We start from the raw sequence: 55,218 nt of genomic DNA on the forward strand, positions 1-55,218 counted from the left end.
GCCCAATGTCCTGCGCGCCTATGCCTTCGACATAGCCAAGCTGGATGCCTTCACCGCCATGTACAACGACCTGATGCTGGGCGATTCGGCGCTCAGCCAGCTTGAGCGCGAGATGATCGCGGTGGCGGTTTCCGCCGAGAACCGGTGCTATTACTGCCTTGTGGCCCATGGCGCGGCGGTGCGGCAGCTTTCGGGCGATCCTGTGTTCGGGGAACAGATCGTGCTGAACTGGCGGGTTGCGACCCTGACGCCACAGCAGCGCGCCATGTTGGAGTTTGCCGCAAAGCTGACAGATTCTTGCCACAATGTTGGAGAAGATGATCGGCAGGCCCTGCGCGATGCGGGGTTCAGCGACCGTGACATCTGGGATATCGCCGCGGTTGCGGGGTTCTTCAACATGACAAACCGGGTTGCCGCGGCAACGGACATGAAACCAAACGCCGAGTATCACGCTTCATACAGATGACACCACGCATCCTGCCCCTCCTGGCTCTCGGTCTCTGGCCGGCGATGGCCCCGGCGCTGACGCTGGATTTCCCGGCGCCGGTGACGCTGACGGCCGACCAGCTTTCCAGGGCCGACAGCCTGCGCCTGCCTGCGGGGCCCTTCGATGGCACGTCGGTCAAGATGCGCGCGACCGAAGGGCAGGTGACGCGCCAGGCCTGGCGGCTGGCGTCGGGGCGGATGACCACCGGCCAGATCCTCGACCCGCTGCGCCGCCAATTGGAAAGCGAAGGGTTCAACATCCTCTATGAATGCCGTGACACCGTTTGCGGCGGCTTCGATTTCCGCTTTGCCGCCGATGTGATGGGCGAACCGGCGATGCATGTCGATCTGGGCAATTACCGTTATCTTCTGGCCGAGGATGGCGACGGCGTGACCGTCGCCCTGATGGTCAGCCGGTCGCCCAACAGCGGTTTCGTGCAGCTGACCCGCGTGGGCGACGACGACCGGATGCCCGACGTGGTGGTCACCTCTACCAAGTCGGCCAGCTTCTCGTCGGCCCTGGCGCCGGGTACGCTTCTGGGGGGGCTGGTGGAAACCGGGCGCGCGCCGCTGGACGATCTTCTGTTCCAGACCGGATCGTCGAACCTTGAACAGGGTGAATTCCCCTCGCTGCGGGCGCTGGCCCGTTACCTTGAAACGCATCCCGAACAGCGGGTCACGCTGGTGGGGCATACCGATACCGAAGGCGGGCTGGACGGCAACATCGCCCTGTCGCGCCGCCGGGCCGAGGCGGTGCGCGATGTGCTGGTCGAAAGCTTCGGGGTCGATCGCGCACAGATCAGCGCCGAGGGTGTCGGATACCTTGCCCCCCGCGCCAGCAACGAAACCGCCGACGGCCGGTTGGCCAATCGCCGGGTCGAGGTTGTTCTGAACAACTGAAACGGGCGGCAACGGGCCCCGCGCCCGGCGCAGGCCGGGGGTGGGGGCATGGAGTGGCGCGCCTGCGCGCCGCCTTCAGGTCACGTCACCAGGTATCTGGCCCCTTGTCGGCGAAGGCGTGCACCAGGAAATCGATGAAGGCCCGCACCTTGGGCTGGGTGAACCGCCCCGGCGGATAGACCGCGTAGATGCCCTGAGTTTCCAGCGGCAGGTCCGGGATCGCCTCTTGCACCAGTCCCTTTTCCAGGGCGTCGGCATAAAGGAAGCTGGGCAGATAGGCGATGCCAAGCCCCGAGATTGCCGCGTTCAGCAGCGATTGCCCGTCGTTCACCGAAAGCCATCCTGCGGTGCGCACCTGGCGTTTCTCGCCCGAGGGGGCGGTCAGTTTCCAGACCGCGCCGTTGCTTTGGCTGGAGTAATGCAGCAACTTGTGTTCGTTCAGATCGTCGATCTTCTGGGGGCGGCCGTATTGCTGGAAATAGCTGGGCGCGCCGATCATCCGCTTGGTCGTTTCGGTCAGCTTGCGGGCGCGCAGGGTGCTGTCCTCCAGCTCTCCGATGCGCACCGCCATGTCGAACCCTTCCGAAATCAGTTCGACGAAGCGGTTGTTCAGAACCATGTTCACCGTGATGTCGGGGAATTCGCTGAGGAATTCGCCCAGGATCGGTGAAAGATGGTTCACCCCGAAATCGGTGGCCACCGAGATGCGCAGCAGCCCCGAAGGCGCCGATTGCATCGAGGTCACCAGCGAATCGGCCTCGCCCGCGTCGTTCAGGACCCGCCTGGCGCGGTCGTAATAGGCCAGGCCAATCTCGGTCGGGCTGACGCGGCGCGTCGTTCGGTTCAACAGCCGCGCGCCCAGCCGTGCCTCAAGCGACGAGACATGCTTGCTGACCGCCGACTTCGAAATGCCCATCTTCTTGGCCGCGTCGGTGAAACCGCCCTGGTCCACCACGGTGGCAAAGGCCTCCATTTCGGTCAGTCTATCCATGTCGATACCTCAATTTCCGCCTCACCAATGGGGGGAAGATGGCAGCGAATTCAGGCAGGATTGGGGTCGCGTGGCGACAATATCGGGGATTTGCGCAAAGTGTCGGCACAGCGGAAACGCAAAAGTGGCGCCGCATCGGGCGCCACTTTCAGTTCGCGATCAGTCGGTCGCGCCTAGAGATGGGCGGTTTCCGGCACCGAGGTCAGAACCGTGCCGTCCTTCAGGAACTGGCTGAGGTTGTCGCAGACCAGGTCACCCATGGCCTGGCGGGTCTCGACCGTGGCGCTGGCCACATGGGGCAGAAGGGTGACGTTCTGAAGCGCGAACAGCGCCTCGGGCACGTTGGGTTCATCCTCGAACACGTCCAGCCCGGCCCAGCCAAGCCGCCCGTCCTGAAGCGCGGCGATCATCGCCGCCTCGTCCACCACGGTGCCGCGCGCCACGTTGATCAGGGTGCCGTTCGGCCCCAGCGCCTCGATCACCTCGCGGTTGACCAGCTTGTCGGTGGCGGCGCCGCCGGGGGTGATGACGATCAGGTAGTCGCAATCGCGCGCCATCCGGGTCAGGTCGTCATAGTATTCATAGGCGACATCCTTCCTGGTGCGCGAATGATAGACGACCCTGGCATCGAAGACGGCAAGCTTTTCGGCGATCCGCTGGCCGATCCGGCCAAGGCCGACAATGCCCATCACCTTGCCCTCGGGGCTGCGCGTGAGGGGGGTGTTGCCCTCTTTCGCCCAGCGACCGGCACGCACATAGGCATCGTTGAACACCAGGTCGCGCGAGGCGGCCAGCAGCAGCAGCAGCGCCGTGTTCGCCACGTCGTCGTTCAGGACGTTGGGGGTATGGGTCACCTTGATCCCGCGCGCCGCGCAGGCGTCGGTGTCGATGCCGTCATAGCCCACGCCATAGGCCGCCGCGATCTTCAGGTTCGGGCAGCCTTCCAGGATTTCGGTCGGAACCCCGGCGTGGCCATTGGTGGCCACGCCGGTGATTGTCGGCCCCTGCGCCGAAAGGAACGCGGGCAGATCGTCGATCTCGCTCAGGCGGTGCAGCGTGAACTCGGCTTCGAACCGGTCGATCATCCGCTCGGTCGCCCCACCGATCAGCAGGAGCCCGGGCTTCATTTGTCGGCCTTCACGTCCTGGCGCTGTTCGCCAAGCTTGTCGATGCCAAGGGTGATCACGTCACCTTCCTTCAGGTAGACGGGGTTCGGCTTCATGCCCATGCCCACGCCCGGAGGCGTCCCGGTCGAGATCACGTCGCCCGGATGCAGCGTCATCAGCTGCGACAGATGCGAGATGATCTGCGCGACGGTGAAGATCATGGTGTTGGTGTTGCCGGTCTGGCGGCGTTCGCCGTTCACGTCCAGCCACATGCCCAGGTTCTGCACGTCGCCCACTTCGTCGCGGGTGACAAGCCAGGGGCCGGTGGGGCCGAAGGTGTCGCAGGATTTGCCCTTGGTCCAGTTGCCCGAAAGCTGGGTCTGGAAGTGGCGTTCCGACACGTCGTCGATCACGCAATAGCCGGCGACATGGTTCAGCGCGTCTTCCTCGCTGACGTATTTGGCCTTGGTGCCGATGACGACGCCCAGTTCGACCTCCCAGTCGGTCTGGGTCGAACCGCGGGGGATGTAGACATCGTCGTTCGGGCCCACGACGGCGCTGTTGGCCTTCATGAACAGCACGGGATGCTCGGGCACGGGCAGGCCGGATTCGGCGGCGTGGTCGGAATAGTTCAGGCCGATGCACATGAACTTGCCGATGTTGCCGACGCAGGGGCCAAGGCGCGGGTTGCCTTCGACAACCTTCAGGCTGTTCACGTCAAGGCCGCGGATCTTTTCAAGGCCGGCATCGTTCAGCACGTCGCCGGCGATGTCGCTGACGTGGCCGGTCAGGTCACGCAGCTTGCCGTCATCGTCGATCAGGCCGGGGGCTTCGGCGCCGGGGGCGCCATAACGGACGAGTTTCATTTCGTTCTCCTCAGTGGTTGTCGCGGGGCAGCCCCTTGTGGGCTATGTCGCGGTACTTGTCGGCGCCACGCAGGGTCATGCCTTCGGAAAGCGGCTGAACCCGCTCGCGGAAGATTTCCTGCCAGGGCGATTGGCTTTCGGGGGCGAAGGGGCGGTCGGGCAGGGCGGCGCGGCGCTTTTCCAGCTCGCTGTCATCCACCAGCATGTCGGCGGTGCATTTCTTCAGATCGATGCGCAGCCGGTCGCCGGTCTGCACCAGGGCCAGCCCGCCGCCCGCCGCCGCCTCGGGCGAGGCGTTGAGGATGCTGGGCGATCCCGAGGTGCCCGATTGCCGCCCGTCGCCGATGCAGGGCAGGGCGTGGATGTCCTTTTTCAGCAGGTAGGCGGGGGGGCGCATGTTCACCACCTCGGCCGCGCCGGGGTATCCGATGGGCCCGGCCCCGCGCATGATGAGGATGCAGTTCTCGTCGATGTTCAGGGATTCGTCGTCGATCCGGTGGTGGAAATCCTCGGGGCCGTCAAAGACGATGGCGCGCCCTTCAAAGGCATCCGGGTCGTCGGGGTTGCTCAGGTAACGCTTGCGGAACTCGTCCGAGATCACGCTGGTCTTCATGATCGCGCTGTCAAAGAGGTTGCCCTTGAGGTTGACGAAACCGGCCTCGCCCAGCATCGGGTTTTCGACCGACATGATGACATCGGGGTTCGCGGTCAGCACGTCTTCGCAGTTCTCGCGCATGGTCTTGCCGTTGACGGTTTTCGCGTCGGGGTGCGGCAGAAGCCCGGCTTTCAGCAGTTCGCCCACCACGGCGGGCACGCCGCCCGCGCGGTGGTAATCCTCGCCCAGGTACTTGCCGGCCGGTTGCAGGTTCACCAGCAGCGGCACCTTGTGGCCCAGCTTCTGCCAATCGTCGTTGTCCAGCGCCACGCCCAGGTGGCGTGCCACGCCGTTCAGGTGGATCGGCGCGTTGGTCGAACCGCCGATGGCGCTGTTGATGACCACGGCGTTCTCAAAGGCCTCGCGGGTCATGACGTCCGAGGGCTTCAGATCCTCGTGCACCATCTCGACGATGCGCTTGCCGGTCTCATAGCTGATCTGCCCGCGTTCGCGGTAGGGGGCGGGAATCGCCGCGCTGCCGGGAAGCTGCATGCCCAGGGCCTCGGCCAGCGAGTTCATGGTGGTCGCCGTGCCCATGGTGTTGCAATAGCCGACAGAGGGGGCCGAAGAGGCGACCAGTTCCATGAAGCCGTCGTCGTCGATCTTGCCCTCGGCCAGCAGTTCGCGCGCCTTCCAGACGATGGTGCCCGACCCCGTCCGCTCGCCGTTGAACCAGCCGTTCAGCATCGGGCCGACCGACAGGGCGATGGCGGGGATGTTGACGGTGGCGGCGGCCATCAGAAGGGCCGGCGTTGTCTTGTCGCAGCCGATGTTCAGCACCACGCCGTCGATCGGATAGCCGTAAAGCGTTTCGACCAGCGACAGGTAGGCTAGGTTCCGGTCAAGCGAGGCGGTGGGCCGCTTGCCGGTTTCCTGGATCGGATGCACCGGAATCTCGATCACGGTGCCGCCCGCCGCGATCACGCCATCGCGCACCCGCTTGGACAGTTCGATGTGGTGGCGGTTGCAGGGCGACAGGTCGCTGCCGGTCTGCGCGATGCCGATGATCGGCTTGCCGCCCTGCAATTCCTCGCGGGTCAGGCCGTAGTTCAGGTAACGCTCCAGGTACAGCGCGGTCATCTCCGGGTTTTCCGGGTTGTTGAACCACTTCTGCGACCGCAATTCAGTTTTCTTGCTCATCGGAAAAAATCCTGCGTTTGTTCCTGGCGCCGACGGGGCGCCGCCATCTTTGGTCTTCAAATATCCCCCCCCGGAGGGCCGGGGTCAGCCGGACCAGCCGCCGTCGATGACGTGGGGCTGACCGGTGGTGAACCCGCTTTCGTCGCTGGCAAGGTAGACCACCAGGGCGGCGATTTCCTCGGCGGTGGCGATGCGGCCCATGGGCTGGCGCGCGACGAAGGCCTTCATCGCCGCCTCGTAGTCGCCCGTCGCCTTCAGCCGCTCGTGCAGCGATGGCGATTCGACGGTGCCGGGGCAGATGCAGTTGCAGCGGATGCCCTTGGTCACATATTCGGCCGCGACCGATTTCGTCAGCCCGATCACCGCGGCCTTCGAGGTGCCATAGACAAACCGGTTCGCCACCCCGATCACCGAGGAACAGACCGACGACATGTTCACGATGCTGCCCGTGCCACGGTCCAGCATCGCCGGAAGCGCGTTGCGGATCGTGCGCCACTGGGCGCGCACGTTCAGATCGAAGGCGAAATCCCAATCGGCGTCGGTGCATTCCAGGATGCTGCCGTTGTGGACGACCCCGGCACAGTTGAACAGGATCTCGGGGTCGGCCCTTGCGATGCCTTCCTTGACCGATTTGTCGCTCAGCACGTCCAGACGGAAAGTCTGGATGTTGTCGCGTCCCTCGGCGGCCAGTTCGGCCAGTGCGTCTTCGTTCACATCGGTGGCAAAGACCTGGGCACCCTCGTCGGCCATGGCCAGCGCCGAGGCGCGCCCGATCCCCTGACCGGCGGCAGTGATGAGGGCGCGTTTGCCGGAAAGACGTTGTGTCATCGAAGACTCCTCGGGTTATGACGGGGCGCGGCGCAAATCTGCTGCGAAGGGCGCTCGCGGGGTATGTTATCGTTAAATACGGGCCTATTCCTAGCCCCGCGGACATACTACTGTCCAAAGAAATCCCGGGGATCAAGCGCAATCTTGACGTTGAGACAGGATCGGCGGCACAAGCCTGCAGGCGCCCGCCCCGGCATCTGGAAAAGGAACGATGGATATGAACAGCCCCGTGATCGCCTTCCTGGGAACCGGATTGATGGGGGCGCCAATGGCGCGCAACCTGGCCCGCGCCGGGTATCCGCTGCGGGTCTGGAACCGCAGCCCGCAGAAGGCCAGCGCCCTGGCCGATGAAGGCGCAACGGTCTGCCAGACTGCGGCCGAGGCGACGGCAGGGGCCGATGTCGTCATCACCATGCTCAGCGACGGGCCGGCGGTTGCTGGCCTGGTGAAGGACGCGGCGGTGACCGGCGGGCTGGCCCGGGGCGCGATCTGGCTCGACATGTCCTCGATCAAGCCGGGCGAGGCGCGCGATCATGCCGCCCACCTTGGCGGGTTGGGGGTGGCGCATCTGGATGCGCCGGTGTCGGGCGGCACCCGCGGCGCCGAGGCGGCGACGCTGGCCATCATGGCAGGGGGCGCGGCCGATGCCTTTGCCCGCGCCGTGCCGGTGTTTCAGGCCATGGGCCGCCCGGTGCATGTGGGGCCAGACGGAGCGGGGCAGCTCAGCAAGCTGGCCAACCAGGCCATCGTCGCCGTCACCATCTCGGCCGTGGCCGAGGCGATGCTGCTGGTGCGCCAGGGCGGCGCCGACCCGGCGGCGGTGCGCGCCGCGCTGAAGGGCGGCTTTGCCGACAGCGTGATCCTGCAACAGCATGGCGAACGGATGACGACGGGCAATTTCGTGCCCGGCGGGCCCAGCAAGTTCCAGTTGAAGGATCTCGACAACCTGCTGGGCGAGGCGGGGTCGCTGGGCCTGGAATTGCCCGTATCCCTGCAGGTGCGCGACCGTTTCGAAACCCTGTGCCAGGACCTGGAGGGCGGTGACCTGGATCATTCCGGCCTGTTCCTTGAGCTTTTGCGGCGCAACGGGCTTTCGGAATGAACCGGCCCGGGCTTGCGGACCGGCCCGTCACGGCGCCCGCACCCTGTTTGAACCTGCCGCGTCGAATGTCCGACGCGGCGAAACCGCCTTGCAACGGGCGACGGTCTGCGAAACGATACAGGCAGATGCCCGCTTGCATCTGGTCCGACGCGCCACATTGGTGCGCGCGCGGACCAGTGACGCGCCCTTTTGCACCTGAGGAAGCCAAATGACCGATTTCATTCGCCTAGATGCCGACGACAATGTCGTGACGGCGACCCGCAGCCTGCCCGCAGATCACCCGATCGAATCCGTCACCACGACGGGGCTGATTCCCTCGGGCCACAAGATCGCCACCCGCGCGATCGCCAAGGGCGAACAGATCCGCAAATATGCCCAGTTCATCGGCCTTGCCTCGGAAGACATCGCGCCGGGCAGCCATGTGCACACCCACAACACCGAATTCCGCAATACCGACGTGGAATACGAATTCGGCACCGACCTGCGCCCGGTGGCCCCGGCCAAGGGCGATACCTTCATGGGTTACCGCCGCGAGAACGGCAAGGTAGGCACGCGCAACTACATTGCCATCGTCACCTCGGTGAACTGTTCGGCCACGGCGGCGCGGCGCATCGCCGATGCCTTCGGCCCCGAGGAACTGGCGCAGTATCCCAACGTCGATGGGGTGGTGGCCTTCGTGCATGGCACCGGCTGCGGCATGGCGGGCGACGGCGACGGCTTCGAAGCGCTTCAGCGTGTCATGTGGGGCTATGCGCGCCACCCCAACCACGCCGGCGTGCTGATGGTGGGGCTTGGCTGCGAGATCAACCAGATCGACTGGCTGCTCGAGGCCTGGGGCCTGAAGCAGGGGCCGCTGTTCCAGGCGATGAACATCCAGGGCGTGGCCGGGCTGCGCAAGACGATCGAGGTGGGCATCGAGAAGGTGCGCGCCATGCTGCCCATCGCCAATGAATTCGTGCGCACCGAATGCCCGGTATCGGAACTGAAGGTCGCGCTGCAATGCGGCGGGTCGGATGCCTGGAGCGGGATCACCGCCAACCCGGCGCTGGGCCATGCCTGCGATCTTCTGGCGGCCCAGGGCGGCACCGGCGTTCTGGCCGAGACCCCGGAAATCTATGGTGCCGAACACCTGCTGACCCGTCGCGCCAACGACCGCGCCACCGGCGAAAAGCTGGTGGGCCTGATCCGCTGGTGGGAAGATTACACCAAGCGCAACAAGGGCAGCATGGACAACAACCCATCCCCCGGCAACAAGAAGGGCGGCCTGACCACCATCCTTGAAAAGTCGCTGGGTGCCTCGGCCAAGGGCGGCACTTCGCCGCTCATGGGGGTCTACAAGTACGGCGAAGAGGTGACGGCCAAGGGGTTCACCTTTATGGATTCGCCCGGCTATGACCCGGCCTCGGTCACCGGTCAGATCGCGGGGGGCTGCAACGTGGTGGTCTTCACCACCGGCCGCGGCAGCGCCTTCGGGTCCAAGCCCGCGCCGACGATCAAGGTGGCAACCAACACCGAGATGTACAACCGCATGATCGAGGACATGGACGTCAACGCCGGAGAGATGCTTTCGGGCGGGGTCACGCTTGAGCAGAAAGGGCGCGAGATCTACGAGAAGATCCTGCGCGTGGCCTCGGGCGAGGCGTCGAAATCCGAAATGCAGGGCCTTGGCGACTATGAGTTCGTGCCCTGGCAGATCGGCGCCGTCATGTGAGTGTTCTGGAGATCATCCAGCGTAATACCCTGTCATCGCTTTTGCTGATGCGGGGTTACAACGTGTTTCTGCCAGTGACGGATCAGGGCATCGACTTCATCATCCACCGCGAATGCGATGGTGATCTGAAGCTGATTCAGCAAAAGTCGCGCTGGACCATCGACCGCAAATACCTGGGGCGCAACATCTGGGTCGCCTTCCTTAGCCGCGAGGAATGGTATCTGGCGCCCCATGACGAAATGATCGCGCTGGAAAGCGCCAAAGGCACGACACTTGAAACTGCATCCTGGCGCGAGGGGAACCAGTACAGCCGCGCCAACCTCAGCCATGCCGACGAATTGATCTATGCGCCTTATCGACTGCGTGCCGATCTGGGTGATTGCGACGGGACCGGCCCAAGATGAAACGCATCGGTGTCGTCGGCCTTGGCCTGATCGGAGCGCGCCATGCGCAGGCGGTGCTGGCCCATGACGGCGCGGCGCTGGCCTGCGTGGTCGATCCCGATGCGGCCCTGCGCGCCCGGTTCGACGTGCCGGGGTTTGCTGCGCTTGCGGATGTCGATCTGCCGCTGGATGGCGTGATCCTGGCCACCCCCACTGCCCTGCATGCCGATCAGGCCTGCCTGGCGCTGGGGCGGGGCTGGCCGGTGATCGTGGAAAAACCGCTGGCGGGCGATCTGGCGGGGGCCGACCGGATCGTCGCGGCGCAGGCAAGCACCGGCCTGCCGGTGCTGACGGGCCATCACCGCCGCCACCGGGCCGATGTGCAGGCCCTGCGCGCCCTGGTGCAGGGCGGGGCCATCGGGCGGCCGGTGACGGCAAGCTGTCTTTGGGCGATGAAAAAGCCCGACACCTATTTCCAGACCGCCTGGCGGCAGGGGCGCGAAGGGTCGCCCGTGATGCTGAACCTTGTCCACGACATCGACGTTCTGCGCTTTGTCCTGGGCGATGTGACGGGCGTGCAGGCCATGGCGGGCGCCAGCCTGCGGGGCGCGACGGCCCGTTCGGAAAGCGGAGCGGTGATGCTGCGCTTCGACAGCGGCGCCGTCGCCTCGATCGCCTTTGCCGATACCACGCCCAGCCCCTGGGGGTTCGAGGCAGGGACAGGGGAAAACCCCAACATCGCCACCACCGGGCAGGACATGCTGTTCATCGCGGGCACCGGGGGGGCGGTTTCCTTTCCGTCGCTCACGCTCTGGCGGGGGGCTGCCGACTGGGGCGAACCGCCCATGGCGCAACGCCACGATGCCGGGCCTTCCGATACCCTGGGCGCCCAGCTGACCCATTTCCTGGCAGTGATCGACGGCGCGCCCCCCCTGATCGACGCCGCCGATGCCCGCGCCACGCTGGCCACGACGCTGGCCGTTGAAACCGCACTTGCCGTGCAATCGGAGGCACCATGACAACGCTTCGCGCCGGGCTGATCGGCGAACATATCTCGCGCACCCGCCTGCCTGCCGCCCTGCGCATCATGTGCGATCACGCCGGGCTGGACCTTGATTTCACCCTCTTCGACACGGCCGAGATCGAGGATTTCGATTTCGACACCACGCTGGACATGGCCCGCCAGGACGGTTGGACCGGCATGACCGTGACCCATCCCTTCAAGACCATGGCGCGCGACTATGCCGCCGGTGGCATGGAGGAGGGCGTGGCGCACCTCGGGGCCTGCAACACTCTGGTGTTCGGTGCCGGGGTCGCGGGGCACAACACCGATTACACCGGTTTCCTTGCCGCTTTCGCCGCCCATGCCATTGCGCCGGGGACTGTGGTGATGATGGGGGCGGGGGGCGTGGCTCAGGCCCTGGCCCCCGCGCTGATGGAACTGGGCGCGACGCATCTGGCGATCTGCGATACCGACCCGGCGCGCGCAGCCGCCCTGGCCGCCGGTTGCGGGGCCGAACCTGTGGCCCTGGCCGATGCGCCCGGCTTTGTCGCGCGGGCCGATGGGCTGGTGAATGCCACGCCTCTTGGCATGGCCGAATACCCCGGCAGCGCCTTTCCCGCCGCCACGCTTGGGCCGCAGCGCTGGGCCTTCGATGCCGTCTATACCCCGACACGCACCGCCTTTCTGCAGGACAGCGCAGCGGCGGGGCTGCATTGCATCACCGGGTTCGAACTGTTCCGCGCCATGGCCCTGCGCAGCTTCGAGGCCTATACCGGCCTTGCCCTGCCCGCCGACGAGATCCTGCCGCTGCTTGACCGGCTGAAACCCGAATGAAGGTTGCCGTCATCGGGCGTGGCCTGTTCGGCAGTGCCGCCGCGCGCCACCTTGCCATGGCGGGGGTCGATGTCACCCTGATCGGACCCGACGAGCCGGTGGACAAGCGGGCGCATGGCGGTGTCTTCGGGTCGCACCATGACGAGGGGCGGATCACCCGGCGCTGTGCGCTTGATCCGTTCTGGGTGGGGCTTTCCGCCGCCTCCATCGCCCGCTATGGCCGGATCGAGGCCGACAGCGGCATCCGCTTTTATACCCAGGCCGGGGCCATGATGGCGGGCGATGCCGCATGGATGACCCGGCTGCGCGATGCCTGTGCCGCCCATGGTGTCGAGCCTGAATGGCTGTCCCCCCGGGAATTGCGCGAAGGCTTTTCCTTCTTTCACCTGCCCGACGGCTTTTCCGCCAGCTACGAGGCCACCATGGCGGGGCACATCAGCCCCCGCCGGCTGGTGGCCGCCCAGGGCGCGGCGGCGCTGCGCCACGGGGCAAAGATCATCGATGCGACGGTGCATGGGCTGGATGAGGGGCAGGGCGGTGTGACCGTCACCACCCATGCCGGCACCCTGCGCTTTGACCGGGTGCTGGTGGCCGCGGGCGCGATGACCGACAGCCTGCTGTCCCGCCCCCCGCGCAACGATGTCTATGCTCGCACCGTTGCCCTCTTCGAGGTGGACGCGGCCGAGGCGGCGCGCCTTTCCAAGATGCCCGCGCTGATCTGGCAGGCGCCCGAAGACCCCTATCTTCTGCCCCCGATCCGGTATCCCGACGGAACGATCCACGTGAAACTGGGCGGCGACCCCGAGGATGTGAAACTTCCCGATGCCGGGGCGATCGGCGACTGGTTCCGCGCGGGCGGCAACCCCGATGTGCGCGACCGGCTGGAGCAGATGATCCGCGCCCTGATGCCCGACCTTGCAATCCGCGCCGTCAGGATGGATGCCTGTGTCACCACCTGGTCGCCCGACCGCCGCCCCGAGATCGGGCATCTGACCCGGCGCGTGGCGCTCTGCACGGCGGGCAATGGCGCCGGCGCGAAATGCAGCGACGAGATCGGCCGCCTTGGCGCGGCCCTGGTATTGGAACAGACAGGAGTCTCCACATGACGAAGATCGGATTTATCGGGCTGGGGCTGATGGGCGCTGCCATGGTGCAGCGCCTGCAGGACAAGGGCCATGCCGTCACCGTGCTGGGCAACAAGACCCGCACCCGCATCGACAAGGCCATCGCCAACGGCGCGAGCGAGGCGAAAACCGCCCGCGACCTGGCGGCCGACAGCGACATCGTGATGCTGTGCATGGGCACCTCGGACCAGGTGGAAAGCCGGATGCAGGGCGAAGACGGCGTGATCGCGGGGCTGAAGCCCGGCGCCGTGGTGATCGACTTCGGCACCTCGCTGCCTGCCTCGACCCTGGCCATGGGCGACAAGGTGGCCGCCGCTGGCGGGGCCTATCTTGACGCGCCCCTGGGCCGCACCCCGGCCCATGCCCTTGAAGGCAAGCTGAACATCATGGGCGCGGGCGACAAGGCGGCCTATGACAAGGTGAAACCGGTGCTGGATGACCTGGGCGAGAACGTGTTCCACCTGGGCAAGCTGGGCTCGGGGCATACGATCAAGCTGATCAACAACTTCTTCGGCATGACCGTGGCCAACGCCATGGCCGAAGCCTTTGTCATGGCCGATACCATGGGCGTGCCGCGCCAGTCGCTTTACGACGTGATGTCGGCGGGGCCGCTCCACTCGGGGATGATGGATTTCGTCAAGGGCTATGCCGTTGACGGCGACCCCGAAAAGCTGGCCTTCATGATCGCCAACGCGAACAAGGATGTCGGGTACTACGCCAAGATGGCCGAGGATGCGGGCGTGGACAGCATCATGTCCACCAGCGCGCGCACCGCCCTGTCACGCGCCGTCGACGAAGGCTGGGGCGACCGGCTCGTCTCGGAGATGGTCGATTTCTACAGCGAGAAGTTCAAGGGCTGATCCATGAGCGTCGCCGCCCGCGCCAACGAAGACCGGGCCGGCCTTGGCATCGCCATGATGCTGCTGGCCTACCTGTCGATGGCCTTCATCGACACCTCGGTCAAATGGCTGACGCTGGCGGGGCTGGCGGCGCTGCAACTGTCGTTCATGCGCTATCTGGGCGCATTGGCGATTTCGCTGCTGGACATCGGGCGCGGCGGGTTCAGCCGCGACCGGTTTGCCACCGATCACCTGGGGCTGGTCAGCCTGCGCGCGCTGTTGCTTGCGGCGGCGACGGTGATCAATTTCGTCGCACTTCGATACCTGCCGATGACGGTGACCTCGGCCATCATGTTCTCGGCGCCGCTTCTGGTCTGTGCGCTGTCGATGCCGATGCTGGGCGAAAGGGTGGGGCGCTGGCGCTGGGGTGCGATCCTTCTGGGCTTCTGCGGTGTCCTGGTGGTGATCCGGCCCCTCGGGGCCGAGTTTCACCCCGCCATGCTCCTGCCGCTGCTCAATGCCCTGTGCCTTGCCTTCTATTCCATCCTGACGCGCCGGCTATCGGGCCGGGTGGCAACCCAGACGATGCAGTTCTATGCCGGGCTGATCGGCACGGCGCTTCTTCTGCCCGGCGCGATCCTCACCTGGGTGACACCGGCCACGCCGCTTGACTGGCTGCTGCTGGTCGCGCTTGGCCTCTGGGGCTGGTTCGGGCACGAGCTTCTGACCCGGGCCCACGGCCTTGCCCCCTCCAGCACGCTGATGCCCTATTCCTATTCCTTCATGATCTACCTGACGATCAGCGGCTACCTGGTGTTCGGCTCGGTGCCCGATGGGTTCACCCTGGTGGGCGCGGGCATCATCGTGATCTCGGGGCTTGTCATCTGGGCGCGCGAACGCCGCCGCGCACCCCCCATCGTGATCAAGCCGCGCCTCTGACCGCCGGTCGGTTCACAGCCGCGCCGCCAGCCGCGTGCCCTGGTCGATGGCGCGCTTGGCGTCCAGTTCCGCCGCCACATCCGCGCCGCCGATGACATGGGCGGCGATGCCCCGTTCCGCCAGTTCATCGGCCAGGCTGCGCTGGCTGACCTGCCCGGCGCAAAGCACCACCGTGTCGCAGGCGATGACCTGCGGGTTCTCGCGCGCTTCGCCATGGGTGATGTGCAGACCCTCGGCGTCGATCTTCTCGTAGTTGACGCCGCCCACCATCTTCACCCCCTTCATCTGTAGGGTGGCCCGGTGAATCCATCCCGTCGTCTTGCCCAGCCGCTTGCCCAGCTTTTCGGCCTTGCGCTGCAACAGCACGATTTCGCGCGCCGGGGCTTCGGGGTTGGGGCCATCGGGCGAAAGGCCGCCGCGTTGCGCCTCGGGGTCGGTGATGCCCCATTCCGCCATCCAGGCATCGCGGTCCAGGGTCGGGCTTTCCCCCGCCTCGGCCAGGAACTCGGCCACGTCAAAGCCGATTCCCCCGGCCCCCACGATGGCCACCCGCCGGCCCACGGCAGCCCCATGGCGCAGCACGTCGACATAGCTGACGACATTCGGCCCGTCCTGCCCCGGAATTTCCGGATCGCGCGGCAGCACGCCGGTGGCCACGATCACCTCGTCATAGCCGCTCAGCATCCCGGCGCTTACCTCGGTGCCCAGCCGGGTTTCGATGCCCCGCTCGGCCACCATGGTCTTGTACCAGTCCACCAGCCCGTGAAACTCCTCCTTGCCGGGGATGACGCGGGCCATGTTCAACTGCCCGCCGATGCGGTCGGCCTTGTCGAACAGCGTTACCTCGTGGCCCCGTTCCGCCGCGGCAAGGGCCGCCGAGAGGCCCGCGGGCCCCGCCCCGACAACCGCCACCCGGCGCGGGGTCGCCACGGGCTCCAGCACCAGTTCCGTTTCATGGCAGGCGCGCGGGTTCACCAGGCAGGACGACAGCTTGCCGCTGAAGGTATGGTCCAGGCAGGCCTGGTTGCAGGCGATGCAGGGGGCGATCTGCGCCGCCTGTCCGGCCTTGGCCTTGGCCACGAAATCGGGGTCGGCCAGGAAGGGGCGCGCCATGCTCACCATGTCGGCACAACCATCGGCCAGAACCTGCTCGGCCACATCGGGCGTGTTGATCCGGTTGCTGGTGATGACGGGAATCGAAACCTCGCCCATCAGCTTCTTCGTCACCCAGGAAAAGGCCCGGCGCGGCACCGAGGTGGCGATGGTGGGCACCCGCGCCTCGTGCCAGCCGATGCCGGTGTTCAGGATGCTGGCACCCGCCGCCTCGATGGCACGGGCCAGTTGCACCACCTCCGCCCAGGTCGAACCGCCCGGGATCAGGTCGATCATGCTCAGCCGGTAGATCAGGATGAAATCCTGCCCCACCGCTTCGCGCACGCGGCGCACCACCTCCACCGGCAGGCGCATCCGGTTCTCGTAGGCACCGCCCCAATCGTCGGTGCGCCTGTTCGTGTGGGTGACCAGAAACTGGTTCAGGAAATAGCCCTCGCTGCCCATGACCTCCACGCCGTCATACCCGGCCTCGCGGGCGCGGGCGGCAGCGGTGACCATGTCGGCGATCTGCTTTTCGATCCCAACCGCGTCCAGAGCCTTCGGCGCGAAGGGCGAAATGGGCGATTTCACCGCCGAGGGTGCAACGCATTCGGGCGAATAGGCATAGCGCCCGGCATGCAGGATCTGCATGGCGATCCGCCCGCCCGCATCATGCACCCGGTTGGTGACCCCCCGGTGGTTGGCGATATCCTCGGACGAAAACAGGCCCGCCGCACCCGGAAACACCCCGCCCTCGCGGTTGGGGGCCATCCCGCCCGTCACCATCAGCCCGACACCGCCCCGCGCCCGCGCGGCATAGAATTCGGCGACCCGGTTCCAATCCTTCGTCTCCTCAAGCCCGGTGTGCATCGACCCCATGAGCACACGGTTCTTCAAGGTCAGATGTCCAAGGTCCAGCGGCGCCAGAAGATGCGGATAATCGCCCATGCCAATTCCTCCTGAATGTCGCACCAGCATCCCCCGCCGGAACGGCCAAGTCACCCCAAACGCGGCGTCACCCCATCTTTGGTCCTCAAATATCCTCAGGGGGTGAATTGACCTGTGGTCAAGAGGGGGCAGAATGCCCCCTTTCCCGCGCGCCGCAGGCGCTACCGCCTCAGGCGGTTTCCAGGCAATGGCGCCGGAAGGCCCGCTTCAGCATGTCCAGCTCGGCGCGCAGCAGGTCTACCTCGGCGCGGATGTCGTGGTCCAGGGCATCGCCCATGGCGATGCTGAAGGTGCCAAGATCGCTCTCCTGCCGGGTGTCACGGATCAGAAAGGTCTGCACCCCGCCCGAAAGCGCCTCCATCGGGATCGCGAACCGCAGGTGCCACTGGTCCGGCCTGTCGGTGTCGGGGGTCAGTTCCACACCCTCCAGGTCGCGGCCCCGGTGGCTGACCGAAACCGCGGGCGCATCGTCGGCGGCGGTATCGCCGGTCAGCACGCCTTCCCAGGTGCCCCGGACAACCCGGATCGCAGAGAGTTTCAGGTCGGACATGGCGAAGCCTCCGGTATCACAGTTCGGCGCGCGGGCGGCGGGTGACGGCCAGGTCGCGCAGGATGATCTGGTTCATTTCCGGCCCCTCGAAGATCAGGTCGATCCACATCTTCTCCACCCGCTTCTCGTTCAGCCGCGAATAGGCCAGGTCGAACTCCACCGACATCTCGTTCGACCCGAGGGGCAGTTCGCGCACGATCTGTTCGGTATTCGGCCCGTGGCGCACGTTCAGCCGGGCAAACACCTCCAGCGGTTTCTCGATCTCGATGATCGTGTCCAGGCGCACGATATGTCGCTTCTGCAACCCCTCGACCGATTGCGCCGGCAGGTCGATCACCAGCGACATGAAAGAGCCGTCAAAGCGGAACACGTCGATGCGCAACCCGAAGGGGGCCAGGTCTTCCTCGCGCAGGTTGCGCAACTGGCGATAGGTCAGTTCGGAAATCCGGCAATCGTGAAAGATCGTCGCCTCGTCGCCGATCTGGGTGCGGCTTTCCACCGCCACGGCGCCCGGAACCGGCAATGAGCCGCGCCATGGCTGCGGGCGATAGGCCCAGTCGGTGCCAAGGGGTTTCTGGATGGCGTTGCTGCCGATGCGGGGCAGGGCCAGCCGCCCGTCGGCGGCGTGGATCACCCGGTCGATGCGGTGGCGCAGAACACCCGCGCCATCGCGCAGCCGTTTCAGGGTGGCCAGGTCCAGGGTGTCGGCACGCCGGGCCAGGCGGGACCAGCGGCGCAGTGCCCGCAGGTCCAGCAGATGCCCAAGCCGAAGTGCCAAGCGTTCTTTCATCCTGCCCTTTCCGTCGTCCGCCGGCGGTCACGCCGGGCGGCAGAAGGGGGCCGGGGGCAAGGGCCGTGGCCCGCCCCCGGCGCCCCGGCTTACAGGTCCATGTAGACGTGGCGTTCCTTTTCGGCGCCGGGGTGGGTGACCGCGCCCTTGTAGGTCGGGCCCACCAGTTGCGCGAACTTCCAGATGGCGCCGCTGGCATAGAGCGTTTCGCGCGGGCCTTTCCAGTCGGCGCGCCGCTGTTCCAGCTCTTCGTCGCTGACGTCGAAGGACAGCTCGCCGGTGATCGCGTTCAGGGTGATGATGTCGCCATCCTCCACCAGGGCGATCGGCCCGCCAAGCGCGGCCTCCGGCCCGACGTGACCGACGCAGAAGCCCCGGGTCGCGCCCGAGAACCGGCCATCGGTGATCAGCGCCACCTTCTTGCCCATGCCCTGGCCCGAAAGGGCGGCGGTGGTGGACAGCATCTCGCGCATGCCCGGGCCGCCTGCGGGGCCTTCGTTGCGGATCACCAGAACCTCGCCTTCCTTGTAGGTGCGGGCCTGCACGGCGGCAAAGGCCTCTTCCTCGCATTCGAAGACGCGGGCGGGGCCCTGGAACATCTGTTCCTGCCCGGTCATGCCCGCCACCTTCACGATGGCGCCCTCGGGGGCCAGGTTGCCCTTCAACCCGACGACACCGCCGGTCTTGGACAGCGGCGCATCGACAGGGTGGATCACCCGGCCATCGGCCTCGCGGTCGATCAGGTCCAGTTCCTCGCCCACGCTGCGCCCCGAGGCGGTGATGCAATCCTCGTGGATCAGGCCCGCCTTGCGCAGTTCCTTCATCACGACGGGCAGGCCGCCGGCATCATAAAGATCCTTGGCCACGTATTGGCCACCCGGCTTCAGGTCGACGAAATAGGGGGTGTCCTTGAAGATCTCGCACACGTCTTCAAGGAAGAAGTCGATCCCCGCCTCATGGGCCATGGCGGGCAGGTGCAGCCCGGCGTTGGTGCTGCCACCGGTGCAGGCGACGACGCGGGCGGCGTTTTCCAGCGACTTGCGGGTCACGATGTCGCGGGCGCGGATGTTCTTCTCGATCAGGTTCATGACCGCCTGGCCGCTGGCCTGGGCATACTGATCGCGCGATTCGTAGGGCGCGGGCGCACCCGAGGAATTGAACAGCGCCAGGCCGATCGCCTCGCTCACGCAGGCCATGGTGTTGGCGGTGAACTGGCCGCCGCAGGCCCCGGCGCTGGGGCAGGCGACGCGTTCAAGGATCGTCAGCGCCGCATCCGACAGGGTGCCGTTCTGATGGCGGCCCACCGCCTCGAACATGTCCTGCACGGTCAGGTCGCGACTGGCGAAATCCTCGGGCACGTCGGCACCGGCGGGCACCTTGCCCGGCAGGATCGACCCGCCGTAAAGGAAGACCGAGGGCGTGTTCAGCCGGATCATGGCCATCATCATGCCCGGCAGCGACTTGTCACATCCGGCAAGGCCGACGATGGCGTCATAGCAATGGCCGCGCATGGTCAGTTCCACGGTGTCGGCAATCGCCTCGCGCGAGGCGAGCGAACTGCGCATGCCTTCGTGGCCCATGGCGATGCCGTCGGTCACGGTGATGGTGGTGAATTCGCGCGGCGTGCCGCCACCGGCCTTCACGCCCAGTTTCACTGCCTGTGCCTGGCGGTTCAGCGCGATGTTGCAGGGGGCCGCTTCGTTCCAGCAGGTCGCGACGCCGACGAAGGGCTGGTCGATCTGTTCCTGGTCCAGCCCCATCGCGTGGTAGTAGGAACGGTGCGGCGCACGCGCCGGTCCCTCGGTCACGTGGCGGCTGGGCAATCTGGATTTGTCGGTTTTGCCTTTCAGCATGGCGGCCTCCTTGAGCATCGGTTGCCGTTTGGAATAGGCGAGGGGGCGAATTTGCACAAGGCTGATTGCTCTGACCTCCCGGCCGCAATAGCCTGTGGCGATGACAGCGACACCCGACCCCGCCCGCGCCACCACGCCCCCGAACCGCACCGCGGCCGTCCGCGCCTTCCTGCATGCGGGGCGTCGCGCGCCGCAGCTCTGGCGCCTGGTGCTGGGGTGCATCCTCATCGCGATCTGCGCCTTCGGCTGGACACTGGCACCCGTCGGCATCGCCTGGCTCTGGCGCGGCCCCGAGGCGGCGCTGGCCTTTGCGCAGGGCTTGCAGCGCCCCGAAACGCCCCGTGCCACGCTGATCCTGCTGGGCAGCTTCGCGGGCATGGCGGCAGGTGTGGCCCTGGCGGTCTGGCTGCTGCACCGCCGCCGCCCCCGCAGCCTGTTCGGGCCACGGTCGGTGCTGTGGCGCGATTTCGCCCTTTCGGCGGGCGTGGTGCTGGCGGTCTATGCCGTCGGTGTCGCCCTGTGGCTGACCCGCTTTACCCCCGATCTCAACCTCGACCCCGGGCGCTGGCTCTGGCTTGTTCCGCTGGCGCTGGCCGGTGTCGCGCTTCAGACCCTGGCCGAGGAACTGGTCTTTCGCGGCTACCTGACCCAGCAACTGGCCGCCCGGTTCCAAAGTCCCGTGATCTGGCTGATCCTGCCCGCGCTGGCCTTCGGCGCGGTGCATTACGATCCGGCCACGGCGGGGGCCAGCGTCTGGGTCGTCGTCGGCTCGGCCACCGTCTTTGGCCTGGTCGCCGCCGATCTGACCCGGCGCACCGGCAGCCTTGGGGCGGCCTGGGGTTTTCACTTTGCCAACAACCTTCTGGCCATCCTCGTTCTGGCCACCAAGGGCACGATCACCGGCCTGTCCCTTTTCGTGACACCCTATGCCGTGGATGACGCCCAGGTGATGCAGCGGCTGGTCCTGGGGGACATGGCGCTGCTGCTGGTGGCCTGGGCGATCCTGCGCCGGGTGCTGCGCTAGGTCCCGCCTGCCGGGGTGCGGTGCGCCGATTGCATTCCGCCCCGCCGGGGCTTATGTCAGCGGCACGTCTAAAAGGGTGCCGCCGATGAACTGGATCTCGAACTACGTCCGACCGAAGATCAACTCGCTGTTTTCGCGCCGCGAAGTCCCCGAGAACCTCTGGACCAAGTGCCCCGAGTGCGGCACCATGCTGTTCCACCGCGAGCTGAGCGACAACCTGAACGTCTGTTCCAGCTGCGATCATCACATGCCCATCAGCCCGCGCGCCCGCTTCCAGGCGCTGTTCGACGGCGGAACCTTCGTCGAGGTGCCGGTGCCCGCCCCCATCGCCGACCCGCTGCAGTTCCGCGACCAGAAGAAATACCCCGACCGCCTGAAGGCCGCACAGCGCGACACCGGCGAACCCGAGGCGATGCTGGTAGCCGAGGGCGAAATCGGCCGCACCCCCATCGTCGCCGCCTGTCAGGATGCCCGGTTCATGATCGGCTCCATGGGGATGTTCGTGGGCAACGCCTTCCTCGCGGGCTGCGAAAGGGCCGTGGAACAAAAGCGCCCCTTCGTGGTCTTCACCGCGGCGGGCGGCGCGCGGATGCAGGAAGGCATCCTGTCGCTGATGCAGATGCCGCGCACCACCATCGGCGTGCAGATGCTGCGCGAGGCGGGCCTGCCCTACATCGTGGTGATGACCGACCCGACGACAGGCGGCGTTTCGGCCTCCTATGCCATGCTGGGCGATATCAACATGGCCGAACCCAATGCCCTGATCTGTTTCGCCGGTCCCCGCGTCATCGAACAGACGATCCGCGAAAAGCTGCCCGAAGGCTTCCAGCGGGCCGAATATCTGCTGGATCACGGCATGCTTGACCGCGTCACGCCCCGTGGCCGCATGCGCGAGGAACTGATCACCATCACCCGGATGCTTCTGGGGATGCCGCCGGCCGTGGTGGGCGACCTGCCCGCGCCCGAAGGGGGGGGCGACCTGCCCCAGGAGGCCGGCCCCGACACCCCGGCCAGCGAACCGCAGGGCTGAGCATGGCCGTGGCCCCCCCGGACGGCTCCGACGCCATCCTCGCCCGGATGCTGGCGCTGCACCCCAAGATCATCGACCTGACGCTCGACCGGATGTGGCGGCTGCTCGAACGCCTCGGCCACCCTGAGCGCGACCTGCCGCCGGTGATCCACATCGCCGGCACCAACGGCAAGGGATCGACCCAGGCGATGATCCGCGCCGGGCTCGAGGCGTCGGGCAAACGGGTTCACGCCTATACCTCGCCGCACCTGGCGCGGTTCCATGAACGCATCCGCCTTGCGGGCCAGCTGATCGACGAGCCGCGCCTGGCCGCCCTTCTCGACGAATGCTACAGCGTCAACGGTGGCGAACCCATCACCTATTTCGAGATCACGACCTGCGCCGCCCTGCTGGCCTTTGCCCGCACCCCGGCCGATTACACCCTGCTCGAAGTGGGCCTCGGCGGGCGGCTTGACGCGACCAACGTGGTCGACAGGCCCCGCCTCACGGTCATCACCCCGGTGTCGATCGACCACCAGCAATACCTGGGCGATACCCTGGCCGAGATCGCGGGCGAAAAGGCCGGCATCCTGAAACGCGGTGTGCCCTGCGTCGTCGGCCCTCAGGAAGATGCCGCCCTCGAGGTGATCGAATCGCGCGCCGCCCGGCTGGGCGCGCCGCTCATCGCGCAGGGGCAGCACTGGCACGTTGCCGAGGAACGCGGGCGCCTGGTCTTCCAGGATGAAACCGGCCTGCTCGACCTGCCGCCGCCGGGCCTGCCCGGCCCCCACCAGTTTGACAATGCCGGCGCTGCCCTGGCCGCCCTGCGTCACCTCGGCTGCGATGCCGCCGCCTGCGAAGCGGCGGTCGCCAGGGCCGAATGGCCCGCCCGGATGCAACGCCTCACCAGCGGCCCGCTGGCCGACATGGCAGCCGAGGCACAGCTCTGGCTCGACGGGGGCCACAACCCGGCGGCGGGCCATGCCATCGCCGCCACCCTGTCGCGGATGCCGCCTGCCGAAACCCACCTGATCTGCGGCATGCTGAACACCAAGGACATCGCGGGCTACCTGCGCCCCCTGGCGGCCCATGCCGTGCATCTCCACGCGGTCGACATCCCCGGAGAGGCGAACACGCTGCCCGCCGAAGCCACCCGCAAGGCCGCCGAAACCGCGGGCATTCCAGCCAGCACCGCCACCTCGGTCGAACAGGCCCTGGCCGCCATCACCGCCCGGTCGCCCCATGCCCGGGTGCTGATCTGCGGCTCTCTCTACCTCGCCGGACGCATCCTGCAATCCAACGGCTGAACCGGTGGGCCATGCCCTCTTTCTTGCCCGAAATACTCTCGCCGAAGGCCTCCACCAGTGCGGCAGGCGATGCCGCTTTCCCGCGGCTCGGTGCCGTTGCCACTGGCGGTCACCGAAAAAATGAAATGGCGCGTCAGCGCCGCCTCATGGATAGGTCAGGCCCGGCTCAGCCGCCCCAGCCCTCGCTCTGCATCTCGCGCAGCCGTGATGCCGTGCGCTCGAACTCGAACGATCCCGCCCCTTCCGAATAAAGCCGCTCGGGCACATCCGCCGCCGAGGCGATCAACCGCACCCGCGCCTCGTAAAGCGCATCGACAAGCGTGACAAAGCGCTTGGCCTCGTTGTAGTTGTCGCTGCTCAATCGCGGGATTCCGTCCAGCATCAGGATGCGCACGGCATCGGCCACGGCAAGGTAGTCGGCGGCGCCTAGGGCCCGCCCGCAAAGCTCCCAGAAGGTCGCCCGCGCCACCCCGTTCGAAAACCGGGGCAGCTCCACCTGCCGCCCCTTCACGTGCAGGACCAGCGGCGCCACCTCTGCCGTGGCCAGGTCATTCCACAGGCTGTCCATGGCGGCCCGCGCCGCGCCGTCCTCGGGGCTGAAATACACCTGCGACCCGGCCAGCCGGTCCTGACGATAATCCCGCTCGACCACCAGCTCGTGGATCACCATGTGCTCCTTCAGGAAATCGATGAAGGGCAGGAAAAGCTGGCGGTTCAACCCGTCCTTGTAAAGATCGTCGGGCACCCGGTTGCTGGTGGTCACGATGACGACGCCCGCCTTGATCAGCATCTCGAACAGGCGCCCGACGATCATCGCATCGGTGATGTCGGTGATCTGCATTTCGTCCAGGCACAGCAGCCGGGTGTCGCGCGCCGCCTCGCGCCCCACGGGCTCCAGGGCATCGTCGACACCCTGCTTGCGCGCCGCGATCATCCCGGCGTGAACCTCCTGCATGAAGGCGTGGAAATGCACGCGCCGCTTTTCCTCGGCCTCGACCGACTCGAAAAACAGGTCCATCAGCATGGATTTGCCGCGCCCGACACCGCCCCAAAGATACAGCCCCTTCACCGGCTCGGGGCTGCGGCGCGAAAAGAATCCCGACTTGCGCGCCGGGCGGGACAGGGCCGCGCGCAGACGCTCGAACTCGGGAAAGACCGCCCGCTGCACCGGATCGTCGCGCAGCGCGCCCTCGGCTATCCGGCGATCGTAAAGGTCGGCAAGCGGGGTCATGGGCAGGGTCCGTCAGTGGTTTCGGTGCAACGTGGTATCCCAGCCGCGGCACGGGATCAAAGTCTGTTTGCCCGGGCCGACAAAAACTGATGCCCCGGGCCTGTTTTCAGAATTGACCGTGGCGCCGCCGGGCGCAAATGTCGCGCCATGACCCGCGCACCCCTCATCACCCCAGTCCTGATCGCCGGCTGCGCCGTGATCCTGGTCAGCTTCGCCATCCGTGCTTCCTTCGGCGTGTTCCAGATTCCCATCGCGCAGGAATTCGGCTGGCTGCGCGCCGATTTCTCCATGGCCATCGCGATCCAGAACCTCGCCTGGGGGGTGGGCCAGCCGCTGTTCGCCGCCCTGGCCGAACGGATCGGCGACCGAAAGGCGATCGTGCTGGGGGCGCTGACCTATGCCGCCGGGCTGGTCCTGTCCTCGCTCGCCGTCACTCCGGGCCAGCACTGGCTGCTGGAAATCGCGGTGGGCTTCGGCATCGCGGGCACCGGCTTCGGCGTGATCCTCGCGGTGGTTGGCCGGGCGGCCAGCCCCGCGAACCGCTCCATGGCGCTGGCCATCGCCACGGCATCGGGCTCGGCGGGGCAGGTCTTCGGCGCGCCCCTGGCCGAATGGCTGCTGTCCTTCCTGCAATGGCAGCAGGTCTTCATGGCCTTCGCCGCCGCGATCCTTGCCGTGCTGCTGGTCCTGCCGATGATGCGCGCACCGGTCGTCACCGGCCCCATCGCGGTGGAAGAGGCAATGTGGGCCAATGTCGCCCGTGCCCTGCGCGATCCGTCCTATGCGCTGATCTTCGTGGGGTTCTTCTCCTGCGGCTACCAACTGGCCTTCATCACGGCCCATTTCCCCGCCTTCGTCACCGAAATGTGCGCCCCCGTCATGGCCGGCGGTCTGCTGACCAGCCTCGGCATCACCACCACCAGTGCGCTCGGGGCCGTCGCCATCTCGCTGATCGGGCTGGCCAATATCGGCGGCACGCTGCTGGCCGGCTGGCTCGGAAATCGCTACTCGAAGAAATATTTGCTGGCGGCCATCTACACCGGGCGCACCCTGGCGGCGGCCCTGTTCATCCTGCTGCCGATCACCCCGGCCAGCGTGATCGTCTTCTCGGTCGTCATGGGCGCACTTTGGCTGGCCACGGTGCCCCTCACCAGCGGTCTTGTCGCCGCCCTCTACGGCGCGCGCTACATGGGCACGCTCTTCGGCGTCGTGTTCTTCTCGCACCAGTTGGGCAGCTTCATGGGCGTCTGGCTGGGCGGCAAGCTCTACGATCTGCATGGCGACTACACGCTGGTCTGGTGGATCGGTGTCGGCGTGGGGGCCTTTTCGGCCATCGTCCACCTGCCGATCCGCGAATCCTCCCCAAGGATCCCGCGTCCGGCCCGGGCCTGAGCCGCAGGCCCCCATCTTTGGTCCGGCAAATATCCCCGCCGGAGGCTCCTGCCCGCGCAATCGCGCACAAACGCCCGAACCGGCTCGGCGCGGTGGCAAAGCGCGCAGCCTGAAAAATGGAATGGCGCGTCAGCGCCCCCTTCGGATCAGCCCTCGCCGCCCGTGGCAAAGGTGGCGGCCGCGCGTCCGGCCCAGCGGCCCGTGGCCAGGCAGGCGGTGATCAGGTAGCCGCCGGTCGGCGCGTCCCAGTCGATCATTTCCCCCGCCACGAAGGTGCCGGGCCGCGCCCGCAGCATCAACCCCGCGTCCAGCGCCCCGGCGCAGATGCCGCCCACGGTCGAAATCGCCTCGTCCAGCGGGCGCAGCCCCGCGTGGCGCAGGGGCAGGGCCTTGACAATGCGCGCCAGGTCCGCGCCGTCGGGCAGGGGGTGGGCGAATTCCCGCAAGAGGGCGAGGCGGGCAGGGTCCAGCTTCAGCACCTTGCGCAGGTGGTTCGACAGGCTGGTCTTGCCGCGCGGGCGTGCCAGCCGGGCCTGGACCTTCTGCGCGGGCCAGTCGGGCAGAAGGTCCAGCGTCAGGGGCAGCCCGGCCCGCACCGCCGGCGACAGGCCATAGATGCCGCCGCCCTCCAGCCCCCTGGCCGAGATCACGAATTCACCGCGATGCACCGCGCCCGCAGCATGGACGGCCACACCCTTGACGGGTGTGCCGACAACGCGCTCCATCGCCGGGGACCAAGCCACAGACAGCCCGGCGTTCGACCCGGCGAATGCGGCGGTGTCCACGCCCTGTCGCGCCAGCATTTCGCGCCAGGCCCCGTCCGACCCGAGCCGCGCCCAGCTTGCCCCGCCCAGGGCCAGGACAGTGACATCGGGGCGGATCTCGCGCCGGCCCTCGGGGGTGTCGAACAGGAAGGCCCCGTCCGACCAGTCCGACCAGTGCCAGCTGGTGCGCATCTCGACCCCGAGGGCGCGCAGCTCGGCCAGCCAGGCGCGCAGCAGCGGCGATGCCTTCATGGCGACGGGAAAGACCCGCCCCGTGCTGCCGGTGAACACCTCCTGGCCCAGTCCGCGCGCCCAGTCCTGCACCTCGGCAGCGCCGAAGGCGCGAAGCGGCGCAGCGATGGGCCCGGTGTTGCCATAGTTGGCCAGCAGGGTATCTGCGGGTTCGTCCTTTGTCAGGTTCAGGCCGGATTTCCCGGCCATCAGGAACTTGCGCCCCAGGGTCGGCATCCGGTCGGTCAGGATGACGCGCAGTCCGGCGCGGGCCAGTTCCCCGGCCGCCATCAGCCCGGCGGGCCCGCCCCCGATCACCAGAGCCTGTTTCACCTGTCCATCTTTTCCCTGCATGGGATCGGTCTAGGTTGCCTGCCGGTGCCTGTCGATCCGAAACGGAAGGTCAGATGAGCGAAACACCCGATCCGGTCTGCCCGTTGTGCCTGCGCCCGATCCCGCCGGGGGTGCCGCAAAGCCTGCATCACCTGGTGCCAAAGCTGCGCGGGGGCAAGGGCGGGCCGGTCGTGCTGTTGCATCACGTTTGCCACAAGGAAATTCACGCCACCCTCACCGAGACGGAACTGGCGCGCGACTATCGCACCCCCGAGGCCCTGCGCGCCCATCCCAAGCTGGCCCGCTTCTTTGCCTGGGTGGCAAGGCGCCCGCCGGATTTCCTGTCACGAACGCCCGCCGGTCACCGCCGCCGCCGCTGAAATGGCGCGGCGTCGCGCGACGTTCTCGCGCCACAGGGTGAAAAGCCCGGCCCCCACCACGATCGACACCCCCAGCACCACCGCCGGGCGCAGGTCTTCGCCCAGGATCAGAACTCCCAGGCTGGCCGCAAAGACCAGTTGCAGATAGGCAAAGGGCTGCACTGCGCTGGCTTCGGCGGCCTCGTAAACCTTGATCAGCAGGAAATGCCCGAAGGCGCCGGTGATGCAAAGCAGGGCCATCCAGCCCCAGTCGGGCGGTGTCATCGGCTCCCAGTACCACATGCCAAGCAGGGTAATGGCCGGGGCGCCCGCGACACCGGTGTAGAAAAAGCTGGTTGCGCTGGTGTCGGCGCGGGCGACGTAGCGCGTCAGCAGGGCGTAGAGCGCGAACATCAGCGCCGCCGCCATTGCGATCAGCGCCGAGGGCGTGAACACACCCGATCCCGGTTGCAGGATCACCATGATCCCGATGAATCCGACGCCAATGGCCGCCCAACGCCGCCAGCCCACCGCCTCGCCCAGGACCGGCCCCGACAGGGCGGCCACCAGCAGCGGATAGCAGGCGAAGATCGCATGTGCCTCGACCAGGCCGAGATGGACGAAGGCCACCACCATGACGCAGATTTCGCCCACCAGCAGCAGGCCGCGGAAGGTTTGCACCCAGGGCTGCGCACTTCGCGCCGCGGCCCGCAGCCCCCCGGCCTTGCGCGCGGCCACCGACAAGACGAAGAGCGCGAAGAACCAGTATCGCAGCATCACGACCATGAGCACGTTGTATTCCCCCGCCAGATGACGCGAGATCACGTCCTGCACGGCGAAAACGGCCATGGCCAGCGCCATCAGGCCCACGCCCTTTCGGGTGTCGTTCCCGGTCATCGGGGCAGGGTGCAGGCGGTCATGTGCCGCTTGCGTCCGTATCCGGGGTGGCGGGTGACATCGAACCCCGCCTCGGCCAGGGAACGGCGCACATGGCCTGCCGCCGTATAGGTGGCGGCTGTGCCGCCCGGGGTGGTGTGATCGGCCACGGTCTGCATCAGTTCGGGTGTCCAGAGTTCGGGATTGCGGGCGGGTGAGAAGCCGTCAAGGAACCAGGCATCGGCCTGTCCGCCCCAGGGGGGCAGGGTGGCGCGCGCATCGCCCGGGATCAGTTCGAACACCAGCCCGGGCAGGGTGAAACGGCCCGGTCCGGCCTGCCAGAGCGGCGCCAGTTCGCGCGACAGATCGTCGAGCGCGGGAAAGGCGCGGTGTGCTTCGCTCATCTCGTCGGGGGACAGGGGGAACGCCTCGAAGGTGGTGAAATGCAGCGTGCCGCGCTGCCCGCTCTCGCGCCAGAGCTGCACCACGGCCAGCAGGTTCAGCCCGGTGCCGAACCCCAGTTCGCCGATGTGGAACCCGTCGCAGAAGCGCCCCGGCAGGCCGTTGCCCGCCAGGAAGACATGCCGGGTTTCCTCGAGCCCGTTGTCGAGCGAGAAATAGGGATCGTCAAAGCGCAGGGACACCGGAAGGTGCCCGTCGCGCCATTCGATCATGTTGTGCTGCTCGCCGCTCATGTTATGCCGATGCCATGGGTCGTGTCGGCGCGACAATGGGCAAGGGGCCGGGGAATGGCAACTCTCGATGTGACGGTGCGCGGGGCGGGCATCTTCGGGCTTTCGGTGGCCTGGGCCTGCGTGCGGCGCGGGGCGCGGGTGCGGGTTGTCGATCCGTGCGGCGTGGCGGCGGGGGCCTCGGGCGGGATCGTCGGGGCATTGGCGCCGCACACGCCCGAGCGGTGGAACGACAAGAAGGCCTTCCAGTTCGACAGCCTGATGATGGCCGAAGAATTCTGGGCCGGGGTCGAGGCGGCGTCGGGCCGGTCGCCGGGATATGGGCGCACCGGGCGCCTGCAACCCCTGGCCGACGACAGGGCGCGCGATCTGGCCCTTGCCCGCGGTCAGGAGGCGGCGCGGCTGTGGCAGGGCCGCGCCCTGTGGGAGGTGATCCCGGCCCGGGGCGACTGGGCGCCGCTGTCACCCACCGGCCTGCTGATCCACGATACGCTGAGCGCGCGTCTGCACCCCCGGCAGGCCTGTCTGGCCCTGGCCGAGGCACTGCGGCGCAGCGGGTGCGACGTGGTGGAAGAGGCGCCGGATGCCGGCGCGGTCGTCTGGGCGACCGGCGTGGCGGGGTTGGCGGCACTTGGGGAAACGGCGGGCAACGGCGTGAAGGGGCAGGCGGCGCTGCTGCGGCTGGAGGCCCGGGATGCGCCACAGCTTTTCGCGGATGCGCTGCACGTGGTGCCCCATGCCGATGGGACGGTCGCCATCGGATCGACCAGCGAAAGGGTGTTCGACGACGCGACGGGCACCGACGGTCAGCTTGACGATGTGCTGGCCCGCGCCCGCGCCGCCTGTCCGGTTCTGGCCGATGCGCCGGTGATCGCCTGTTGGGCTGGGGTGCGCCCGCGCGCGCGCAGCCGGGCGCCGGTTCTGGGGGGCTGGCCCGGGCGGGCGGGGCATTTCGTGGCCAATGGCGGCTTCAAGATCGGTTTCGGCATGGCCCCCAAGGTGAGCGAGGTGATGGCCGACCTGGTGCTGGAGGGCCGTGACGCGATCCCCGAGGGGTTTCGCGTGACGGCCAGCGCGGCGTGATCCCAAGGCGGCGCTGACGCGCCACGCCATTTTTTCGCGCCCGCCCGGATCGAAGGTTTGCGTGCCGTGCCCGGGCCGGGGAAAGTCAGCCGCGCGCTTCGCGGCGCAGCGTCTCCATCGCTTCGCCCAGGGTTTTCAGGGCGCGCTCGTTGGTCAGGTCGCCGGTGGGGTCGAACTGACCGGAACTGGCGGCCAGAAGAACCTCGGGGCCGCTGCTGAAGCGGGGGCGGAAGGGGGCCATGGCCAGCCGCAGCGCATAGGTGGCCCGCGCCCCGCCGGCCCGGCCTGCCGCTGCCGACATGATCGCGACGGGTTTGCCCAGCCAGGGGGTGCCGGGCGTGCGGCTGATCCAGTCGAGCGCGTTCTTCATCACACCCGACAGCGACTGGTTGTATTCCGGCGTGGCCAGGATCACCGCTTCGGCCTGGGCCACCTGTGCGGCAAGTGTTTCGACGGCGGGGGGAATGCCGCTTTCGGACTCCAGATCGCCGTCGTAGAGGGGCAGGCGCAGATCGGCCTCGGTGAAGGGGCCACCGTAAAGCCGCGCCGCGATGCGCAGCAGCTTGCGATTGGTCGCCTCTTTACGCAGCGAGCCCGAGATGCCAAGCAGCATGAAGACCTCTTTTCCGTTGGGTTGGGCGCCGACCTAACCCGCGAGGCAGGCTGCGACAAGGGAGCGATTGCAATGGCACGGCATGGTGGACAGATTCTGGCGGATGCATTGGCCGCCCATGGTGTGGAACGCGTGTTCTCGGTTCCGGGCGAGAGTTTCCTTGCCGCGCTGGACGGGCTTTACGAAAACGGCATTCCCAATGTCGTTTGCCGTCAGGAAGGCGGTGCGGCGATGATGGCCGAGGCCTGGGGCAAGATGACGGGCCGGCCCGGCGTGGTCTTCGTCACCCGTGGCCCCGGCGCCAGCAACGCCAGCGCCGGGTTGCACATCGCCATGCAGGACAGCACGCCGCTGATCGCCTTCGTCGGCCAGATCGCCCGGGGCCACCGCGACCGCGAAGCCTTTCAGGAGGTGGATTACCGGCAGTTCTTCGGCGGCTTCGTCAAATGGGTGGCCGAGGTGGACCAGACCGAGCGTCTGCCCGAATACATCATGCGCGCCTTTCATGTGGCCACTTCGGGGCGGCCCGGCCCGGTGGTTCTGGCCCTGCCCGAGGATATGCTTTCGGCGCTGAGCGACGCGCCCGACCTTGCACCCACCGCGCCCGCCGTGCCGGCCGTTTCGGCGGCCCAGGTCGAAACGCTGCGGGACATGATCGCCGGGGCCGAACGCCCGCTGGTGGTGGCGGGCGGTTCGGGCTGGTCGGCTGAGGCCGCCGCCGGGTTGCAGCGCCTTGGCGAGGCCTGGAAGCTGCCGGTGGCGGTGTCGTTCCGCCGGCAGGGGCACATCGACAACCGTTCGCCCGCCTATGCGGGGGATCTGGCCGTGGGCATGAACCCGAAGCTGGGCGAACGCCTGCGCGCCTCCGATCTGCTGGTGGTGCTGGGCGCGCGGTTTGGCGATATCGTCACCAACGGATACGAGGTGATCGACCCCGCTGCGCCCGGTGTGACCATTGCCCATGTCCACCCCGACGCGAACGAGATCGGCCGCGTCTATCGCGCCGACCTGGCGATTCCGGCGCGGGCCGGCGATGTGGTGGCGCAACTGGCCGCGCTGCCCGCCCCGCAGCGCGATGGCGCCTGGCAGGCCGCGGCTCGGGCCGAATACGAGGCCTGGCAGCAGCCCAAGGAAACCCCCGGTGCGGTGAAGCTGGAGCAGATCATCACCTGGATGTCGGACAACCTGCCCGAGGATGCGATCCTGACCAATGGCGCGGGCAATTATGCCGCCTTCCTGCATCGGTACTTCCGGTTCAAGCAGTTCGGCACGCAACTGGCGCCCACCAGCGGTTCGATGGGATACGGCTTTCCGGCGGCGGTGGCGGCATCGATCGCGTATCCGGGGCGCTGCGTGGTCTGCATGGCCGGGGACGGCTGTTTCCAGATGACCCTGAACGAGATGTCGACGGCGATTCAGCATGGCGCGACGCCGATCACGGTGGTGGTCAACAACGGGCGCTATGGCACGATCCGGATGCACCAGGAAAACCACTATCCCGGGCGGGTCAGCGGGACCGACCTGGCCAACCCCGATTTCGCGGCCCTGGCGCGGGCCTATGGCGGGCATGGCGAGATCGTCGAGCGGACCGGGGATTTTGCCGAGGCCTTCGTGCGGGCGCGGGCGGCGAACCTGCCCGCCGTGATCGAACTGCGGGTCGATTCCGACATCCTGTCGACCGGTCAAAGCCTGAGCGCGACACGCGCCGCCGCATTGGAACGGCTGGCGGTGAAGAACTCCGGCTAAGTAGGGGCCGCCGGGCCGGGGGGTCAGCGGGCCAGGCGCCAGCCGGTCTGCACCGGCAGGAAGGCCTCGACCGCGGCGGTGGCGACGACGCTGACCTCGCCGGTGTCGGGATTGGTGACGTTCATGCCGCCATGGACGGCCTTCACATGGGCGCGGCCCTGGGGCAGCCCGGCAATCAGGGCGTCGCAATCCACCGCCTCGGGGGCCTGAACGCCGACGGTCACGCGCACCTCCATCTGGTGATGTTCCAGCGCCAGCGCGCCGAACAGGGGCAGTGTCGAGTGGCGAATCACGTCTTCGATCGCGCGGCGGGCGGCCTTGGTGTAATCCTGCCCGTGCAGATCGTTGCCCATGCCCATCTCGATGATGATCCGGTGGTTCATGGCGCGCGCTCCATGTCGAAGCTGACGGAAATCGCCGCATTGGCGATCACGGTGGGATTGCCGCCGTCACCGCGCGGCACGTCCAGCCCGCCCTTCACCACGCGGATTGTCGGGGTGCCGTAGGGAAAGACCTGCGCCAGGGTGACGGTGTCCACCGCCTCGGGCTGCTGCACCGCGATTTCCACGTCGATCAGCATGGCTTCCTTGGGAAAGCCGAACAGTTCGGCCAGGTTGATCGAATTGTGCCACAGCGCATCCTGAAGCGCCCGTTTGGCCGCCTGGGTGTAGTCCTGCCGGCGCAGCGAGGTGCCCATGCCGAATTCGGTGAGTAGGCGACGCCGTGTCATGGCGTGCCCCTCAGGCCCGGCGAGGATCGGCGGGATAGGTGCCCAGCAGGGTGATCATGTCGGTGAAGTGGTCCAGCTCCTCGAAGGCGCGGATCATGTTCTCGTCCTCGGGGTGGCCTTCGACCTCGGCGTAGAACTGGGTTGCCGTGAATTCGCCGCCCACCATGTAGCTTTCCAGCTTGGTCATGTTGATGCCGTTCGTGGCAAAGCCGCCCATTGCCTTGTACAGCGCGGCGGGCAGGTTGCGCACCCGGAACACGAAGGACGTGATCATCTTGCCCGGCCCCCGGCGCGTCATGTCGGCCTGTGGTGCCATGATGATGAAGCGGGTGGTGTTGGTGTCGCTGTCCTCGATCTGGGGGGCGAGGATGTCGAGCCCGTAGATCTCGGCCGCCAGGGCCGAGGCCAGCGCGCCCTGTGACGGATCACCCCCCGAGGCCACGTCGCGGGCGGCGCGGGCGTTGTCGGGGCTGACCACGGTGCGGATGCCATGTTCGCGCAGGAAACGCGAACACTGCGGCAGGATCACGACGTGGCCATGGGCATGGGTCACGCCGGACAACTCGGCGCCGGGCAGGCCCAGCAGGTTCACATGCACGCGGATGAAATGTTCGTCGACGATGTGCAACTGGCTGTCGGGCAGAAGGGAATGCACATCGGCCACCCGGCCATAGGTGGAGTTTTCCACCGCGATCATGCCCAGGGCGCAGGTGCCGTTGCGCACCGCCTCGATGGCGTCCTGGAAGTTGTCGCAGGGGTAGGGTTCGTAATCCGGGCGGGCCTCGACGCAGGCCTGGTGGCTGTAGGCACCCAGTTCCCCCTGAAATGCGATCAATCCGGCCATCGTTCCCTCCTGCAATCCCGCAACGGCGCGCACTTTTCGCACCTTGGGCGTTTGGTCGCGCCTCATATCGCTTGAAAGCGGGGGGCGTAAGGGGATAGGTAGCACCGAATGCAAGAGACAAGACGGAACGCGACATGTTCGACACAATGACCCTGACCAAGATCGTTGGCGCCTTCTGTGGCGCTTTCCTCGTGTTTCTTCTGGGCGGCTGGGTGGCCGAATCCCTGTATCACACCGGGGGCGGCCATGGTGACGACCACGCCCAGGCCTATGTGATCGACACGGGCGCCGAAGAAACCGAAGAGGCGGATGCCGAACCCGAAGTTCCCTTCGAAGAGGTCTATGCCGCCGCCGATCCGGCCAAGGGCGAACGTGAATGGCGCCCCTGCGCGGCCTGCCACAAGCTGGAGAAGGGCGCGAACGCCACCGGCCCCTATCTTTACGGCGTCGTCGGACGTGACAAGGGCGCTGCCGAAGGCTTCAGCTATTCCGACACGCTGGCCACCATGGAAGGCGATTGGACCCCCGAGAACCTGAGCCATTTCCTGGAAGACCCCAAGGGGTATGCGCCGGGCACCAAGATGGTGTTCAAGGGCATCAAGGACGTGGAAGACCGCGCCAACCTGATCGCCTATCTCGACAGCCTCGACAACTGATCGCGGCCCTTTCGCCGGAACCCAAGCCGACCGTTCGCGGTCGGCTTTTTCGTTTGGGCCGGCCTTGGGCGCGCACGGTGATTTCACCACAAGTTCACCGAGAATGATCTTGCGCTGGCTGGCGTCGGCTATACCCTGTGCGAAACATCGTTTGCCCCATCCCCGCGAAGGAGCCGTCATGCCGATCCCCCATACCGCCGTTCCGCGATCCCGTGCCGCCGCCCTGTCCGCCCCGGTGCAGGACCAGGTTCAGCGATGGTCGCGGGGATTGGCCGTGCTGGTTCTGGGTACGGGCCTTGCGCTTTGCGCGGGCATGGCCCGCAGCGAGGGCGACGAGAAGATCATCACGTCTCATGCCTTCTCGGACCTGGGAACGCCCAAGTATGGCCCGGATTTCAAGCACCTTGATTATGTGAACCCCGACGCGCCCAAGGGCGGTGAAATGTCGGTCTGGGCCCGTGGCACCTTTGACAGCATGAACGCCGCCGCGCGCCAGGGGCGGGCCTCGGCGTTTTCGCTGCTGCCGCATGAACGCATCATGGAAAGCACCGCAGACGATGCCTATGCCGTCTATTGCCTGCTGTGCGAGACGCTGGAATATCCCGAAAGCCAGGATTGGGTGATCTTCAACCTGCGCCCCGAGGCAACCTTTTCCGACGGCACGCCGCTGACGGCCGAGGACATCAAGTACACCTTCGATCTTTTCATGGAGCAGGGGTTTCCCTCGTTCCGCATCGGCGTGGGCGAATTGATTCCCAAGGTCGAGGTTCTGGGCCCGCACCGGATCAAGTTCCACTTCAACCCCGACAAGCCCAAGCAGGGCCGGATCAGCCAGGCGGGCGCCTCGATCGCCTACCAGAAAAAGTGGTTCGAGGAGACGGGGGCGCGGCTGGACGAATCGCGGCTCGAAGCCTCGCCGGGGACCGGGCCCTATGTGGTTGAAACCGTCGATCCGCCGCGCAAGATCGTGGTGCGGCGCAACCCCGATTACTGGGGCAAGGACCTGCCGATCAACCAGGGCCGCTGGAATTACGATACCATGCGGGTCGAGTATTTCGCCGACAGCAACGCCGCGCTCGAGGGGTTCAAGGCCGGGGTCTATACCTTCCGCCAGGAAACCAGCTCGATCACCTGGGCGACGCAATACGATTTCCCGGCGCTTGAAAACGGCACCATCATCAAGACCGAGCTGAAGGACGGCAGCCTGCCCGCCGCCACCGGCATCGTGTTCAACATGAAAAAGGAAAAGTTTCAGGACATCCGCGTGCGCCGCGCCCTGGGCCTGATGTTCAACTTCACCTGGACCAACGACACCCTGCAATACGGATTGTTCAAGCAGCGTGCGTCGTTCTGGGAAAACTCCGACCTGGCCGCCACCGGCGTTCCCGAGGGGCGCGAGCTGGAGCTTCTGGAAAGCGTGGCCGACATGATCGACCCCTCGATCCTGACCGAACCGGTGACGATGCCCCATGAAAGCGGCGACCGCCAGCTTGACCGGGGCAACCTGCGCGAGGCGAACCGCCTGATGGACGAGGCCGGCTGGGTCATCGGCGACGATGGCAAGCGGCGCAAGGACGGCAAGGTGTTCGAGGTGGAGTTCCTGCAAAACAACCCCAGCTTCGACCGTATCCTGACGCCCTATGTCGACAACCTGAAACGGCTGGGCATCAACGCCACCTACAATCGGATCGACGATGCGCAGTACACCTCGCGCGAGCGGGACGGCGATTTCGACATGATCTACGACTATTACCAGAGCGGCCTTGTCGAAGGGTCGGGCCTGGGTCAGCGGCTGGGCTGCGAGGACGCCGACGACGTGTTCAACCCCGCCAACTACTGCAACCCGGCGGTGGACAAGCTGATCGATGTGGTGATCGGGGCCGATACCCTGGACGAGATGAAGGCGGCAGTGCGCGCCGTCGACCGGCTGCTGCGCTTCGATCACTTCATGATCCCGGTCTGGTACAACGACAGTTTCTGGGTCGCCTATTACGACATGTTCGAACACCCGGAAAACATGCCGCCCTATGCCCTGGGGCACATGGATTTCTGGTGGTACAACGCCGAGAAGGCCGAAAAGCTCCGCGCCGCGGGGGCGCTGTAACCCGCGATGGGCGCCTATATCCTTCGACGGCTGCTGCTGATCATTCCCACGCTTCTGGGGATCATGATCATCAACTTCACCCTCACCCAGTTCGTGCCGGGCGGTCCGATCGAACAGATCATCGCCCAGATGGAGGGCGAGGGGGATGTCTTTGCCGGCATCTCCGGCGGATCGGGCGATGCGGGCAACTTCGAAACCGAAAACTACGTGGGATCGCGCGGGTTGCCGCCCGAATTCATCGCCCAGCTTGAACGCGAGTTCGGTTTCGACAAGCCGCCGCTGGAACGGTTCCTGAACATGATGTGGAACTACATGCGGTTCGATTTCGGCGAAAGCTACTTCCGTTCGATCTCGGTCATGGACCTGGTGCTGGAAAAGATGCCGGTCTCCATCACCCTTGGCCTCTGGTCCACCCTGATCGCCTATATGGTGTCGATCCCGCTGGGCATTCGCAAGGCGGTGCGCGACGGGTCGCGGTTCGATACCTGGACCAGTGCGCTGATCATCGTGGCCTATGCCATTCCCGGCTTCCTGTTCGCCATCCTGCTGCTGGTGCTGTTTGCGGGCGGGTCATACTGGCAGATCTTCCCCCTGCGCGGGCTGACCAGCGACAACTGGAACCAGATGGGGCCGGTGCAGCAGGTGCTGGATTACTTCTGGCACATCGCCCTGCCGGTGCTGGCCAGCACGATTTCGGCCTTCGCCACGCTGACCCTGCTGACCAAGAACAGCTTCCTTGACGAGATCAAGAAGCAATATGTCGTCACCGCCAAGGCCAAGGGCCTGTCGGAATCCGCGGTGCTTTACGGCCACATCTTCCGCAACGCCATGCTGATCGTGATCGCCGGCTTTCCCTCGGTCTTCATTGGCGTGTTCTTCGGCGGGTCGCTGATCATCGAAACGATCTTCTCGCTCGATGGGTTGGGCCGTCTGGGGTTCGAGGCGGCGGTGGCGCGGGATTACCCGGTGATCTTCGGCACGCTGTTCTTCTTCGGGCTGATCGGCCTTGTCGTCGGCATCCTGTCGGACATGATGTATGTCTTCGTCGATCCGCGCATCGACTTCGAGCGGCGGGAGGGCTGAGATGAGCATGAACCCCTTGCCCGCCCCCGGCCACGATGCCCCGCCCCCGGTGGTGCCGGCCCGCAGGCGCATGTGGCTCAGCCCGCTGAACCAGCGCCGCTGGCGCAACTTCAAGCGCAACCGCCGCGCCCTGTGGTCGCTGTGGATCTTCGCGGTGATCTTCACCCTGTCGCTGTTTGCCGAGTTCATTGCCAACGACAAGCCGATCCTGGTGAACTATCGCGGCGAATACTTCACGCCGGTGTTCAACTTCTATCCCGAAACGGCCTTCGGGGGCGATTTCCAGACCGAGGCCGTCTATTCCGACCCCGAGGTGCAATGCCTGATCATCACCGGCGGGCTGGAGGACTGTTTCGACAGCCCGGCCGACATGATGCAAGCCGCCGAAACTGGCGGGTTGGCGCAGAACGCCGATTTCGCCAAGGGCTGGGTGCTGTGGCCGCCGATCCCCTATTCCTATGACACGATCAACGACATCGGCGGCGCCGCGCCCTCGGCCCCCGATGGCGATCACCTGCTGGGCACCGACGATACGGCGCGCGACGTGGTGGCGCGGGTGATCTACGGGTTCCGCCTGTCGATCCTGTTCACGCTGATCGTCACGGTGCTGACCAGCATCCTGGGCATCATCGCCGGGGCGGTGCAGGGGTTCTTCGGCGGCTGGACCGACCTGATCTTCCAGCGCTTTCTGGAAATCTGGAGCAGCACGCCATCGCTTTACGTCATCATCATCCTGTTCGCGATCCTGGGGCGGGGGTTCTGGCTTCTGGTCTTTGTCACCGTCCTGTTCGGCTGGCCCGCCCTTGTCGGGGTGGTGCGGGCCGAGTTCCTGCGCGCGCGCAACTTCGAATATGTCCGCGCCGCCCGGGCGCTGGGGGTGGGCAGCTGGACGATCATGTTCCGCCACATGCTGCCCAACGCCATGGTGGCGACGGTAACGATGCTGCCCTTCATCATCACCGGCACCATCAGCACGCTGGCCAGCCTCGATTTTCTCGGCTTCGGGCTGCCGTCCTCGGCCCCCTCGCTGGGAGAGCTGACCCTACAGGCCAAGCAGAACCTTCAGGCGCCCTGGCTGGGGTTCACGGCCTTCCTGACCTTCGCGATCATGCTGTCGCTGCTGGTCTTCATCTTCGAGGGCATCCGCGACGCATTCGACCCCAGAAAGACCTTCCAGTGACCTTGACCGACACCCCCTGGCTTTGGCGTGCCTATGTCGCGGCCCTTGTGATCTATGGCGTCCTTTTCGCCTTTCTGCTGCTGGGTGCGGGGCTTTGGACCTGGTCGACGGCCGGGATGGCCAATGCGGCGCGCCATGACGCGCTGTTCGCTGTTCTCGGTTTTCTGACCGTGGCGCTGCCTGCGGTCATTCCGCTGATCCCGCTGGCGTCGTTCCTGCTGTTGCGGCGCCGGGGGCTCTGGCCCTCGCCGGGGCATCAGGTGATCGCGATTGTCGGTGTGGTGCTTTTCGCCGGTCTGATCCTTGTCACCGGGGTGCTGGCATGATCGGCGGGGGAAAGCCGGTTCTGCGGGTGCGTAACCTGAACGTGACCTTCCGCCAGGATGGCGCCGAAACCCATGCGGTGCGTGGCGTGTCCTTCGAGGTGGGCAAGGGCGAAACCGTTGCGCTGGTGGGGGAATCCGGCTCGGGCAAATCGGTGACGGCGCTGTCCACCGTGTCGCTTCTGGGCGATTCGGCGCATTCGACCGGGTCGATCCGCTATGGCGATACCGAGATGATCGGCGCCCCCGAATCCGAATTGCGCCGGGTGCGCGGCAACGACATCAGCTTCATCTTCCAAGAGCCGATGACATCGCTAAACCCGCTGCACACGCTGGAAAAGCAGCTGGCCGAATCGCTGGCCCTGCACCAGGGGTTGCGCGGCCAGAAGGCGCGTGACCGCATCATCGCCTTGCTGACGCAGGTGGGCATCAACGACCCTGAAACGCGGCTGGGCGCCTATCCGCATCAGTTGTCGGGCGGGCAGCGCCAGCGGGTGATGATTGCCATGGCCCTGGCCAACGGGCCCGACCTTCTGATCGCCGATGAACCGACGACCGCGCTGGATGTGACCATCCAGGCGCAGATCCTTGACCTTCTGGACGAGTTGAAGCGCAAGGAACGGCTGTCGATGCTGTTCATCACCCATGACCTGGGCATCGTGCGCAAGATCGCCGACCGGGTCTGCGTGATGAAGGACGGCGAGATCGTCGAGCATGGCCCCACCGCCGAAATCTTCGGAAATCCGCAGCACGATTATACCAGGATGCTTCTGGGCGCCGAAGACACGGGCCTGCCCGAACCGGTGCCCGAGGACGCCGAAGAGATCGTGCGCACGGAAGACCTGCGCATCTGGTTCCCGATACAGCGGGGGCTGCTGAAGCGGACCGTCGGCCATGTGAAGGCGGTGAACGCCGCCAGCCTGTCGGTGCGCCGGGGCGAAACCATGGGCATTGTGGGCGAATCGGGGTCGGGCAAGACGACGCTGGCCCTGGCCATCATGCGGCTGATCCCCTCCGAGGGGCCGATCGTCTTCATGGGCAGCAACATCCAGGGGCTGCGCGGGCGCGACATGCGTTCGGTGCGCAGCGCAATGCAGATCGTCTTTCAGGATCCTTACGGTTCGCTGTCGCCGCGCATGACGGTCGAGCAGATCATCGCCGAAGGACTGACCATTCACGGCACCCGCGACGGGCGCGACAAGCGCACCATGGTGGCCGAGATCATGGCCGAGGTCGGGTTGGACCCGGCCACCATGCATCGTTACCCGCACGAGTTTTCCGGCGGCCAACGCCAGCGTATCGCCATCGCCCGGGCGATGATCCTGCGGCCGCTTCTGGTGGTGCTGGACGAACCCACCAGCGCGCTGGACATGACGGTTCAGGTGCAGATCGTGAAGCTGCTGCGCGATCTGCAACAGAAGTACGGGCTGGCCTATATCTTCATCTCGCATGACCTGAAGGTCGTGCGCGGGCTCAGCCACAGGGTGATGGTGATGAAACAGGGCGATGTGGTCGAGCAGGGCGAGGCCGAACAGGTCTTTTCCAACCCCCGCAGCGAATATACCCGCATGCTTCTGGCCGCGGCCCTGACCCACAAGACAAACGACTGACGGCACCCCGAGGGGTGCCGTCACTGTCATGCCAGGCTGCGGCCCGGGCGCTGGCGCGCGCCCTGCGCGTCAGCTTGGGCCGATGGTGGTGCAGGAAATCTTGCGCGCCTCAAGGCGACGGCAGGCAAGGGCTGCCATGTCCTCGGTCATGCCGACGAAGTTGGCCTCGTAGCCGCCCTGGCGGGTCACGACCTTGCGCAGGGCCTCGTCCAGGGTGCCGATCTCGACCAGGGCGGTCTTCAGCAGCACACGCTCGGCCTCGTATTTCGAACCGTACTTGCCGACGTTGATCCCGAAGTGGCGCCCGCCCGATGTGGATACGCGCGTCACCACCTCAAGCTGCAATGCGCCGGGCGTGCCCGATGCAGGCTGTTCCGCCAGCCCCGAGGGGCGGGGGGGCGGGACCGGTGCGGCGGCAACGATCAGTTCGTCCGCCGCGCCGGCCTTGCGGGTGACGCCGACATCCTCGGCCTCGGCCACCACCATCTCGGGCTGGGCAACGCCGGGGCGCCGGGTGGGTCGACGCGAGGAGCTGGGCGCCATCACCAGGCGGATCGTCTTGCCCTTCAGGTCGGGATCACCGCCTTCGGCCACGGCGACAAGATCGGGCGTGTCCGGCTTGGTGGTGGGGGCCGAGCTGGGCGCGCGCCGGAAACCGAGATCGAGAAGCTCGGCCACCTTGGCGTTGCGCGCCGCGCTGGAACGGCCACCGAAGACCGTGGCGATCACCCGTTCGTTGCCGCGAACGGCCGAAGCGACAAGGTTGAACCCTGCCGCACTGGTGTATCCCGTCTTGATCCCGTCGGCGCCCGGATAATCGTTCAGCAGGCGGCGGTTGGTGTTGTTGACCTGCCGGACCCCGGCATCCTCGCTCTTGCGCGAGAAGAGGTTGTAGTATTCGGGGAAGTCGAACAGCAGGTGCCGGCCCAAGTTGGTCATGTCGCGGGCCGTCGAAAGGTGGCCCGATTCGGTCAGGCCATGGGCGTTCTTGAAGGTGGTGCGCGACATTCCCAGCGCCTGGGCGGTGCGGGTCATGCGGCGGGCAAAGGCGGCTTCCGAGCCTTCCAGCGCCTCGCCGATGGCGGTGGCGGCATCGTTGGCCGACTTGATCGCAGCCGCGCGGATCAGGTAGCGGAAATCAATCCGCTGACCGGATTTCAGGCCCAGCTTCGAGGGCGGCTCCGAGGCGGCATGTTTCGAGATGCGCACCTTCGTATCAAGCGAGATTTCGCCCCTGCGAATCGCGTCGAAGGCGATGTAGAGCGTCATCATCTTGGTCAGGGAAGCCGGATGAAGCCGCGTGTCGGCGTTGCGCGAATGCAGCACCTCACCGGTGCGTGCGTCGATCACCATTGCCGCGTAGGGCGCGGCGCGTGCCATTGAAGGCGCCATCATGACAACAAGTGTCGTGAACAGCAGCCCTGCACGGACAAGATGCTTGAGTCGTGTTCCCACGGTATACTGCCTTTTACTGCCTCAAATGGCCGGATCTGTCGCCCGGTCCATATTGTTCTACAAGGCTAGCACAGTTCTTGTGGCAGGAAAACACCTATAATTCAGATACTTTCAGGCGGACGTTGAAGTGCGTCGTCAATATGTGGGGTGCCGAATCGGGTGCAACCGCAAGATGTCTTGCAAGTTTCGAAACCAATGTGGCTAGCCGCACAACCTGCGGGCAAGCGGCATGACCTGACCCAGCGAGTCGACCTGGTGAAACCGCGGATGGCTGTCCGGGGCGGCGGCCCGTTCCAGCTCCCACGTCACGCCATGGGGCACATGCACGCCCCAGGCCCCCAGTTCGAGAACCGGCAATACATCGGATTTCATCGAATTGCCCACCATCATCGCCTGCGCCGCGCGGGTGCCATGGCGCGCGAAGATGCCGTCATAGGCGCTGGCGGTCTTGTCCGACACGATCTCGACCCCGTCGAAAAGATCACCCAGCCCCGATTGCGCCACCTTGCGTTCCTGGTCCAGAAGATCGCCCTTGGTGATGATCAGCAGGCGGAAATCGCCCGAGAGGGCGCGCAGGGTGTCCTCGACCTCGGGCAGAAGATCGATCGGGTGCTCGAGCATGTCACGCCCGGCATCGACAAGTTCGCGGATCACGCGGGCGGGCACCTTTTCGTCGGTGATGTCGATGGCGGTTTCGATCATCGACAAGACAAAGCCCTTGATGCCGAAACCGTAGTGGCCCAGGTTGCGCCGCTCGGCCGCCAGAAGGCGGGCATCCAGATCGTCGCGCGGGGCATAATCGGCCAGCAGGGCGGCGAATCGTTCCTGCGTCAGGCGGAAGAAGGTTTCGTTGTGCCAAAGGGTGTCATCGGCGTCGAAGGCGATGGTTGTCAGGGCGGGCGTCATTGGGTCTCCGGCTGTGGTTTCGGAACGTCGGGGCATTGCCCCCTTTTCACACGGAACTCAGGGCTTATATAGTCGCATCAAAGCTGCCATTTCCCGACCGATCCGGAGTGCGACGTGAAATCGACCCCTATACAGATGTCGGACAAGGACGCCCCTGATGACGGTGACGCGGGCGTCATCCTTGAGACACGCAAGAAAACCCAACGCCCGCCGCTCTACAAGGTCATGCTTTTGAACGACGATTACACGCCGATGGAATTCGTCGTGCATGTCCTTGAACGGTTCTTCGGCATGAACCATGCCCAGTCTTTCGAACTGATGCTGACGGTTCACAAGAAGGGGCTGGCGGTCGTGGGGGTGTTTTCCTTCGAAGTGGCCGAAACCAAGGTGGCCCAGGTGATGGACTTTGCCCGTCGCCATCAGCACCCCCTGCAATGCACCATGGAAAAGGAATAGGTTCGGCCGATGCTGACCAACCGACTGATGTTCGCCCGCGACAGCGGGCTGCTTTCGCTGCCCGGGTCCGGGCGGCTTTGCGTGTTCGGCGCGCGTTCGGGTGACGATCTTTCCCTGCTGGGCGCGGATCTGCAGGTGGTGCAGACGCTGCGCCCCGATCACGACGCCCTCAAGGCGCGCGGGCTGGACGTGGTGACCGAGCCGACAGGCGATTTTGCCGCCGCGCTGGTGGTTCTGCCCCGCGCCAAGGATCAGGCGCGCGACCTGATCGCGCGGGCCGCCGCGCTGGTGGGGGATGGCCCGGTCTGGATCGACGGCCAGAAGACCGACGGCGCCGACAGCATGATCCGCGAGCTTCGCAAGCGCGCCACCCTGGGCGAGGTGATCGCCAAGGCCCATGGCAAGCTGTTCTGCGTGACGGGGGCAGATGTGGCCGATTGGCGCGCGGCGCCGTCGCGCCTGTTGAACGGCATGGTGACGGTGCCGGGTGTCTTTTCCGCCGATGCGATCGACCGCGGCTCACAGCTTCTTGCGGCGCATCTTCCGGCGCAGATGAAGGGCGTCGTCGTCGATCTGGGGGCGGGCTGGGGTTATCTTTCGGCCGAGCTTTCGGCGCGTGACGACATCAGCGAACTTCACCTGGTCGAGGCCGATCATGCCGCCCTGGCCTGTGCGCGCGACAACGTCACCGATCCGCGGGCGCGGTTCCACTGGGCCGATGCCACCACCTTTGCCCTTCCGGGCGGTGCCGATCACGTTGTGACCAATCCGCCGTTCCACATCGGCCGCGCGCCCGATCCGTCGCTGGGCCGTGCCTTTATCGCCGCAGCCGCGCGGATGCTGAAGCCGGGCGGGCAACTGTGGCTGGTGGCCAACCGACATCTGCCCTATGAGACGGAGCTTGGCGAGAAGTTCGTCAAGACCACCGATCTTGTGCGTGACCCGGCGTTCAAGGTGATCCACGCCGAGCGCCCGCGCAAGAAACCCCACTAGCCCGTTTCGGAGTGCCGCATGTCGTTTTCCATCGCAGGTAAGACCGCAGTCGTTACAGGGGCCGCCAATGGCATCGGCCTGGCCATCGCCCGCCATTTCGTCGACAACGGCGCCAATGTCATGTTCGCCGACATGGACGAGGACCGCCTGGCCAATGAATGTGGCGAGGCGCAGGAGAAATCCGATTCGATCCGGTATTTCTGTGGCGATCTGCGCGAAAAGCTGACCATCGCCAACCTACTGTCCGCCACGCTGGATGCCTATGACCGGGTCGATATCCTGGTGAATGCCTCGCGCCAGATGATGCCCACCGATCCGCTGGACCCCGATGACGATTCGATGTCGATCCTGCTTCAGCAGAACCTGATGACGACGCTGCGCCTGTCACAGCTTTTCGCCAACCGCATGATCAAGCAGGCCGCCGAGGATGGCCACGAGGACCGGCCCGCCGGGTCGATCATCAACCTCAGCTCGATCGCGGCGCGCCGCACCCATGCCAACCTGCTGGCCTATTCGGTCAGTTCGGCCGCACTGGACCAGGCGACACGTTCGCTTGCCGTGGCCCTCGCGCCCGAGCGGATCAGGGTCAACGCGGTGGCCTTCGGCAGCGTGATGAGCGCTTCGTTGAAATGTGCGATCAAGGACGACAAGACCGGGATGCGCGCCGACATCATCGACCACACGCCGCTGTCGCGCATCGCCAGCCCCGGTGAAGTGGCCGAAGCGGTGCAGTTCCTGGCCTCGGACGGGTCAAAGTTCATGACCGGCCAGATCCTGACGGTAGACGGCGGGCGCACCCTGCTGGATGTCGTCGACCGCGCGGCGCACTGAGCGGGCAGGCAGAAGGGGGTCAGCCATGAAAACCGATATGGACGAGCGCAAGGCGCGCGCCGCGGCCTGGTTCCGCGACTTGCGGGACACCATCGTCGCCGCCTTCGAGGCGCAGGAAGACCGGCACGCCGACGGCGCCACCGGCGGGCGTTTCGAAGTGACCCGGACGCAGCGCAAATCCGATGACGGCAGCGATGCCGGCGGCGGCCTGATGAGCGTGATGCGCGGCGGCGGCGTCTTCGAAAAGGTCGGCGTCAACATCTCGACCGTTCACGGCACGCTGGGCGAACGTGCCCAGGCGGCCATGGCGGCGCGCAAGGGCATCCCGGGCATGGCCGATGATCCGCGCTTCTGGGCCAGTGGCATCAGCCTGGTGGCGCATATGCAGAACCCCCACGCCCCCGCCGTTCACATGAACACCCGCATGTTCTGGACGCCCCATGCCTGGTGGTTCGGGGGGGGCTCCGATCTGAACCCCTGCATCGAATACCCCGAAGACACGGCGCATTTCCACGCCACGCAGAAAACCCACCTCGATCCGCACGGGCCCGACCTCTATCCGCGGCTCAAGGCCTGGGCCGACGATTATTTCTACATCCCTCACCGGGGCCGCGCCCGCGGGGTGGGGGGCATCTTCCTCGACGATCATTGCACCGGCGACTGGGAGGCGGATTTCGCCCTGATCCAGGACATCGGCCGCGCCTTCCTGCCGGCCTATCTGCCGCTGGTGGATCAGCGCCGCGCCATGGACTGGGGCGAGACCGAGAAGGATGTGCAGCTGGTGCATCGCGGGCTCTATGCCGAATACAACCTGGTCTATGATCGGGGCACGAAATTCGGGCTGGAAACCGGCCACGATGCCAACGCCGTGCTGATGAGCCTGCCGCCTCTGGCCAAGTGGGTCTGATCGCCTGAGCACCCTCGCGCGCTGCCCGGACGGGCGGCGGCGTTCTTTACATTCCCGCCTTTCAAACTGTACCAGCCGGTCTAGATTACCCCGTGGCCCGATGCGCGGGTCACTGCAAAGGCATTCCGATGACTGACACACCGCAAACCGCGACACCGCCCGATCCCCGGGCGCGCTGGGTCGCCATGGGCATTCTTCTTGTGGCCGGGTTCATGAACCTGATCGACGTGACCATCGTGAACGTCGCCCTGCCCAGCATGCAGGAGGCCTTTGCCGCCACCCCCGAACAGATCGAATGGGTGGTGGCCGTCTATATCCTGGTCTTTGCGCTGTGTCTCATCCCGGGGGGGCGGTTCGGTGACATCTACGGTCGGCGCAATGTCTTCATCGCCGGTGTCGTGGTCTTTACCATCGGGTCGGCCTTCTGCGGCCTTGCCCCCACGATCGAGGCGCTGGTGGGCGCAAGGGTGGTGCAGGGCATCGGCGGGGCGATGATGATTCCGCAAACCCTTGCCCTTGTACCGGCGCTGTTTCCCCCGGAAGAGCGGGGCGCGGCCTTCGCCCTGTTCGGGCTTTCGGCGGGGCTTGCCTCGGTCACCGGGCCGGTGCTGGGCGGGCTTCTGATCGGGGCCGATCTTTGGGGGCTGGACTGGCGGCCGATCTTCCTGGTCAACATTCCCGTCGGCCTTGCGGCGATCCTTCTGGCGCTGCGGTTCCTGCCGCGTGTCGGGCGCCGCCGCGACCTGGGGATCGACGCGGTGGGCATACTTCTGGCGGGGGTCACGCTTCTCATGGTGGTTTTCCCGCTGATCGAGGGGCGGGCGCTGGGTTGGCCCCTGTGGTGTTTCCTGATGATGGCGGGGGCGGTGCCCATGGCCTTTCTCTTTGCCCGCTGGCAGCGGCGGCAGGCCGAGGCCGAGCGCCCCGAGCTTCTTCCCGCCAGCCTTCTGGCCAACCGGACCTATCTTCTGGGCGTGCTGATCACCGCGCTGCTGTTTTCCGGCGTTCCGGGCTTTTTCCTGATCATGGCCCTGTTCCTGCAGAACGGCTTCGGGCTTACCCCGCTTGAATCGGGGCTGACGACGATGCCCTTCTCGTTCGGGGTGCTGGCGGCGTCACTGGTGGCGGGGCGGCTGGGCAACCGTCTGCTGCGTCCGCGGATCACGGCGGGCGGGCTGTCGGTGGCCATCGGCATGGGAAGCCTCTGGATCGTGGTGGGCATGATGGAGGATGAGATTCTGCGCAGCGCCTTCGTTCTGCCGCTGCTGTTGGCCGGGTTCGGGCTGGGCACTGCCATCTCGCCGCTGTTCAACACGATCCTGTCGTCGGTGTCGGGGCCTGACAGCGGCTCGGCCTCGGGAACGTTGCAGGCCTTTCAGCAGGTCGGCGGCGCCATGGGCGTTGCCATCGTCGGGCAGATCTTCTTCACGATGCTGGAAGGGGTGCCGGCGGCGGGCAGCCCCGCCGCGCATCTTGTCTATGAACGGGCCTTTTCAACCGCGATCGCCTATCCGGTGCTGTCCTTCGCGCTTCTGGCCGGGGCGGTCTGGCTTCTGCCCCGGCCCTCGTCGCTCAGCCCCGCAAGGTCTCAAGCATCAGCGTGACATTCTCGGGGTCGGCATCCGGCGTGATGCCATGCCCGAGGTTGAAGATATGCGGCCCCCCCGCAAAGGCGGCCTTGATGCGGCGCACCTCGTCGATCAGGGGCTGACCGCCTGTGACCATGTGTCCCGGGGCCAGGTTGCCCTGAACACAGCCATCAACCTGCACGTTCTTCACGGCCCACTCGGCGCTGACCGAATTGTCGAGCGCGACACAATCCGCGCCGGTTTCCCGGGCGAAACCGATATAGCCATCGCCCGCCTCGCGCGGGAAGGCGATGACCGGAACGCCGGGGTGGCGCGCCTTCAGTTCGGCGATGATCCGTTTCGCCGGTTCCAGGGCATAGCGGCGGAAATCATCGCCCTTCAGCGATCCGGCCCAGCTGTCGAACAGCTTGACCACCTCGGCGCCCGCGTCGATCTGGGCGGAAAGATATTCGATGGTCGCTTCGGTGATCCGCTCCAGCAGCGCCTCGAAGAGGGGGCGGTTGGTGTCCTTCAGGGCGTGGGCCGGGGCCTGGTCGGGGGTGCCGCGCCCGGCGATCATGTAGGTGGCCACGGTCCAGGGCGCACCGGCAAAGCCGATCAACGCCACGTCGGACGGCAATTCGCGCGACAGGATCTTCAGCGTCTCATAGACGGGCGACAGGTGGTCGTGCACCGCATCGGCGGGTTTCAGGGCGTCGAAATCGCCCTGGCCGGTGATGGTTGACAGGCGCGGGCCTTCGCCGGTGACGAACCACAGGTCGGCCCCCAGCGCATCGGGGATCAGCAGGATATCGGCAAACAGGATCGCGGCATCGAATCCGAAGCGGCGGATCGGCTGCAATGTCACCTCGGCGGCCAGGTCGGGGTTATAGCACAGCGACAGAAAGTCGCCGGCCTTGGCGCGGGTCGCCTTGTACTCGGGCAGGTAGCGGCCCGCCTGGCGCATCATCCACGCGGGCGGCGTGGGCAGCGTTTCACCGGCAAGTGCGCGCATCAATAACTTTTCGGCCATGGTATCCCCCGTCGGTTGCACCCATGGGTGGTCTGGTTCGCGGGACGGTTTGTCAAGCGGGTTTCGGTTGTCACCCGCCTGCGCCGGGGCTAGGGATTGGCCATGACAGCAGCTCTTCCCACACCCGCCCAACCGCTGAAGATCGGCACCCGGGGGTCGCCCCTGGCGCTGGCCCAGGCCCATGAAACCCGCGACCGCCTGGCCGCGGCCTTCGATCTGCCGCCCGAAGCCTTCGAGGTGGTCGTGATCGTGACCACCGGCGACAGGGTGCAGGACCGCGCCCTGAAAGAGATCGGCGGCAAGGGGCTGTTCACCCGCGAGATCGAGGCCGACATGCTGTCGGGCAAGATCGACATCGCGGTGCATTCGATGAAGGACATGCCAGTGTTGCAGCCCGAGGGCCTGGTGCTGGATTGCTATCTCCCGCGCGAGGACGTGCGCGATGCCTTCGTGTCGCTGGGCGGCGGGGCGCTGGATGCGCTGGAGGAGGGGGCCGTGGTGGGTACATCCTCGCTCCGGCGGCGGGCGCAGGTGCTGTACAAGCGGCCCGATCTGAAGGTGGTCGAGTTTCGCGGCAACGTGCAGACCCGGCTGCGCAAGCTGGCCGATGGCGTGGCCCAGGCCACCTTCCTGGCCATGGCGGGCCTGCGCCGCCTGAACCGGACCGGGGATGTGCCGCACATGCCGATTCCCGACGACGTGATGCTGCCCGCCGTGGCGCAAGGGGCCATCGGCATCGAAAGGCGCGCCGATGACAGCAGGGTGGCAGAGATGCTTGAGGCGATCCACGATTTGCGCACGGGTCAGCAGCTTGCGGCCGAGCGGGCCTTTCTGGCCGCGCTGGATGGCTCTTGCGAGACGCCCATCGGCGGGCTGGCGGTGCTGGACGGCGGCAGCCTGCACCTGCGGGGTGAGATCCTGCGCTCGGACGGGTCCGAATGCCTGGCCGATGCCACCTCTGGGGCGATCGAGGATGGTGCCGAGATGGGCCGCTCCATCGCCGCGGGCCTTCTGGCGCGGGCGGGCGAGGGGTTCTTCGACTGGCATCAGGCCTGAACGGGCATCCCCTCGCGGTCGGCGTAAAGCAGCGTCAGCGCACAGACCGTCACCATGGCGGCGCCGATGGTGGTGGCGACGGCATATCCCCCGAGCGCCGATCCCAGCGCGAAGACCCCCGCGCTGATGACCTGGCCGCCCAGGAACACCAGCGACACCAGCGAACCGCCGGTGCCGGGGCGGCGCGACATCATCTCCTGCACGTAAAGCAGCGGTAGCGAGGCCAGCACGCCCGCCCCGATGGCCCCCGGCGCGATCAGCAGCCAGACCACGGGCAACGCACCCAGAAACGGCAGCGCGAACAGGAAAGCGCCGTAGATCAGCGCGCCCAGCGTCAGGGCCGGGGTCAGGCCGATGCGCGCGGTCAGCCAGGGCAGGGCCAGGATCACCGGCATCTCAAGCCCGGCGACGATGCCCACGAAAAGGCCCACATCGCCCGGCCCGCGCCCCTCGGCCGCGTTCAGGATCAGGCCAACGGTTATCATGTAGACGGCGTTGGCCCCCTGTATCCCGGACAGCAGAACCAGCCGCGAGAGGACCGGCCAGCGGGCCATTTCGCCCAGGGCCGCGGCAAGCGACAACCCCGAGGCGGTATCCCTCCAGGCCGTCGCGCCGTCGCGCGGCCAGGCAAAGACGAAGATCGCCAGAAGTGCGGTGGCCGCCACCCCGCCGACGAAATAGACCGCCAGAAGGTTGACCCCCAGATTGAAGGCGACGGCCCATAGCGGCAGCACCACCAGGAAGGGCAGGCAGAAGATCGCGCGGATCGTCGTCTGGATCGCGGTGCGCCGTTCGGGCGGGTGGACCGACCCGGCCAGCCGCGCCAGGGCGAACAACTGGCCGAACAGCGTGCCGAAGGCCGGAAAGAACAGCACATGGGCCAGCACGAAGGCGACGGGACTGTGGGTCAGCGTCACGCCAAAGGCCCCGGCCATCCCGGCCAGGGCCATGAAGCGGGCCATGGTGCGGCGTTTGGCGCTGCGGTCGGTCAGGATGCCGACGCCCAGCGTCGCCACCAGCGACAGCGCCGAGCCTGTCATGAAGATCAACGCATATTGCCCGTCGGAGAACCCGAAACGCTCGATCCCGATCAGCGACTGATAGGCGCCCAGTGTGCTGCCCATGGTGCCGAAGGCGATCAGGCCAAGCGCGATCAGCCGCAGGCTGCGGTCGCGCAGGATGAGGCCAAGGGTTGTCACGGAATGACCTTGCCGGGGTTCATGATGCCGCCCGGGTCCAGCGCGTCCTTGATCCGGCGCATCACGTCCAGCGCGACCGGGTTCTTGCGTCGGGCCATGGTGGCGCGCTTGGCCTTGCCGATCCCGTGTTCGGCGGAAAAGCTGCCGCCCAGGTCGGCCACCACGTCCTCGATCCGGGCGACGATGGCGTCGGATTGCGGGATGCCGGCCTTGCTGGGCCACATGCTGAGGTGGACATTGCCATCGCCCAGGTGGGCAACCACCATGCTCTGCCCCTCGGGGTCGATGGCGTGAAAGGCGGTTTCGGCCTGGCGCAAGAAATGCTCGACCCCGTCCAGGGGCAGGGCCACGTCCATCAGCAGGACGGGTTGCTGCATCACCGACATTTCGCCGGCATCCTCGCGCCGGGCCCACATCTCGGCGCGCTGGGCCTCGTTTCGGGCGACCACGGCATCCAGGACACCGCCCTCTTCGGTCATCTCGCCCAGGGTCTGTTCCAGCAGGTCGACGATGGGCAGGCTGCCGTCTTCGTTGAGCGTTGCATCACGGGGGGCGGTGGCGCCGATTTCCACCATGATGTTCACGGCGTGGCGCTGATCGAAGGGCGCGCGGGCCTTGGGGCGCAGGCGCAGGTGGCGTTCGATATAGGCGGCGGGCATGTATTCGAAGGCTTCGACAGCGCCCCCCGTCGCGGCCTGAAGCCGGTTCAGCAAGGTCAGCGCATCGCCCAGCGAGGGCAGCGCCACCATCGCCGTGGCATAGGCGGCGGGCATGGGTTGCAGCTTCAGGACAGCGGCGGTGATGATGCCCAGCGTGCCCTCGGCGCCGATGAACAGGTCGCGCAGGTCAAAGCCCGAGTTGTCCTTGCGCAGCTCGCTCATCAGGTCGAGGATTTCACCGGTGGGCAGAACCACCTCGATCCCCAGCACCTGTTCGCGGGTATTGCCGAACCGGACGACGTTCGAACCGCCCGCGTTGGTGGAAAGGATGCCTCCCACCAGCGCCGATCCCCGTGCGCCCAGCGTGACCGGAAAGACCAGATCGTGCGCCGCGACGGCATCGTGGACATGGGACAGGATTACCCCCGCTTCGACAATGGCGGTGCGGGCGGCAGGCCGGATTTCGCGCACCGCACGCATCCGATCAAGCGAGATCATCAACTGCCCCGGCGCATGGGCGCCCCCCGCCAGCCCGGTGTTGCCCGACACCGGAACGACCGGGGTGCCGGTTTCATGGGCAAGCGCCATGATGGCCGCAACCTCGGCGGTGCTGCCGGGCCGCGCCACGGCCAGGGGTTGCCCCTTGTAGTTGCCTGTCCAGTCGCTGGCCCAGGGGGCGCAATCATCGCCGGTCGCGATGTTGGCCGGGCCGGTGATGGCGCGCAGTCGTTCGATGATGTCCATGGTCTGGCCCCCGCGGTTTCGTGCCGGCACTCTGTCGCCACCGGCCGGGATGTGCCAGCCCTTTCCCATGCGTTCAACCCGTGGAATGATGGCGCATGAGCTTCCTTGTGCGCTATCTTACCCATCCGCAGGTCGCGATTGACCCGCAGGGCGACATCACCCGCTGGTCGCTGAGCGATCTTGGCCGCGCGCGGGTTGGCGCACTGGTGCGCAGCGGGGCCTTGCAGGGCACCACGCGCATCGTTTCCAGCGACGAGACGAAGGCGGTCGAAACGGCCACGCCGCTGGCCGAGGCCCTGGGCCTGAACGTGGAAATCCGCGCGAACCTGCACGAGAACGACCGCAGCGCGACGGGTTTCCTGCCCCCGGCCGAATTCGAGGCCACGGCAGACCGCTTCTTCGCCCACCCCGACGACAGCATCCGGGGCTGGGAAACGGCACGCGCGGCGCAGGCGCGAATCGTCGGCGCGGTGGAACGCTGCCTTGCCGATCATCGCGGTGGCGATCTTCTGCTCGTCGGCCACGGGGCCGTGGGAACCTTGCTTTACTGTGCCCTGGCCGGGCTGGACATCAGCCGGAAGCATGACCAGGGGCCGGGCGGGGGCGGGTGTTTCCTGGCCTTCGACAGCGACCAACGCCGCCCAAAGGCGGGGTGGCAACCGATGGAGGCGATGGCGCCCGCCCCCCGCGCCTAATCCGCCGCCTGTTCGATCAGGTCCAGAACCTTCGGCCCAAGGTCCTGCACGATCAGCTTTACCCCCTCGGCGTTGGGGTGGATGCCGTCGCCCTGGATGTATCGGGCCAGGGTCGCCTGCCTATCGTCCATCCTTTCCAGCGCACCAAGGAAGCTGGGGGCATAGAGTGTGTCGTGGGTTTCGGCCAGGTCGGGATAGATCGCGTCGAAGTCGCGCTTGAACTCGGGGCCATAGTTGCCCGGCGCGACCATCCCGATCAGCAGCACAGGAATGCCGCGTTCGCCCGCCTTTGCAAGGATCGCGTCAAGATTGGCGCGGCTGCTGGCCGGGTCGATCCCGCGCAGCAGGTCGTTGCCCCCCAGCGCGACGATCATCGCGTCAACCTCGGGGGTCAGGGTCCATTCGACCCGCGACAGCCCGCCCGCCGTGGTGTCGCCCGAGACACCGGCATTCAGGACGGTGGCCTCGGCGCCCTGTTCGGCCAGCCAGGCGTTCAACTGCGGCACGAAGCCCTGGGCGGGGGGCAGGCCATAGCCCTGGGTCAGGCTGTCGCCCAGGGCGGCAACGGTGACGGGCGCCGCCAAAGCGGGGGCCACGGCCAGCGTCAGCGCCGCCGTCAGCGCCACGGCACGCTTGCGCAACCGCCCGACCGCCCCATATGCCAATGACAAGACCGTGCCGCGCCCAAGGAAAGACGCCCCGATGAATGAACCGATCCTGTCGCTCAGCGACATTACGCTTTCGCTGGACGGCAACGCCGGTCGGGTCGAGATCCTGAAGGGGATCAGCCTGGACGTGGCCAGGGGTGAAACGGTGGGGCTGGTCGGGCCTTCGGGGTCGGGCAAGTCGTCTCTCCTCATGCTGATGGGCGGGCTGGATCGCGCCACCGGGGGCCGGGTGCGGGTTCTGGGGCAGGATATCACCGACATGAACGAGGATGCCCTGGCCCGCTTCCGCCGTGAACATATGGGGGTGGTGTTTCAATCCTTCCACCTTATCCCGACGATGACGGCGCTGGAAAACGTCGCGACGCCACTGGAACTGGCCGGGCACGAGGATGCCTTCGCCCGTGCCGAGGCCGAGCTTGAGGCGGTGGGCCTGGGGGCGCGCAGCGGCCATTACCCGGCGCAGATGTCGGGTGGCGAACAGCAGCGCGTGGCCCTGGCCCGCGCCGCCGCGCCGCGCCCTGCGGTGCTGCTGGCGGATGAGCCGACGGGCAACCTTGACGGCACCACCGGCCAAGCGATCATGGAGCTTCTGTTCGGGCTGCGCGACCGGCACGGCGCCACTCTGGTCCTTGTCACCCACGCGCCCGAACTGGCCGAACGGTGCGACCGCACGATCCGGCTTGAGGATGGGCGCATCGCCCCCGAACACCGCGAAACG

The 55,218-nt window shown here is 66.7% G+C and carries 54 protein-coding genes (2 of these 54 running past the window's edge); 31 read left to right on the top strand and 23 right to left on the bottom strand.

The genetic code is table 11. The features are described from left to right. Window positions 1-466, top strand: the 3' portion of a protein-coding gene (locus H7828_RS06715; protein ID WP_226780232.1) for a peroxidase-related enzyme. 104 nt of this gene lie to the left of the window's left edge; the window shows 466 of its 570 coding nt (coding positions 105-570); its start codon lies off the left edge, out of view; it ends in the stop codon at window positions 464-466. Then, entirely contained in the window at window positions 463-1,386 is a 924-nt protein-coding gene (locus H7828_RS06720; RefSeq protein ID WP_226780233.1) for an OmpA family protein, read from the top strand. The genes H7828_RS06715 and H7828_RS06720 overlap by 4 nt, the downstream gene beginning before the upstream one ends. 85 nt (window positions 1,387-1,471) lie before the next feature. On the opposite strand, the gene H7828_RS06725 is transcribed toward H7828_RS06720, so the two are convergent. From H7828_RS06725 to H7828_RS06745, 5 genes are all read right to left on the bottom strand, one after another. Further along, a complete protein-coding gene (locus tag H7828_RS06725) occupies window positions 1,472-2,377 on the bottom strand; it encodes a LysR family transcriptional regulator (RefSeq protein ID WP_226780234.1) in 906 nt (301 codons plus the stop codon). Window positions 2,378-2,550: 173 nt separating this feature from the next. Continuing rightward, window positions 2,551-3,504: a 2-hydroxyacid dehydrogenase gene (locus H7828_RS06730; RefSeq protein ID WP_226780235.1), complete on the bottom strand. Its 954-nt coding sequence runs from the start codon at window positions 3,502-3,504 to the stop codon at window positions 2,551-2,553. Then, a complete protein-coding gene (locus H7828_RS06735) occupies window positions 3,501-4,349 on the bottom strand; it encodes a fumarylacetoacetate hydrolase family protein (RefSeq protein ID WP_226780236.1) in 849 nt (282 codons plus the stop codon). Before H7828_RS06735 ends, H7828_RS06730 begins: the two co-directional genes overlap by 4 nt. 10 nt (window positions 4,350-4,359) lie before the next feature. After that, on the bottom strand, window positions 4,360-6,144 hold the full coding sequence (locus H7828_RS06740; protein WP_226780237.1) for an IlvD/Edd family dehydratase: 1,785 nt from the start codon (window positions 6,142-6,144) through the stop codon (window positions 4,360-4,362). 84 nt (window positions 6,145-6,228) lie between these two features. Continuing rightward, the gene (locus tag H7828_RS06745) at window positions 6,229-6,972 is read right to left on the bottom strand and encodes an SDR family oxidoreductase (protein WP_226780238.1); all 744 of its coding nucleotides are present in this window, start codon (window positions 6,970-6,972) and stop codon (window positions 6,229-6,231) included. A gap of 217 nt (window positions 6,973-7,189) precedes the next feature. On the opposite strand from H7828_RS06745, the gene H7828_RS06750 reads away from it, so the two are divergent. The 8 genes from H7828_RS06750 (at window position 7,190) to H7828_RS06785 (ending at window position 14,907) form a co-directional block, all read left to right on the top strand. Beyond that, window positions 7,190-8,074, top strand: a complete 885-nt coding sequence (locus tag H7828_RS06750) for an NAD(P)-dependent oxidoreductase (protein ID WP_226780239.1) — start codon at window positions 7,190-7,192, stop codon at window positions 8,072-8,074. A gap of 208 nt (window positions 8,075-8,282) precedes the next feature. Continuing rightward, window positions 8,283-9,785: a UxaA family hydrolase gene (locus H7828_RS06755; protein ID WP_226780240.1), complete on the top strand. Its 1,503-nt coding sequence runs from the start codon at window positions 8,283-8,285 to the stop codon at window positions 9,783-9,785. After that, complete coding sequence (locus tag H7828_RS06760; RefSeq protein WP_226780241.1) at window positions 9,782-10,189, top strand: hypothetical protein; 408 nt, start codon at window positions 9,782-9,784, stop codon at window positions 10,187-10,189. The genes H7828_RS06755 and H7828_RS06760 overlap by 4 nt, the downstream gene beginning before the upstream one ends. Beyond that, entirely contained in the window at window positions 10,186-11,187 is a 1,002-nt protein-coding gene (locus H7828_RS06765) for a Gfo/Idh/MocA family protein (protein WP_226780242.1), read from the top strand. Before H7828_RS06760 ends, H7828_RS06765 begins: the two co-directional genes overlap by 4 nt. After that, window positions 11,184-12,005 carry a shikimate dehydrogenase family protein gene (locus tag H7828_RS06770; RefSeq protein WP_226780243.1) on the top strand — a complete coding sequence of 274 codons (822 nt, stop codon included), beginning with the start codon at window positions 11,184-11,186 and terminating at the stop codon, window positions 12,003-12,005. The genes H7828_RS06765 and H7828_RS06770 overlap by 4 nt, the downstream gene beginning before the upstream one ends. Beyond that, the gene (locus H7828_RS06775; protein WP_226780244.1) at window positions 12,002-13,111 is read left to right on the top strand and encodes an NAD(P)/FAD-dependent oxidoreductase; all 1,110 of its coding nucleotides are present in this window, start codon (window positions 12,002-12,004) and stop codon (window positions 13,109-13,111) included. The genes H7828_RS06770 and H7828_RS06775 overlap by 4 nt, the downstream gene beginning before the upstream one ends. Continuing rightward, window positions 13,108-13,989, top strand: coding sequence for an NAD(P)-dependent oxidoreductase (locus tag H7828_RS06780; RefSeq protein ID WP_226780245.1), 882 nt, complete (start codon window positions 13,108-13,110; stop codon window positions 13,987-13,989). Before H7828_RS06775 ends, H7828_RS06780 begins: the two co-directional genes overlap by 4 nt. Before the next feature lie 3 nt (window positions 13,990-13,992). Further along, window positions 13,993-14,907, top strand: coding sequence for a DMT family transporter (locus H7828_RS06785; RefSeq protein ID WP_226780246.1), 915 nt, complete (start codon window positions 13,993-13,995; stop codon window positions 14,905-14,907). A gap of 12 nt (window positions 14,908-14,919) precedes the next feature. On the opposite strand, the gene H7828_RS06790 is transcribed toward H7828_RS06785, so the two are convergent. The 4 genes from H7828_RS06790 to ilvD form a co-directional block, all read right to left on the bottom strand. Then, on the bottom strand, window positions 14,920-16,947 hold the full coding sequence (locus H7828_RS06790) for an NADPH-dependent 2,4-dienoyl-CoA reductase (RefSeq protein ID WP_226780247.1): 2,028 nt from the start codon (window positions 16,945-16,947) through the stop codon (window positions 14,920-14,922). 169 nt (window positions 16,948-17,116) lie between these two features. Further along, complete coding sequence (locus H7828_RS06795) at window positions 17,117-17,497, bottom strand: hypothetical protein (protein WP_226780248.1); 381 nt, start codon at window positions 17,495-17,497, stop codon at window positions 17,117-17,119. A gap of 16 nt (window positions 17,498-17,513) precedes the next feature. Next, a complete protein-coding gene (locus tag H7828_RS06800; RefSeq protein WP_226780249.1) occupies window positions 17,514-18,287 on the bottom strand; it encodes a DUF6478 family protein in 774 nt (257 codons plus the stop codon). An 89-nt stretch (window positions 18,288-18,376) separates the two neighbouring features. Then, entirely contained in the window at window positions 18,377-20,140 is a 1,764-nt protein-coding gene (gene ilvD, locus H7828_RS06805) for a dihydroxy-acid dehydratase (protein ID WP_226780250.1), read from the bottom strand. A gap of 100 nt (window positions 20,141-20,240) precedes the next feature. Here ilvD and H7828_RS06810 point away from each other — a divergent pair, with 100 nt between their 5' ends. The 3 genes from H7828_RS06810 to H7828_RS06820 all read left to right on the top strand — a co-directional run bounded on the left by H7828_RS06810 (window position 20,241) and on the right by H7828_RS06820 (window position 23,480). Beyond that, complete coding sequence (locus tag H7828_RS06810; protein WP_226780251.1) at window positions 20,241-21,164, top strand: CPBP family intramembrane glutamic endopeptidase; 924 nt, start codon at window positions 20,241-20,243, stop codon at window positions 21,162-21,164. Between the two features lie 85 nt (window positions 21,165-21,249). Then, window positions 21,250-22,194: an acetyl-CoA carboxylase, carboxyltransferase subunit beta gene (gene accD, locus H7828_RS06815; RefSeq protein WP_226780252.1), complete on the top strand. Its 945-nt coding sequence runs from the start codon at window positions 21,250-21,252 to the stop codon at window positions 22,192-22,194. Window positions 22,195-22,196: 2 nt separating this feature from the next. Then, window positions 22,197-23,480 (top strand): bifunctional folylpolyglutamate synthase/dihydrofolate synthase, encoded by a 1,284-nt coding sequence (locus H7828_RS06820; RefSeq protein WP_245398590.1) that lies wholly within the window; start codon window positions 22,197-22,199, stop codon window positions 23,478-23,480. 166 nt (window positions 23,481-23,646) lie between these two features. On the opposite strand, the gene zapE is transcribed toward H7828_RS06820, so the two are convergent. Next, window positions 23,647-24,711 (bottom strand): cell division protein ZapE, encoded by a 1,065-nt coding sequence (zapE, locus tag H7828_RS06825; RefSeq protein WP_226780253.1) that lies wholly within the window; start codon window positions 24,709-24,711, stop codon window positions 23,647-23,649. A 147-nt stretch (window positions 24,712-24,858) separates the two neighbouring features. On the opposite strand from zapE, the gene H7828_RS06830 reads away from it, so the two are divergent. Beyond that, window positions 24,859-26,103, top strand: a complete 1,245-nt coding sequence (locus H7828_RS06830) for an MFS transporter (RefSeq protein ID WP_226780254.1) — start codon at window positions 24,859-24,861, stop codon at window positions 26,101-26,103. Window positions 26,104-26,249: 146 nt separating this feature from the next. On the opposite strand, the gene H7828_RS06835 is transcribed toward H7828_RS06830, so the two are convergent. Beyond that, window positions 26,250-27,452 carry a TIGR03862 family flavoprotein gene (locus H7828_RS06835; RefSeq protein ID WP_245398591.1) on the bottom strand — a complete coding sequence of 401 codons (1,203 nt, stop codon included), beginning with the start codon at window positions 27,450-27,452 and terminating at the stop codon, window positions 26,250-26,252. A gap of 53 nt (window positions 27,453-27,505) precedes the next feature. Here H7828_RS06835 and H7828_RS06840 point away from each other — a divergent pair, with 53 nt between their 5' ends. Further along, window positions 27,506-27,811, top strand: a complete 306-nt coding sequence (locus tag H7828_RS06840; RefSeq protein WP_226780256.1) for an HNH endonuclease — start codon at window positions 27,506-27,508, stop codon at window positions 27,809-27,811. Here the strand turns inward: H7828_RS06840 and H7828_RS06845 are convergent. Both H7828_RS06845 and mnmC2 read right to left on the bottom strand, forming a co-directional pair. Next, a complete protein-coding gene (locus tag H7828_RS06845; RefSeq protein ID WP_226780257.1) occupies window positions 27,776-28,687 on the bottom strand; it encodes a DMT family transporter in 912 nt (303 codons plus the stop codon). The two genes, H7828_RS06840 and H7828_RS06845, sit on opposite strands and share 36 nt — an antisense overlap. Continuing rightward, the gene (gene mnmC2, locus H7828_RS06850) at window positions 28,684-29,361 is read right to left on the bottom strand and encodes a tRNA (5-methylaminomethyl-2-thiouridine)(34)-methyltransferase MnmC2 (protein ID WP_226780258.1); all 678 of its coding nucleotides are present in this window, start codon (window positions 29,359-29,361) and stop codon (window positions 28,684-28,686) included. The genes H7828_RS06845 and mnmC2 overlap by 4 nt, the downstream gene beginning before the upstream one ends. A 54-nt stretch (window positions 29,362-29,415) precedes the next feature. Here mnmC2 and H7828_RS06855 point away from each other — a divergent pair, with 54 nt between their 5' ends. Further along, on the top strand, window positions 29,416-30,441 hold the full coding sequence (locus tag H7828_RS06855; RefSeq protein ID WP_226780259.1) for an NAD(P)/FAD-dependent oxidoreductase: 1,026 nt from the start codon (window positions 29,416-29,418) through the stop codon (window positions 30,439-30,441). 85 nt (window positions 30,442-30,526) lie between these two features. On the opposite strand, the gene H7828_RS06860 is transcribed toward H7828_RS06855, so the two are convergent. Further along, the gene (locus H7828_RS06860; protein ID WP_226780260.1) at window positions 30,527-31,054 is read right to left on the bottom strand and encodes an NADPH-dependent FMN reductase; all 528 of its coding nucleotides are present in this window, start codon (window positions 31,052-31,054) and stop codon (window positions 30,527-30,529) included. Between the two features lie 72 nt (window positions 31,055-31,126). Between H7828_RS06860 and H7828_RS06865 the strand changes: the two genes are divergently transcribed. Beyond that, on the top strand, window positions 31,127-32,800 hold the full coding sequence (locus H7828_RS06865; RefSeq protein ID WP_226780261.1) for a thiamine pyrophosphate-binding protein: 1,674 nt from the start codon (window positions 31,127-31,129) through the stop codon (window positions 32,798-32,800). Between the two features lie 23 nt (window positions 32,801-32,823). On the opposite strand, the gene H7828_RS06870 is transcribed toward H7828_RS06865, so the two are convergent. Genes H7828_RS06870 through H7828_RS06880 form a run of 3 tightly spaced genes read right to left on the bottom strand, consistent with a single transcriptional unit; the run spans window position 32,824 to window position 34,374 of the window. Then, window positions 32,824-33,183 (bottom strand): Lin0512 family protein, encoded by a 360-nt coding sequence (locus H7828_RS06870; protein WP_226780262.1) that lies wholly within the window; start codon window positions 33,181-33,183, stop codon window positions 32,824-32,826. Beyond that, a complete protein-coding gene (locus H7828_RS06875; RefSeq protein WP_226780263.1) occupies window positions 33,180-33,530 on the bottom strand; it encodes a Lin0512 family protein in 351 nt (116 codons plus the stop codon). The genes H7828_RS06870 and H7828_RS06875 overlap by 4 nt, the downstream gene beginning before the upstream one ends. A 10-nt stretch (window positions 33,531-33,540) precedes the next feature. After that, the gene (locus H7828_RS06880; RefSeq protein ID WP_226780264.1) at window positions 33,541-34,374 is read right to left on the bottom strand and encodes a prephenate dehydratase; all 834 of its coding nucleotides are present in this window, start codon (window positions 34,372-34,374) and stop codon (window positions 33,541-33,543) included. A gap of 134 nt (window positions 34,375-34,508) precedes the next feature. On the opposite strand from H7828_RS06880, the gene H7828_RS06885 reads away from it, so the two are divergent. The 6 genes from H7828_RS06885 (at window position 34,509) to H7828_RS06910 (ending at window position 41,330) form a co-directional block, all read left to right on the top strand. Next, window positions 34,509-35,030 carry a c-type cytochrome gene (locus tag H7828_RS06885; RefSeq protein ID WP_226780265.1) on the top strand — a complete coding sequence of 174 codons (522 nt, stop codon included), beginning with the start codon at window positions 34,509-34,511 and terminating at the stop codon, window positions 35,028-35,030. A 178-nt stretch (window positions 35,031-35,208) separates the two neighbouring features. Beyond that, window positions 35,209-37,134: an extracellular solute-binding protein gene (locus H7828_RS06890; RefSeq protein ID WP_226780266.1), complete on the top strand. Its 1,926-nt coding sequence runs from the start codon at window positions 35,209-35,211 to the stop codon at window positions 37,132-37,134. Between the two features lie 6 nt (window positions 37,135-37,140). After that, a complete protein-coding gene (locus tag H7828_RS06895) occupies window positions 37,141-38,217 on the top strand; it encodes a microcin C ABC transporter permease YejB (RefSeq protein ID WP_226780267.1) in 1,077 nt (358 codons plus the stop codon). Window positions 38,218-38,287: 70 nt separating this feature from the next. Continuing rightward, complete coding sequence (locus H7828_RS06900) at window positions 38,288-39,397, top strand: ABC transporter permease (protein WP_226780376.1); 1,110 nt, start codon at window positions 38,288-38,290, stop codon at window positions 39,395-39,397. After that, window positions 39,394-39,723: a hypothetical protein gene (locus tag H7828_RS06905; RefSeq protein ID WP_226780268.1), complete on the top strand. Its 330-nt coding sequence runs from the start codon at window positions 39,394-39,396 to the stop codon at window positions 39,721-39,723. The genes H7828_RS06900 and H7828_RS06905 overlap by 4 nt, the downstream gene beginning before the upstream one ends. Beyond that, the gene (locus H7828_RS06910) at window positions 39,720-41,330 is read left to right on the top strand and encodes an ABC transporter ATP-binding protein (protein WP_226780269.1); all 1,611 of its coding nucleotides are present in this window, start codon (window positions 39,720-39,722) and stop codon (window positions 41,328-41,330) included. The genes H7828_RS06905 and H7828_RS06910 overlap by 4 nt, the downstream gene beginning before the upstream one ends. Before the next feature lie 69 nt (window positions 41,331-41,399). Here H7828_RS06910 and H7828_RS06915 read toward each other — a convergent pair whose 3' ends face one another. After that, a complete protein-coding gene (locus H7828_RS06915; RefSeq protein ID WP_425354939.1) occupies window positions 41,400-42,725 on the bottom strand; it encodes a D-alanyl-D-alanine carboxypeptidase family protein in 1,326 nt (441 codons plus the stop codon). 261 nt (window positions 42,726-42,986) lie between these two features. Beyond that, the gene (locus tag H7828_RS06920; RefSeq protein WP_226780271.1) at window positions 42,987-43,691 is read right to left on the bottom strand and encodes an HAD family hydrolase; all 705 of its coding nucleotides are present in this window, start codon (window positions 43,689-43,691) and stop codon (window positions 42,987-42,989) included. 135 nt (window positions 43,692-43,826) lie between these two features. Between H7828_RS06920 and clpS the strand changes: the two genes are divergently transcribed. The 5 genes from clpS (at window position 43,827) to H7828_RS06945 (ending at window position 48,482) form a co-directional block, all read left to right on the top strand. After that, window positions 43,827-44,147, top strand: a complete 321-nt coding sequence (gene clpS, locus H7828_RS06925) for an ATP-dependent Clp protease adapter ClpS (protein WP_226780377.1) — start codon at window positions 43,827-43,829, stop codon at window positions 44,145-44,147. Between the two features lie 9 nt (window positions 44,148-44,156). Continuing rightward, a complete protein-coding gene (locus H7828_RS06930; protein ID WP_226780272.1) occupies window positions 44,157-45,140 on the top strand; it encodes a class I SAM-dependent methyltransferase in 984 nt (327 codons plus the stop codon). Between the two features lie 18 nt (window positions 45,141-45,158). After that, window positions 45,159-45,971, top strand: a complete 813-nt coding sequence (locus H7828_RS06935) for an SDR family NAD(P)-dependent oxidoreductase (RefSeq protein ID WP_226780273.1) — start codon at window positions 45,159-45,161, stop codon at window positions 45,969-45,971. Between the two features lie 25 nt (window positions 45,972-45,996). Further along, a complete protein-coding gene (gene hemF / locus H7828_RS06940; protein ID WP_226780274.1) occupies window positions 45,997-46,878 on the top strand; it encodes an oxygen-dependent coproporphyrinogen oxidase in 882 nt (293 codons plus the stop codon). Between the two features lie 128 nt (window positions 46,879-47,006). After that, window positions 47,007-48,482: an MFS transporter gene (locus H7828_RS06945; RefSeq protein ID WP_226780275.1), complete on the top strand. Its 1,476-nt coding sequence runs from the start codon at window positions 47,007-47,009 to the stop codon at window positions 48,480-48,482. On the opposite strand, the gene hemE is transcribed toward H7828_RS06945, so the two are convergent. Then, window positions 48,451-49,479, bottom strand: a complete 1,029-nt coding sequence (hemE, locus tag H7828_RS06950) for a uroporphyrinogen decarboxylase (RefSeq protein ID WP_226780276.1) — start codon at window positions 49,477-49,479, stop codon at window positions 48,451-48,453. The genes H7828_RS06945 and hemE overlap by 32 nt on opposite strands. 102 nt (window positions 49,480-49,581) lie before the next feature. Between hemE and hemC the strand changes: the two genes are divergently transcribed. Continuing rightward, complete coding sequence (gene hemC / locus H7828_RS06955) at window positions 49,582-50,535, top strand: hydroxymethylbilane synthase (protein ID WP_226780277.1); 954 nt, start codon at window positions 49,582-49,584, stop codon at window positions 50,533-50,535. Here the strand turns inward: hemC and H7828_RS06960 are convergent. Together H7828_RS06960 and H7828_RS06965 are read right to left on the bottom strand one after the other, a co-directional pair. Beyond that, window positions 50,526-51,734: an MFS transporter gene (locus H7828_RS06960; RefSeq protein ID WP_226780278.1), complete on the bottom strand. Its 1,209-nt coding sequence runs from the start codon at window positions 51,732-51,734 to the stop codon at window positions 50,526-50,528. The genes hemC and H7828_RS06960 overlap by 10 nt on opposite strands. After that, window positions 51,731-53,137: an FAD-binding oxidoreductase gene (locus H7828_RS06965; RefSeq protein ID WP_226780279.1), complete on the bottom strand. Its 1,407-nt coding sequence runs from the start codon at window positions 53,135-53,137 to the stop codon at window positions 51,731-51,733. Before H7828_RS06965 ends, H7828_RS06960 begins: the two co-directional genes overlap by 4 nt. A 95-nt stretch (window positions 53,138-53,232) precedes the next feature. Here H7828_RS06965 and H7828_RS06970 point away from each other — a divergent pair, with 95 nt between their 5' ends. Further along, entirely contained in the window at window positions 53,233-53,832 is a 600-nt protein-coding gene (locus tag H7828_RS06970) for a histidine phosphatase family protein (protein WP_226780280.1), read from the top strand. Here the strand turns inward: H7828_RS06970 and H7828_RS06975 are convergent. Beyond that, complete coding sequence (locus H7828_RS06975) at window positions 53,829-54,497, bottom strand: arylesterase (protein ID WP_226780281.1); 669 nt, start codon at window positions 54,495-54,497, stop codon at window positions 53,829-53,831. The genes H7828_RS06970 and H7828_RS06975 overlap by 4 nt on opposite strands. Window positions 54,498-54,534: 37 nt before the next feature. Between H7828_RS06975 and H7828_RS06980 the strand changes: the two genes are divergently transcribed. Then, on the top strand, window positions 54,535-55,218 hold the 5' portion of the coding sequence (locus H7828_RS06980; RefSeq protein ID WP_226780282.1) for an ABC transporter ATP-binding protein. The gene runs 21 nt beyond the window's last position; 684 of the gene's 705 nt are visible here — the first part of the coding sequence; the start codon lies at window positions 54,535-54,537; its stop codon lies off the right edge, out of view.

This window comes from Oceaniglobus trochenteri (genome assembly GCF_020529025.1).
GTDB classification, from domain to species: Bacteria; Pseudomonadota; Alphaproteobacteria; order Rhodobacterales; family Rhodobacteraceae; genus Oceaniglobus; species Oceaniglobus trochenteri.

Excerpts from the sequence above, each read along its gene's own strand:
- H7828_RS06835 (WP_245398591.1), bottom strand. The coding sequence starts at position 27,452 with ATGCAGGGAAAAGATGGACAGGTGAAACAGGCTCTGGTGATCGGGGGC.
- H7828_RS06740 (WP_226780237.1), bottom strand. The coding sequence starts at position 6,144 with ATGAGCAAGAAAACTGAATTGCGGTCGCAGAAGTGGTTCAACAACCCG.
- H7828_RS06875 (WP_226780263.1), bottom strand. The coding sequence starts at position 33,530 with ATGACACGGCGTCGCCTACTCACCGAATTCGGCATGGGCACCTCGCTG.
- H7828_RS06780 (WP_226780245.1), top strand. The coding sequence starts at position 13,108 with ATGACGAAGATCGGATTTATCGGGCTGGGGCTGATGGGCGCTGCCATG.
- H7828_RS06895 (WP_226780267.1), top strand. The coding sequence starts at position 37,141 with ATGGGCGCCTATATCCTTCGACGGCTGCTGCTGATCATTCCCACGCTT.
- H7828_RS06915 (WP_425354939.1), bottom strand. The coding sequence starts at position 42,725 with ATGATGGCGCCTTCAATGGCACGCGCCGCGCCCTACGCGGCAATGGTG.
- hemF (WP_226780274.1), top strand. The coding sequence starts at position 45,997 with ATGAAAACCGATATGGACGAGCGCAAGGCGCGCGCCGCGGCCTGGTTC.
- H7828_RS06865 (WP_226780261.1), top strand. The coding sequence starts at position 31,127 with ATGGCACGGCATGGTGGACAGATTCTGGCGGATGCATTGGCCGCCCAT.
- H7828_RS06770 (WP_226780243.1), top strand. The coding sequence starts at position 11,184 with ATGACAACGCTTCGCGCCGGGCTGATCGGCGAACATATCTCGCGCACC.
- H7828_RS06750 (WP_226780239.1), top strand. The coding sequence starts at position 7,190 with ATGAACAGCCCCGTGATCGCCTTCCTGGGAACCGGATTGATGGGGGCG.
- clpS (WP_226780377.1), top strand. The coding sequence starts at position 43,827 with ATGTCGGACAAGGACGCCCCTGATGACGGTGACGCGGGCGTCATCCTT.
- H7828_RS06820 (WP_245398590.1), top strand. The coding sequence starts at position 22,197 with ATGGCCGTGGCCCCCCCGGACGGCTCCGACGCCATCCTCGCCCGGATG.
- mnmC2 (WP_226780258.1), bottom strand. The coding sequence starts at position 29,361 with ATGAGCGGCGAGCAGCACAACATGATCGAATGGCGCGACGGGCACCTT.
- ilvD (WP_226780250.1), bottom strand. The coding sequence starts at position 20,140 with ATGCTGAAAGGCAAAACCGACAAATCCAGATTGCCCAGCCGCCACGTG.
- H7828_RS06810 (WP_226780251.1), top strand. The coding sequence starts at position 20,241 with ATGACAGCGACACCCGACCCCGCCCGCGCCACCACGCCCCCGAACCGC.
- accD (WP_226780252.1), top strand. The coding sequence starts at position 21,250 with ATGAACTGGATCTCGAACTACGTCCGACCGAAGATCAACTCGCTGTTT.
- H7828_RS06840 (WP_226780256.1), top strand. The coding sequence starts at position 27,506 with ATGAGCGAAACACCCGATCCGGTCTGCCCGTTGTGCCTGCGCCCGATC.
- H7828_RS06920 (WP_226780271.1), bottom strand. The coding sequence starts at position 43,691 with ATGACGCCCGCCCTGACAACCATCGCCTTCGACGCCGATGACACCCTT.
- H7828_RS06795 (WP_226780248.1), bottom strand. The coding sequence starts at position 17,497 with ATGTCCGACCTGAAACTCTCTGCGATCCGGGTTGTCCGGGGCACCTGG.
- H7828_RS06790 (WP_226780247.1), bottom strand. The coding sequence starts at position 16,947 with ATGGGCGATTATCCGCATCTTCTGGCGCCGCTGGACCTTGGACATCTG.
- H7828_RS06775 (WP_226780244.1), top strand. The coding sequence starts at position 12,002 with ATGAAGGTTGCCGTCATCGGGCGTGGCCTGTTCGGCAGTGCCGCCGCG.
- H7828_RS06800 (WP_226780249.1), bottom strand. The coding sequence starts at position 18,287 with ATGAAAGAACGCTTGGCACTTCGGCTTGGGCATCTGCTGGACCTGCGG.
- H7828_RS06885 (WP_226780265.1), top strand. The coding sequence starts at position 34,509 with ATGTTCGACACAATGACCCTGACCAAGATCGTTGGCGCCTTCTGTGGC.
- H7828_RS06785 (WP_226780246.1), top strand. The coding sequence starts at position 13,993 with ATGAGCGTCGCCGCCCGCGCCAACGAAGACCGGGCCGGCCTTGGCATC.
- H7828_RS06730 (WP_226780235.1), bottom strand. The coding sequence starts at position 3,504 with ATGAAGCCCGGGCTCCTGCTGATCGGTGGGGCGACCGAGCGGATGATC.
- H7828_RS06745 (WP_226780238.1), bottom strand. The coding sequence starts at position 6,972 with ATGACACAACGTCTTTCCGGCAAACGCGCCCTCATCACTGCCGCCGGT.
- H7828_RS06735 (WP_226780236.1), bottom strand. The coding sequence starts at position 4,349 with ATGAAACTCGTCCGTTATGGCGCCCCCGGCGCCGAAGCCCCCGGCCTG.
- H7828_RS06830 (WP_226780254.1), top strand. The coding sequence starts at position 24,859 with ATGACCCGCGCACCCCTCATCACCCCAGTCCTGATCGCCGGCTGCGCC.
- H7828_RS06900 (WP_226780376.1), top strand. The coding sequence starts at position 38,288 with ATGTGGCTCAGCCCGCTGAACCAGCGCCGCTGGCGCAACTTCAAGCGC.
- H7828_RS06880 (WP_226780264.1), bottom strand. The coding sequence starts at position 34,374 with ATGGCCGGATTGATCGCATTTCAGGGGGAACTGGGTGCCTACAGCCAC.
- H7828_RS06860 (WP_226780260.1), bottom strand. The coding sequence starts at position 31,054 with ATGCTGCTTGGCATCTCGGGCTCGCTGCGTAAAGAGGCGACCAATCGC.
- H7828_RS06855 (WP_226780259.1), top strand. The coding sequence starts at position 29,416 with ATGGCAACTCTCGATGTGACGGTGCGCGGGGCGGGCATCTTCGGGCTT.
- H7828_RS06910 (WP_226780269.1), top strand. The coding sequence starts at position 39,720 with ATGATCGGCGGGGGAAAGCCGGTTCTGCGGGTGCGTAACCTGAACGTG.
- H7828_RS06870 (WP_226780262.1), bottom strand. The coding sequence starts at position 33,183 with ATGAACCACCGGATCATCATCGAGATGGGCATGGGCAACGATCTGCAC.
- hemC (WP_226780277.1), top strand. The coding sequence starts at position 49,582 with ATGACAGCAGCTCTTCCCACACCCGCCCAACCGCTGAAGATCGGCACC.
- H7828_RS06845 (WP_226780257.1), bottom strand. The coding sequence starts at position 28,687 with ATGACCGGGAACGACACCCGAAAGGGCGTGGGCCTGATGGCGCTGGCC.
- H7828_RS06720 (WP_226780233.1), top strand. The coding sequence starts at position 463 with ATGACACCACGCATCCTGCCCCTCCTGGCTCTCGGTCTCTGGCCGGCG.
- H7828_RS06945 (WP_226780275.1), top strand. The coding sequence starts at position 47,007 with ATGACTGACACACCGCAAACCGCGACACCGCCCGATCCCCGGGCGCGC.
- H7828_RS06935 (WP_226780273.1), top strand. The coding sequence starts at position 45,159 with ATGTCGTTTTCCATCGCAGGTAAGACCGCAGTCGTTACAGGGGCCGCC.
- H7828_RS06890 (WP_226780266.1), top strand. The coding sequence starts at position 35,209 with ATGCCGATCCCCCATACCGCCGTTCCGCGATCCCGTGCCGCCGCCCTG.
- H7828_RS06965 (WP_226780279.1), bottom strand. The coding sequence starts at position 53,137 with ATGGACATCATCGAACGACTGCGCGCCATCACCGGCCCGGCCAACATC.
- H7828_RS06725 (WP_226780234.1), bottom strand. The coding sequence starts at position 2,377 with ATGGATAGACTGACCGAAATGGAGGCCTTTGCCACCGTGGTGGACCAG.
- H7828_RS06970 (WP_226780280.1), top strand. The coding sequence starts at position 53,233 with ATGAGCTTCCTTGTGCGCTATCTTACCCATCCGCAGGTCGCGATTGAC.
- H7828_RS06930 (WP_226780272.1), top strand. The coding sequence starts at position 44,157 with ATGCTGACCAACCGACTGATGTTCGCCCGCGACAGCGGGCTGCTTTCG.
- H7828_RS06765 (WP_226780242.1), top strand. The coding sequence starts at position 10,186 with ATGAAACGCATCGGTGTCGTCGGCCTTGGCCTGATCGGAGCGCGCCAT.
- zapE (WP_226780253.1), bottom strand. The coding sequence starts at position 24,711 with ATGACCCCGCTTGCCGACCTTTACGATCGCCGGATAGCCGAGGGCGCG.
- hemE (WP_226780276.1), bottom strand. The coding sequence starts at position 49,479 with ATGGCCGAAAAGTTATTGATGCGCGCACTTGCCGGTGAAACGCTGCCC.
- H7828_RS06755 (WP_226780240.1), top strand. The coding sequence starts at position 8,283 with ATGACCGATTTCATTCGCCTAGATGCCGACGACAATGTCGTGACGGCG.